This window comes from Ensifer sp. LBL, assembly GCF_050435225.1.
Lineage (GTDB): Bacteria > Pseudomonadota > Alphaproteobacteria > Rhizobiales > Rhizobiaceae > Ensifer.
Genome location: NZ_JBNDJY010000003.1, coordinates 276,832 through 333,544 on the forward strand (window position 1 = coordinate 276,832; position 56,713 = coordinate 333,544).

Annotated in this window: 52 protein-coding genes (1 of these 52 cut by a window edge); 28 read left to right on the plus strand and 24 right to left on the minus strand. The window is 63.1% G+C overall.

What is annotated here, in order from left to right:
• The first annotated feature begins 224 nt into the window (after nt 1-224).
• Nucleotides 225-638 (plus strand): diacylglycerol kinase, encoded by a 414-nt coding sequence (locus tag OKW20_RS13020; protein WP_043625459.1) that lies wholly within the window; start codon nt 225-227, stop codon nt 636-638.
• On the opposite strand, the gene OKW20_RS13025 is transcribed toward OKW20_RS13020, so the two are convergent.
• Both OKW20_RS13025 and OKW20_RS13030 read right to left on the minus strand, forming a co-directional pair.
• Nucleotides 628-1,185 (minus strand): GNAT family N-acetyltransferase, encoded by a 558-nt coding sequence (locus tag OKW20_RS13025; protein WP_429172756.1) that lies wholly within the window; start codon nt 1,183-1,185, stop codon nt 628-630. The two genes, OKW20_RS13020 and OKW20_RS13025, sit on opposite strands and share 11 nt — an antisense overlap.
• Nucleotides 1,186-1,188: 3 nt before the next feature.
• Nucleotides 1,189-2,724 (minus strand): sensor histidine kinase, encoded by a 1,536-nt coding sequence (locus OKW20_RS13030; protein ID WP_429172759.1) that lies wholly within the window; start codon nt 2,722-2,724, stop codon nt 1,189-1,191.
• Nucleotides 2,725-3,030: 306 nt separating this feature from the next.
• Between OKW20_RS13030 and OKW20_RS13035 the strand changes: the two genes are divergently transcribed.
• The 3 genes from OKW20_RS13035 (at nt 3,031) to OKW20_RS13045 (ending at nt 4,803) form a co-directional block, all read left to right on the plus strand.
• Nucleotides 3,031-3,618: a thermonuclease family protein gene (locus tag OKW20_RS13035; protein WP_429172762.1), complete on the plus strand. Its 588-nt coding sequence runs from the start codon at nt 3,031-3,033 to the stop codon at nt 3,616-3,618.
• Nucleotides 3,611-4,249, plus strand: a complete 639-nt coding sequence (locus OKW20_RS13040; protein WP_429172765.1) for a uracil-DNA glycosylase family protein — start codon at nt 3,611-3,613, stop codon at nt 4,247-4,249. Before OKW20_RS13035 ends, OKW20_RS13040 begins: the two co-directional genes overlap by 8 nt.
• 65 nt (nt 4,250-4,314) lie before the next feature.
• Nucleotides 4,315-4,803 carry an Lrp/AsnC family transcriptional regulator gene (locus OKW20_RS13045; protein ID WP_034795162.1) on the plus strand — a complete coding sequence of 163 codons (489 nt, stop codon included), beginning with the start codon at nt 4,315-4,317 and terminating at the stop codon, nt 4,801-4,803.
• A 15-nt stretch (nt 4,804-4,818) separates the two neighbouring features.
• Here OKW20_RS13045 and OKW20_RS13050 read toward each other — a convergent pair whose 3' ends face one another.
• From OKW20_RS13050 to OKW20_RS13060, 3 genes are all read right to left on the minus strand, one after another.
• Complete coding sequence (locus OKW20_RS13050; RefSeq protein WP_429172768.1) at nt 4,819-5,514, minus strand: DNA alkylation repair protein; 696 nt, start codon at nt 5,512-5,514, stop codon at nt 4,819-4,821.
• Nucleotides 5,511-6,380, minus strand: coding sequence for an NAD(P)-dependent oxidoreductase (locus OKW20_RS13055; protein ID WP_429172771.1), 870 nt, complete (start codon nt 6,378-6,380; stop codon nt 5,511-5,513). Before OKW20_RS13055 ends, OKW20_RS13050 begins: the two co-directional genes overlap by 4 nt.
• 112 nt (nt 6,381-6,492) lie before the next feature.
• Nucleotides 6,493-7,320, minus strand: coding sequence for a class I SAM-dependent DNA methyltransferase (locus tag OKW20_RS13060; RefSeq protein ID WP_043625471.1), 828 nt, complete (start codon nt 7,318-7,320; stop codon nt 6,493-6,495).
• A gap of 204 nt (nt 7,321-7,524) precedes the next feature.
• Here OKW20_RS13060 and OKW20_RS13065 point away from each other — a divergent pair, with 204 nt between their 5' ends.
• Nucleotides 7,525-8,250, plus strand: a complete 726-nt coding sequence (locus tag OKW20_RS13065; RefSeq protein ID WP_043625474.1) for a DUF2270 domain-containing protein — start codon at nt 7,525-7,527, stop codon at nt 8,248-8,250.
• Between the two features lie 60 nt (nt 8,251-8,310).
• On the opposite strand, the gene OKW20_RS13070 is transcribed toward OKW20_RS13065, so the two are convergent.
• The 4 genes from OKW20_RS13070 to OKW20_RS13085 form a co-directional block, all read right to left on the minus strand.
• Nucleotides 8,311-8,577: an usg protein gene (locus OKW20_RS13070; protein WP_043625476.1), complete on the minus strand. Its 267-nt coding sequence runs from the start codon at nt 8,575-8,577 to the stop codon at nt 8,311-8,313.
• A 165-nt stretch (nt 8,578-8,742) separates the two neighbouring features.
• A complete protein-coding gene (locus OKW20_RS13075) occupies nt 8,743-9,573 on the minus strand; it encodes an ABC transporter permease (protein WP_043624134.1) in 831 nt (276 codons plus the stop codon).
• Nucleotides 9,570-10,373, minus strand: coding sequence for an ABC transporter permease (locus OKW20_RS13080; RefSeq protein ID WP_043624130.1), 804 nt, complete (start codon nt 10,371-10,373; stop codon nt 9,570-9,572). Before OKW20_RS13080 ends, OKW20_RS13075 begins: the two co-directional genes overlap by 4 nt.
• 169 nt (nt 10,374-10,542) lie before the next feature.
• Nucleotides 10,543-11,325, minus strand: a complete 783-nt coding sequence (locus tag OKW20_RS13085) for an ABC transporter substrate-binding protein (RefSeq protein WP_043624128.1) — start codon at nt 11,323-11,325, stop codon at nt 10,543-10,545.
• A 418-nt stretch (nt 11,326-11,743) separates the two neighbouring features.
• Here OKW20_RS13085 and OKW20_RS13090 point away from each other — a divergent pair, with 418 nt between their 5' ends.
• The 4 genes from OKW20_RS13090 to OKW20_RS13105 all read left to right on the plus strand — a co-directional run bounded on the left by OKW20_RS13090 (nt 11,744) and on the right by OKW20_RS13105 (nt 17,956).
• The gene (locus tag OKW20_RS13090) at nt 11,744-14,053 is read left to right on the plus strand and encodes an OmpA family protein (RefSeq protein WP_429172774.1); all 2,310 of its coding nucleotides are present in this window, start codon (nt 11,744-11,746) and stop codon (nt 14,051-14,053) included.
• Between the two features lie 114 nt (nt 14,054-14,167).
• Nucleotides 14,168-14,911, plus strand: a complete 744-nt coding sequence (locus tag OKW20_RS13095; RefSeq protein ID WP_043616458.1) for a polysaccharide deacetylase family protein — start codon at nt 14,168-14,170, stop codon at nt 14,909-14,911.
• A gap of 161 nt (nt 14,912-15,072) precedes the next feature.
• Nucleotides 15,073-16,209, plus strand: coding sequence for an SEL1-like repeat protein (locus OKW20_RS13100; RefSeq protein ID WP_429172777.1), 1,137 nt, complete (start codon nt 15,073-15,075; stop codon nt 16,207-16,209).
• 145 nt (nt 16,210-16,354) lie between these two features.
• Nucleotides 16,355-17,956: a tetratricopeptide repeat protein gene (locus OKW20_RS13105; RefSeq protein WP_429172780.1), complete on the plus strand. Its 1,602-nt coding sequence runs from the start codon at nt 16,355-16,357 to the stop codon at nt 17,954-17,956.
• 28 nt (nt 17,957-17,984) lie between these two features.
• Here OKW20_RS13105 and mobB read toward each other — a convergent pair whose 3' ends face one another.
• Genes mobB through OKW20_RS13120 form a run of 3 tightly spaced genes read right to left on the minus strand, consistent with a single transcriptional unit; the run spans nt 17,985 to nt 20,092 of the window.
• Entirely contained in the window at nt 17,985-18,512 is a 528-nt protein-coding gene (mobB, locus tag OKW20_RS13110) for a molybdopterin-guanine dinucleotide biosynthesis protein B (protein ID WP_429172783.1), read from the minus strand.
• Nucleotides 18,509-19,174, minus strand: a complete 666-nt coding sequence (gene mobA / locus OKW20_RS13115; RefSeq protein ID WP_429172786.1) for a molybdenum cofactor guanylyltransferase MobA — start codon at nt 19,172-19,174, stop codon at nt 18,509-18,511. Before mobA ends, mobB begins: the two co-directional genes overlap by 4 nt.
• 9 nt (nt 19,175-19,183) lie before the next feature.
• The gene (locus tag OKW20_RS13120) at nt 19,184-20,092 is read right to left on the minus strand and encodes a DMT family transporter (RefSeq protein WP_043616450.1); all 909 of its coding nucleotides are present in this window, start codon (nt 20,090-20,092) and stop codon (nt 19,184-19,186) included.
• Nucleotides 20,093-20,545: 453 nt separating this feature from the next.
• Here OKW20_RS13120 and OKW20_RS13125 point away from each other — a divergent pair, with 453 nt between their 5' ends.
• Complete coding sequence (locus OKW20_RS13125; protein ID WP_429172789.1) at nt 20,546-23,089, plus strand: methyl-accepting chemotaxis protein; 2,544 nt, start codon at nt 20,546-20,548, stop codon at nt 23,087-23,089.
• Between the two features lie 259 nt (nt 23,090-23,348).
• Here OKW20_RS13125 and moaA read toward each other — a convergent pair whose 3' ends face one another.
• Nucleotides 23,349-24,398 (minus strand): GTP 3',8-cyclase MoaA, encoded by a 1,050-nt coding sequence (gene moaA / locus OKW20_RS13130; protein ID WP_082006009.1) that lies wholly within the window; start codon nt 24,396-24,398, stop codon nt 23,349-23,351.
• A 214-nt stretch (nt 24,399-24,612) separates the two neighbouring features.
• Between moaA and OKW20_RS13135 the strand changes: the two genes are divergently transcribed.
• A complete protein-coding gene (locus tag OKW20_RS13135) occupies nt 24,613-24,987 on the plus strand; it encodes a gamma-butyrobetaine hydroxylase-like domain-containing protein (RefSeq protein WP_429172793.1) in 375 nt (124 codons plus the stop codon).
• 47 nt (nt 24,988-25,034) lie between these two features.
• Here the strand turns inward: OKW20_RS13135 and OKW20_RS13140 are convergent, their stop codons facing one another.
• The gene (locus OKW20_RS13140) at nt 25,035-25,517 is read right to left on the minus strand and encodes a MarR family winged helix-turn-helix transcriptional regulator (RefSeq protein WP_429172796.1); all 483 of its coding nucleotides are present in this window, start codon (nt 25,515-25,517) and stop codon (nt 25,035-25,037) included.
• A 47-nt stretch (nt 25,518-25,564) separates the two neighbouring features.
• Here OKW20_RS13140 and OKW20_RS13145 point away from each other — a divergent pair, with 47 nt between their 5' ends.
• The 3 genes from OKW20_RS13145 (at nt 25,565) to OKW20_RS13155 (ending at nt 28,037) form a co-directional block, all read left to right on the plus strand.
• Nucleotides 25,565-26,473 (plus strand): alpha/beta fold hydrolase, encoded by a 909-nt coding sequence (locus OKW20_RS13145; protein ID WP_429172799.1) that lies wholly within the window; start codon nt 25,565-25,567, stop codon nt 26,471-26,473.
• Nucleotides 26,474-26,588: 115 nt separating this feature from the next.
• Nucleotides 26,589-27,197 (plus strand): pyridoxamine 5'-phosphate oxidase family protein, encoded by a 609-nt coding sequence (locus tag OKW20_RS13150; RefSeq protein ID WP_429114120.1) that lies wholly within the window; start codon nt 26,589-26,591, stop codon nt 27,195-27,197.
• A gap of 54 nt (nt 27,198-27,251) precedes the next feature.
• A complete protein-coding gene (locus OKW20_RS13155; protein ID WP_429114122.1) occupies nt 27,252-28,037 on the plus strand; it encodes a M15 family metallopeptidase in 786 nt (261 codons plus the stop codon).
• An 85-nt stretch (nt 28,038-28,122) separates the two neighbouring features.
• Here the strand turns inward: OKW20_RS13155 and OKW20_RS13160 are convergent, their stop codons facing one another.
• Together OKW20_RS13160 and fumC are read right to left on the minus strand one after the other, a co-directional pair.
• Nucleotides 28,123-29,193: a GGDEF domain-containing protein gene (locus OKW20_RS13160; RefSeq protein ID WP_043616428.1), complete on the minus strand. Its 1,071-nt coding sequence runs from the start codon at nt 29,191-29,193 to the stop codon at nt 28,123-28,125.
• Between the two features lie 192 nt (nt 29,194-29,385).
• Entirely contained in the window at nt 29,386-30,777 is a 1,392-nt protein-coding gene (fumC, locus tag OKW20_RS13165) for a class II fumarate hydratase (protein WP_043616470.1), read from the minus strand.
• Between the two features lie 510 nt (nt 30,778-31,287).
• Between fumC and OKW20_RS13170 the strand changes: the two genes are divergently transcribed.
• The gene (locus OKW20_RS13170; RefSeq protein WP_429172804.1) at nt 31,288-33,180 is read left to right on the plus strand and encodes a L,D-transpeptidase family protein; all 1,893 of its coding nucleotides are present in this window, start codon (nt 31,288-31,290) and stop codon (nt 33,178-33,180) included.
• 41 nt (nt 33,181-33,221) lie between these two features.
• On the opposite strand, the gene OKW20_RS13175 is transcribed toward OKW20_RS13170, so the two are convergent.
• On the minus strand, nt 33,222-33,896 hold the full coding sequence (locus OKW20_RS13175) for an HAD family hydrolase (RefSeq protein WP_429172806.1): 675 nt from the start codon (nt 33,894-33,896) through the stop codon (nt 33,222-33,224).
• 225 nt (nt 33,897-34,121) lie between these two features.
• Between OKW20_RS13175 and rpiA the strand changes: the two genes are divergently transcribed.
• From rpiA to gor, 3 genes are all read left to right on the plus strand, one after another.
• A complete protein-coding gene (gene rpiA / locus OKW20_RS13180; RefSeq protein ID WP_034795102.1) occupies nt 34,122-34,817 on the plus strand; it encodes a ribose-5-phosphate isomerase RpiA in 696 nt (231 codons plus the stop codon).
• A 119-nt stretch (nt 34,818-34,936) separates the two neighbouring features.
• Complete coding sequence (locus tag OKW20_RS13185; RefSeq protein ID WP_043616419.1) at nt 34,937-35,485, plus strand: DUF2059 domain-containing protein; 549 nt, start codon at nt 34,937-34,939, stop codon at nt 35,483-35,485.
• Between the two features lie 191 nt (nt 35,486-35,676).
• Nucleotides 35,677-37,065 carry a glutathione-disulfide reductase gene (gene gor / locus OKW20_RS13190; protein ID WP_429172810.1) on the plus strand — a complete coding sequence of 463 codons (1,389 nt, stop codon included), beginning with the start codon at nt 35,677-35,679 and terminating at the stop codon, nt 37,063-37,065.
• Nucleotides 37,066-37,068: 3 nt separating this feature from the next.
• On the opposite strand, the gene OKW20_RS13195 is transcribed toward gor, so the two are convergent.
• Nucleotides 37,069-37,932 carry a LysR family transcriptional regulator gene (locus tag OKW20_RS13195; RefSeq protein WP_429172813.1) on the minus strand — a complete coding sequence of 288 codons (864 nt, stop codon included), beginning with the start codon at nt 37,930-37,932 and terminating at the stop codon, nt 37,069-37,071.
• A gap of 153 nt (nt 37,933-38,085) precedes the next feature.
• Here OKW20_RS13195 and OKW20_RS13200 point away from each other — a divergent pair, with 153 nt between their 5' ends.
• The 3 genes from OKW20_RS13200 (at nt 38,086) to OKW20_RS13210 (ending at nt 40,672) form a co-directional block, all read left to right on the plus strand.
• Nucleotides 38,086-38,349 (plus strand): hypothetical protein, encoded by a 264-nt coding sequence (locus tag OKW20_RS13200; RefSeq protein ID WP_429172816.1) that lies wholly within the window; start codon nt 38,086-38,088, stop codon nt 38,347-38,349.
• A gap of 365 nt (nt 38,350-38,714) precedes the next feature.
• On the plus strand, nt 38,715-40,088 hold the full coding sequence (locus OKW20_RS13205) for a class II 3-deoxy-7-phosphoheptulonate synthase (RefSeq protein WP_043616467.1): 1,374 nt from the start codon (nt 38,715-38,717) through the stop codon (nt 40,086-40,088).
• 185 nt (nt 40,089-40,273) lie between these two features.
• The gene (locus OKW20_RS13210; protein WP_429172819.1) at nt 40,274-40,672 is read left to right on the plus strand and encodes a GFA family protein; all 399 of its coding nucleotides are present in this window, start codon (nt 40,274-40,276) and stop codon (nt 40,670-40,672) included.
• Nucleotides 40,673-40,675: 3 nt separating this feature from the next.
• Here the strand turns inward: OKW20_RS13210 and OKW20_RS13215 are convergent, their stop codons facing one another.
• From OKW20_RS13215 to OKW20_RS13235, 5 genes are all read right to left on the minus strand, one after another.
• Complete coding sequence (locus tag OKW20_RS13215; RefSeq protein WP_429173436.1) at nt 40,676-41,593, minus strand: hypothetical protein; 918 nt, start codon at nt 41,591-41,593, stop codon at nt 40,676-40,678.
• 181 nt (nt 41,594-41,774) lie between these two features.
• Complete coding sequence (locus OKW20_RS13220; protein ID WP_429172822.1) at nt 41,775-43,508, minus strand: TadG family pilus assembly protein; 1,734 nt, start codon at nt 43,506-43,508, stop codon at nt 41,775-41,777.
• Between the two features lies 1 nt (nt 43,509).
• Nucleotides 43,510-43,932: a TadE/TadG family type IV pilus assembly protein gene (locus OKW20_RS13225; protein WP_043616402.1), complete on the minus strand. Its 423-nt coding sequence runs from the start codon at nt 43,930-43,932 to the stop codon at nt 43,510-43,512.
• 285 nt (nt 43,933-44,217) lie between these two features.
• Nucleotides 44,218-44,766, minus strand: coding sequence for a DUF1003 domain-containing protein (locus OKW20_RS13230; protein ID WP_043616399.1), 549 nt, complete (start codon nt 44,764-44,766; stop codon nt 44,218-44,220).
• A 184-nt stretch (nt 44,767-44,950) separates the two neighbouring features.
• Entirely contained in the window at nt 44,951-46,882 is a 1,932-nt protein-coding gene (locus tag OKW20_RS13235; protein WP_429173438.1) for an LTA synthase family protein, read from the minus strand.
• A gap of 268 nt (nt 46,883-47,150) precedes the next feature.
• Between OKW20_RS13235 and OKW20_RS13240 the strand changes: the two genes are divergently transcribed.
• From OKW20_RS13240 to OKW20_RS13260, 5 genes are all read left to right on the plus strand, one after another.
• Nucleotides 47,151-48,833 carry an NAD+ synthase gene (locus OKW20_RS13240; protein WP_043616394.1) on the plus strand — a complete coding sequence of 561 codons (1,683 nt, stop codon included), beginning with the start codon at nt 47,151-47,153 and terminating at the stop codon, nt 48,831-48,833.
• A gap of 3 nt (nt 48,834-48,836) precedes the next feature.
• Nucleotides 48,837-49,172, plus strand: a complete 336-nt coding sequence (locus OKW20_RS13245; RefSeq protein WP_429172825.1) for a hypothetical protein — start codon at nt 48,837-48,839, stop codon at nt 49,170-49,172.
• Between the two features lie 23 nt (nt 49,173-49,195).
• Entirely contained in the window at nt 49,196-50,023 is an 828-nt protein-coding gene (locus OKW20_RS13250) for a TolB family protein (RefSeq protein ID WP_429172827.1), read from the plus strand.
• 165 nt (nt 50,024-50,188) lie between these two features.
• Nucleotides 50,189-51,925, plus strand: coding sequence for an ankyrin repeat domain-containing protein (locus tag OKW20_RS13255; protein ID WP_429172829.1), 1,737 nt, complete (start codon nt 50,189-50,191; stop codon nt 51,923-51,925).
• 236 nt (nt 51,926-52,161) lie between these two features.
• Entirely contained in the window at nt 52,162-53,664 is a 1,503-nt protein-coding gene (locus OKW20_RS13260; protein WP_429172831.1) for a diguanylate cyclase domain-containing protein, read from the plus strand.
• 26 nt (nt 53,665-53,690) lie between these two features.
• On the opposite strand, the gene OKW20_RS13265 is transcribed toward OKW20_RS13260, so the two are convergent.
• Nucleotides 53,691-54,710: a LacI family DNA-binding transcriptional regulator gene (locus tag OKW20_RS13265; RefSeq protein ID WP_429172835.1), complete on the minus strand. Its 1,020-nt coding sequence runs from the start codon at nt 54,708-54,710 to the stop codon at nt 53,691-53,693.
• Nucleotides 54,711-54,813: 103 nt separating this feature from the next.
• Here OKW20_RS13265 and OKW20_RS13270 point away from each other — a divergent pair, with 103 nt between their 5' ends.
• Complete coding sequence (locus tag OKW20_RS13270; protein ID WP_429172837.1) at nt 54,814-56,007, plus strand: phytanoyl-CoA dioxygenase family protein; 1,194 nt, start codon at nt 54,814-54,816, stop codon at nt 56,005-56,007.
• Between the two features lie 88 nt (nt 56,008-56,095).
• On the plus strand, nt 56,096-56,713 hold the 5' portion of the coding sequence (locus tag OKW20_RS13275) for an SDR family oxidoreductase (protein ID WP_429172839.1). The gene runs 195 nt beyond the window's last position; 618 of the gene's 813 nt are visible here — the first part of the coding sequence; the start codon lies at nt 56,096-56,098; its stop codon lies beyond the right edge, outside the window.

Below are 56,713 nucleotides of genomic sequence, written 5' to 3' on the forward strand. Positions count from 1 at the left end.
TTTCGGCCGGTCTTTGCAGGAAGACCGGCCGGTTTCTGTCCAAGGCCTGTCACGGGCGCGACGCCGTCGCGTGCCGGGCCTTGATGGATGCGTCCTTCTCGCCTATCCAAAGCGCAAATGCGCGCCCTAGCTATAGTCTTTGGGTGCCTGCAACCGAAACCGCCATGCATTCGCCTCAATCACGATGTCGAAGCAAGCACGGTTTCAAGCCCTGTCGAGACGAAATGGACGCCAAGAACACCACGCACCGCATTGGACAGACGGGTCCTGTCGAAAAGCAAACCGGCATTCGGCATCTCTTTGCCGCTGCGAGCTATTCGCTCGGCGGCGCCAAGCGGCTGATCGGCGAAGCGGCCTTTCGCCACGAACTGATCGCCTTTGCTGCCGCGATGGTCGCTTTCATCGTCGTCGGCGCAACCTTCTTCCAATATGTGGCGATGGCGATCCTCTTCCTGCTGATGATGGCCTTCGAGGCGATCAACACGGCCATCGAGGAAATCGTCGATCGCGTTTCTCCCGAAATCTCGGAAATGGGCAAGAACGCCAAGGATCTCGGATCCTTCGCCTGCCTCTGCCTGATCGTCGCCAACGGCGTCTATGCCGCCTATGTCGTGATCTTCGACGGCTTCATGAACTGATCGGCCAGCCGGCCGGCGCCTTCACCCGATAGAGCACGTGCGGACGCAGCGGGTTGCCCACGGGCACCGTGACGTCGTCGAAGTCCTCGGCCGGATCCGTGCGCATGCCCAATCGTTCCATCAGTGCCCGCGACGGCTGGTTGATGCGCGAGGTGTAACCGATGATCTCGGCAAGGCCGAGTGTGCGCCACGCATGGTCCAGGCAGGCGCTCGCCGCCTCCAGCGCATAACCCTGCCGCCAGTGGGCGCGGGCGAGGATCCAGCCGATTTCGACATGCGGGCCGCCGGGGATTTCGTCTCCAGCCTCCGAAAGGCCGAGACCGCCGATCAGCGCCCCATCGGACTTGCGTTCAACGGCGACGAAACCTAAGCCGCGGTCGGCGAGGTGACGGGTGCAGTCGTCAATCATCGCTGCCGTTTCGTCGCGCGTCAGAATGGCCGGATAGTAGTAGCGCCGGACTTCGGGATCTGCGTTGGCAAGCGCAAAGGGCGCGATGTCGCGTTCTTCCCAGGGCCGAAGCCTGAGGCGCTGCGTCTCGATGTGCATGGATCAGGCGAAGCTCTTGCGGCGGCGAACCGGGGCTGCGACATCCTCGATCGCCGGCAGGCTTTCGAGCACGCGGCGGGCCGGCAGGATGGCGATGGCTTCAGTGCCTTCCCGCAGCTTCGAGCGCAGGATGAATTCGCCATTGTGCTTGGCAAGGATCGCCTGGACGATCGGCAGGCCGAGACCGGTGCCCTGTTCAGCGCTCTTGATGGCGATCGAGCCCTGGCCGAAGGCTGAGAGCACGATCGGGATTTCTTCCTCGGGAATGCCGGGGCCGTTGTCCTTGATCGAGAGATACTGGCCGCCGCCGGCCGTCCAGCCGACCTTGAAGGTGACTTCGCCGCCGGTATTGGTAAACTTCACGGCATTCGACAGCAGATTGAGAATGACCTGGCGCATCGACTTTTCATCGACCCAGACGGAGGGCATGCCGTGTTCGAACTGCTGGTGGATGGTGATGTTCTTGGCGCGGGCCTTCAATTGCACCATGCCGATGCAATCCTCGGCGATATCGACGAGGCTGACTGAATCCTCGTTGAGATCGTAGCGCCCAGCCTCGATGCGCGACAGGTCGAGGATCTCGTTGATAAGGTTCAAGAGATGCTCGCCCGAGCGGTGGATGTCGTTGGTATATTCCTTGTAGGTCGGGTTGCTGAGCGGGCCCAGAACCTCGGTCGACATCACCTCGGAGAAGCCGAGAATGGCGTTGAGCGGCGTGCGCAGCTCGTGCGACATGGAGGCGAGGAAGCGCGACTTTGCGAGGTTGGCTTCTTCGGCGCGCCGGCGGGCTTCGTCGGACATCGACTTTGCCACTTCGAGTTCCGCGATCAGGTCGTCCTTTTCCGACTGAACGGAAAGGATGTGAACGCTTGCGCGGTTCATCCGGTCGGTCATCAGCACCAGGAAGAGCAGCGACAGCGAAATGATGCCGGTGAGGCCGACATAGATGGGGTCGCCGGTCGTGAGCGATGCGAAGGCGAGGGCGGCGACGACCGGTGCGAACGTGTAAAGGAGCGCGTTGCGCAGCAGGAACGTGCCCATGGCGGTCGCAGCAAGCGCGACCAGCAGCACCGTACCCTCGAAGAAGCCGAAGCGCACATTGCCGCAGCTGGCGCAATCCTGCGCCACGAAGGTCGCCCAGCAGAGACCCATCAGCACCTGGCCGAGCAGGAAGCGGCGACGCCAGACCGGAACCTTCTCGGCGCTCATGTCTTCCCGGCGTGCCTTGCGCGCAAAGAAGAGCGTGACGGCATGGGCCGAAAGCGTCATGACCGCCCAGAGGACGAAGCTGAGATTACCGGAGAGGTAGATGCCGACCGCTGTAATCAGCGCGACGAGCACCGGGATGGCGATCGCGCCATGCAGTGCACTGTCGATGTAGAGATTGAGCATCTCGCGCTCGAAGCCCGAAGGCACAGACGAGCCCGTCTGCAGCCGTTCGCGCGTCGCGCGGACCGTCCTCGAAACAGCCTTGTTTCGATGGCTACGCGATTTGTCGACGATAATCTTATCGGTCGATGTGCTGGCAGCGATACTCATGCTCATATGCGACGGTTGCGATTGCGTTGCAGTCTAGTGAGCAATCCTTAAGAAGTTGCTGCGGTGCGTGAAGGATTCGACAACCATTGTGGCGCAGCCGTGTCCAAGGTCGCAACAGATCGTGCTGCATGTGAGATTCCTTCTCTAATCTTTTGGAATCGACCATGTTTATGACGCGCTGGTCTGTCAGGCACCGTGCGGGCAAACGAGGTTAGGGCAGGCGTGAAATTCGGACGGACGACATATCGGTTTGCCAAGGGCCGCGGCAGGTCCCGCGGTCCTGCGCCGTCCGGCGGACGTGGCGGCATGGCCGGCGGCTGGATCATTCTTCTGCTGCTTGCGATCGGCGCCTTTTTCGCTGACCGGTTGCCCGTCGGAGAACGATCTTCGACCGGTTCAGCACGGGGCGCGGCGATTGCGAGCGACGGCGACAGCCTGCGGATCGACGGGAAGCGCGTGCGCATCGAGGGCATCGATGCGCCGGAACTCGGCCAGACCTGCAAACGCGACGGCGTTGCCTGGGATTGTGGCCGCGAGGCGCGCGACCGCTTGCGGGCGCTGATATCGGCGGGCGATGTGCGCTGTCGTTTTCACGGCCGCGACAAATACGGCCGCGAGCTTGGCGTCTGCGATGTGGCCAGCCGCGATGTCGGGCGCGAAATGGTGCTTTCGGGTTATGCGGTGAGCTACGGACGCTATGAGGCCGAGGAGGCAAGGGCAGAACGCGAGCAGCGCGGGCTCTGGGCCGGCGAGTTCGTGAAGCCGCAGGAGTGGCGTCGGACAAACGGTCATCCCGACGAGGGGCCGCACCTCATCGATGGCTGGCTTGCCGCGATCCGCGGCTGGCTGCTCGAGCGCCTGACCGCACTCTTTTCCGGTATCGCCGATGCCTGACGACCGCATTGCTCAACTCGAACGGTTGCGGGCAGACATTGCCGCCTGCCGCATCTGTCGCGACAATCCGCAGCGTGGCGAGGCCGACCGGCTGCCGCACGAGCCACGGCCGGTGGCGGTAATCTCCACTGCGGCGCGCATCCTGATCGCCGGGCAGGCGCCAGGGCTGCGTGTGCATGACAGCGGCCTGCCGTTCAACGATGCGTCCGGTGACCGGTTGCGGCAGTGGCTGGCCGTCGATCGCGAAGCTTTCTACGATCCGGACAAATTCGCGATCGTGCCGATGGGCTTCTGTTTTCCGGGCTATGACGCTCATGGCAGCGACCTGCCGCCGCGGCGCGAATGCGCGCCGCTCTGGCGCCACCGGGTGATGGAGCAGATGCCGCAGGTGGAACTGGTGCTGGCGATCGGCCATTATGCGCAGCGGTGGCACATCGGCCCGGACTGTCCGAAATCGATGACCGAGACGGTGAAGGATTGGCGGCGCTACGCCATGCGCAACGCCGTGCCGGCGATCCTGCCGCTGCCGCATCCAAGCTGGCGCAACACCGGCTGGCTGAAGCGCAATCCCTGGTTCGAGGCGGACGTGCTGCCTTTCCTGCGCGAACGTGTTTCCGTTCTCGCAAGCTGAAACAATTTTCTTTATCTTCACCAATTTCGCGCTATAGAGGGAAAAATAATTCGAGAGGGACTCTCATGGATCGCCTAGACCGCAAAATCCTGCGCCTGCTGCAGGAGGACTCCACGCTGGCCGTTGCCGACCTTGCCAAGAAGGTCGGGCTTTCGACCACGCCGTGCTGGCGGCGCATCCAGAAGATGGAAGAGGACGGCGTGATCCGCCGCCGCGTCGCGCTGCTCGATCCGGTGAAGATCAACACCAAGGTCACGGTCTTCGTCTCGATCCGCACGAATTCCCACTCGATGGAGTGGCTGCGCCGCTTCTCCGAGGTCGTGTCCGAATTTCCGGAAGTGGTCGAGTTTTACCGCATGAGCGGCGATGTCGACTATCTGCTGCGCGTCGTCGTGCCTGACATCGCGGCCTATGACGCCTTCTACAAGCGCATGATCGCCAAGATCGAAATCCGCGACGTCTCCTCCGTCTTCGCCATGGAGCAGATCAAGTATACGACCGAGCTGCCGCTCGACTACATGATGATCGACCAGGCGAAGTCCAGCGAGGACTGATCTCCGCTATCAGGCTCAGGCGAGGCCAAGCCTTGCCAGGATCTTGTCGTTCGACAGTTCGCGAACCGCGTCCTTGCCCGTCCAGCGGGCGGCGCGGTTTTCGCTTTCGGCCAGTTTCTTAGCCAGCGCAAACGCCGGGCCGTGGCAGGCGGCATTGCGCTTGCCGATCTGCCGGAGCGCCCAGTTGACCGCCTTCTTGACGAAGTTGCGCTCGTCGCCGGAATGCTGCTCGATCAACGGCAGCCAGGCGAGAAGCGTTGCGTCCGGTTCTTTCTTCAGGTGGACCGCAGCGGTCGCAATCATCGCAAAAGCGATGCGCCGTACGAATTCACGTTCGTCGCCAGCAAATTCCGCGATCAGTTCGCGCTCGAAGCGCGCGGCGACGAAGAGGTCGGCAACGGTGTCGACGATTTCCCAGGAATTGCAATCGTCCGCCCAGCGGCGCACCTCTTCCAGCGTCAGCGCTTTCGGATCGGCCGTGAAGGCAGCGAGGATGCGTGCCTCGCGGATGCCGGACTGCCAGAGTTCCAGCGCCCGGCGGTGATCGGTCTTCACCAGCCGGGTGATCTTGTGCAGCTCGACATTGGAAAGCCCGATGGCGGCGTCGGTAACGATGCCGAAACGCGCCATGCCGGCAAGATTGTCCTCGGAGCCAAGCGACCGCAGGTGAGCGATGATCTCGCCCGCGGTCGAGGAGGGGCCAAGGCTCACTTTTCGAGGCGGGCGAGCAGCGAGGACGTATCCCAGCGATTGCCGCCCATTTCCTGTACGTCTCCGTAGAACTGGTCGACTAGCGCGGTCACCGGCAGCTTGGCGCCGTTGCGGCGGGCTTCGGCGAGCACGATGTCGAGATCTTTGCGCATCCAGTCGACGGCAAAGCCGAAATCGTACTTGCCGGCATTCATCGTCTTGTGGCGGTTTTCCATCTGCCAGGAGCCGGCCGCTCCCTTGGAGATGACGTCGACGACCTTCTCGATGTCGAGGCCGGCCTTCTTGCCGAAGTGGATGCCTTCGGCGAGCCCCTGGACGAGGCCGGCGATGCAGATCTGGTTGATCATCTTGGTGATCTGGCCGGCGCCGGCCGGGCCCATCAGGCCGACCATGCGGGCAAAGGCTTCGATGACCGGCTTGGCGCGATCGAAGGCGGCTTCGTCGCCACCGCACATCACCGTCAGCACGCCGTTTTCGGCACCCGCCTGGCCGCCGGAAACCGGTGCGTCGATGAAGTGGGCGTTGCGGGCCTTGGCCGCCTCGTAAAGTTCGCGGGCGACCTCGGCGGAGGCCGTGGTGTTGTCGATGAAGACGGCGTCGGCCTTCAACGTCTCGAAGGCGCCGTCCTTGCCGGTCGTGACCGAACGCAGGTCGTCGTCATTGCCGACGCAGCAGAAGACGAAATCGGCGCCATCGGCAGCTTCCGCCGGCGTGCGCGCCGCGCGACCGCCGAACTCGGCAGCCCATTTCTCGGCCTTGGCGAAGGTGCGGTTATAGACCGTCAGCTCGTGCCCGCCGCGGACCTTGAGGTGGCCGGCCATGGGGTAGCCCATGACGCCGAGACCGATGAATGCAACCTTTGCCATTTTCCGAATACTCCCATTGCTTTCGCCTTGGTGTAGCCGATGGCGCGGGTGCGGAAAAGAGAGAAGGGAGCATCGTGCGATGCTCCCTAATCATGATGCCGTCATGGCCCAATCAGGGCTTGAAGCGTGCGACCACCAGATGTCCGGCAATCGGCTCGCCTTCTTCCAGGCGAACCGTGATGTCGCCGACTTCGACGATCTCGAAGCCGGTGGCGGCGAGACGGTCGCGCAGGTAGCTCTCGGCATGGGCGAAGCGCTGGTGCGGGCCGACCATGAAATCGCGGCCGGCGAAGGTTTCCGCAGGCAGCGTCTCGCTGGAGAAGATCAGTAGGCCACCCGGCACGAGGTTGTCGACGGCGCCGAAGAACAGCGCCTCGAGCGCGCCCATATAGGGAAGCACGTCGGTGGCGACGATCAGGTCGAAGGGCTCGTCGTCATTGTCGTCGAGAAAGTCGACTGCTTCGGCGACGTAGAGCGTCTCGTAGAGGTCTTTCTCATGGGCGATCTCGACCATGTTTTCGGAGAGATCGACGCCGGTGATGTCTTCGGCCATGTCGCGAAGCGCGCCGCCGGTCAGCCCCGTGCCGCAGCCGAGGTCGAGCACGCGGTCGAACGGCCCGAGCTCAAGCGCCTGCAGGCGCTGGCGAACGAGCAAGGGCACGCAGTAGCCAAGCTGATCGACGAGCACGTTGTCGAAGACTTCGGCATGCTGGTCGAAGAGCGTGGCGACATAGGCGTCGGGCGCCTTCACAGGCGTTTCGCCACGTCCCATCGAGGCCAGCCGCACGGCAGCGCCGCCGTGGTCTTCCGGATCGAGCGCCAGCACTTCGTGATAGGCGTCGGCGGCGGCATCGAACTTGCCGGACTTTTCCAGGGAGAGGGCGCGGTTGTAGGCTTCGGCCAGCGCTTCCTCGTCGATTTTCGTGCTTTTCTGGGTCATGGGCGCTTCTTACGTCCGCAGGCGGTCTTTGGCAATCGCCGTCGGCGAAAGCTTTGCGGCGGCAGATAGGGCGTGCCTTTGGCCAGTGGCAGGATTTCATTGATCTTTTGAACGAAAAACGTCGCCACGCGGCGTCATCGGGATTTATCGGCGACAGGAAAGGAGTCATCATCGCAAGCATAAGAAAAGACGGGAGGAATGCCGATGTCCGCCGAGCTTGGGCCGCTGATCTTGAGCGCCGAAACGAAGGAGCCGAAAGGCCCGCCTTTGCCGCAGACGTCGCAGGAGCAGATCAACGCAGTGGTGCATTATTATCGCGGCGAGATGGGGCGCATGGCCGGCTGGCGCGACCGCATCGACCGGACGTCCAACTGGGCAATCACTGTTGTTGCGGCGCTGCTTTCGGTGTCGCTGTCGACGCCGTCGTCGCATCATGGTGTGCTGCTCTTTGCCATGCTGCTGATCACGCTGCTTCTCCTGATCGAAGCCCGCCGCTATCGCTTCTTCGACGTCTACCGAGCCCGGGTGCGGCAACTGGAGCGCGGCTACTTCGCCCAGATCCTGGCGCCCGACGGCACGCCGAACCTCAATTGGGCGGCGTCGATCGCCAAGAGCCTGCGCAAGCCCGCCTTCCTGATGAGCTACCGCGAGGCGGTCTGCCGCCGGCTGCAGCGCAATTACTGCTGGATGTACCTGATCCTGCTGCTCGCCTGGGCGCTGAAGATTTCCTCGCCGAAGATCTCCACCAATGGTGAGCCCTTCGGCCATGTGCGCTCCTGGATGGACGTCGCCCAGAATGCAGCCCTTGGTCCTTTGCCCGGCTGGCCGGTGATCATCGGTGTCGTGCTGTTCTATGGGGTGGTGCTCTACGGCTCGCTGCACAAGGAGCCGCGCGAGGGCGAACTGGCGCACGGGGAAGTGCATGTTTGAGGACACCAGGCGTCACGCCTCGCCTGTCTCGACGGCTTAGAGCGAACGCCGGTGAAGCTCTCAGTGCAGAATGAACTCGCCCTTCAGTGCGCGCCATTCGGTGGCCGAGATTAGCTTGCGGTGCACGTAGCGCACCGAATGCAACGGCCCGTCCAGCTTCTCTTCCCAGAACTTCAGGAAGCTGCGCATCTCCGGGAATTCCGGTGCCAGGTCGTAGTGCTGCCAGATGTAGGTTTGGAGGAAGGCCGGATGATCGGGCAGGTGGTAGAGGATCTGCGCCGTCGTCAGTCCGTAGCCCTTGAGCTGAAGTTCCATCTCGTTCGTCATGTGGACCTCACTTCTCGCAAAGGTTGGTCTCTATGATGAAACGCCTGATTTGTTAATCAAGGGCTAATATTTGTCCCGAAGTGAAACTTTCTCGTGAAATAACAAAAGCTTGGCAGCCTCTCTTTGGGAGTGCTGCCAAGCCTGTTCAAAATCGACGTAGAAGGTCTAGCGCTTCAGATGGCGCGTCAGCCGCGCTTCCAGCAGGCTCCAGATGTTGCGCAGGATCTCGACCATGATGAGGTAGAGAATGGCTGCCCAGATATACATCTGGAAATCGAAGGTGCGGGAGAAGGCGTAGCGTGTTTCGCCCATGAGATCGAAGACGGTGACGATCGCGACGATCGCCGAGCCCTTGATCATCAGGATGATCTCGTTGCCGTAGGGGCGCAGCGCCACGATCATCGCCTGCGGCAGGATGATCTTCCAGAAGGCGACGCGCTGGGGAAGGCCGAGCGCGTCAGCGCCCTCGCGCTGGCCGCGCGGCACGCTCTCGATCGCGCCGCGCAGGATTTCCGCCTGGTAGGCTGCGGTGTTGAGCGTGAAGGCGAAGATCGCGCAGTTCCAGGCGTCACGGAAGAACCACCACAGGCCGACCGCTTCGAGCTGCGGGCGGAAACTGCCGAGGCCGTAATAGATGAGGAACAGCTGTGCCAGCAGCGGCGTGCCGCGGAAGAAGTAGACATAGCCGTAGGCGAGCCACGACAGGACCTTGTTCTTCGACATGCGGGCAAAGGCGATCGGCAGCGACAGGATGGCGCCCATGACGATCGAAAGGCCGACCAGCATCAGCGTGACGCCGAGGCCGTTGATGAAACGCGGGCCGTACTTGGCGAACTTGTCCGGATCCCATCCGCCGACGACCGTCAGGAAGATGCCGACGCCGAGCGCCAGCCAGATGCCGAGCGCAACGCTGCCGACGAAGCGGGTGAGCGTATAGGGCTTCGGCGGAACCGGTGGCGGCGCCTGGGGCGGGATGATCGTTGCAATGACACTCATCGGCCCATCTCCGCACGCTTGGTTCGCCGTTCAATGTAGGAGAAGACGATCGAGGAAATCATCGCAAGGATGAGGAAGAGCACGCAGGCAACGCCATAGAATTCGAAGGCTTGCTTGGTCACGCGGGCGGCAATGCCGGTCTGGCGAAGGATGTCCGTCAGGCCGACGACGGAGACGAGAGCCGTGTCCTTTAGCAGCGCCATCCAGAGATTGCCGAGACCGGGCAGGGCGATGCGCACGAGCTGCGGCAGGATGATGAGGCGCATGGTGCGGCCGCGATGCAGGCCAAGGGCGTCACCGGCTTCGTATTGTCCATGTGGAATGGCCTTGAAGGCCGACAGCAGGACTTCCGAGCAATAGGCGGAGAAGACGACGCCGAGTGCGATCATGCCGGCGAAGAAGGCATTGATTTCGACCGGACCGTCGTAGCCGAGCGATGCCAGCAGCTGTTGAACGAGGATCTGCAGGCCGTAATAGACGATGAAGAGCGTCAGCAGTTCGGGCAGGCCGCGGAAGATGGTCGTATAGATGTTGGCGGCCAGCCGTACCGTGCGTTCTTCGGACTGTTTGCCGAGCGCGATGAAGAAGCCGATCAGCAGGCCGACGGGCAGCGTGGCGATGGCAAGGCTCGCGGTAATGACGAAGCCGTGGGCGATATCGTCGCCCCATCCGGTGTCGCCGCAGGCCAGAAGCGTGCCTGGTCCGAACCAGGTGAAGACCCCGACCGGGCCGCAGAATGGATCGACGATCGATCCGATCCAGGAGAGGATGGAATAGAAGCCGGCAAACAACCCGCTCATGTCAGAGATTTCCCCTTTTGCGCTGTTCTTATGCGTATCGATCGCGCTTTGTTTTAGGCTCTTGTCAAACAAAAACGGCGGAAGGGCAAGCCATCCGCCGTTGCAATTTTCGCATCAACCGACGTTTTTCCGGCATGATTCACTAGGAAATCGCACCGGAAACCGTCAATCAGCTGCCATAAACATCGAATGGGAAGTACTTTTCGTTGATTTCCTTGTACTTGCCGTTGGCGCGGATCGCCTCGATCGCCTTGTTGAACTTCTCGCGCAGCGCGTCGTCGCCCTTGCGGACCGCGATACCGGCGCCGTCGCCGTTGATAACCGGATCGATCGGCAGGGTGCCGAGCAGCTTGCAGCAGGCGCCATCGGCGGTCTTCAGCCATTCGGAGAGCACGACGACGTCGTCGATGACCGCGTCGATACGGCCGTTGGCGATGTCGAGCTTGTACTCGTCAGCGGTCGGGTAGAGCTTGATGTCCGCACCCTTCATATGCGCTTCGGCATAGTTGGAGTGGGTGGTCGAGCCTTGCGCGCCGAGTGCCTTGCCCTGCAGAGCGGCGGCGGTCGCCTCGGTGATCGGCGAATCCTTCGGTACGACGATAGCCGGCGGCGTGTTGTAGTACTTGTTGGTGAAGTCGACCTTTTCCTTGCGCTCGGCGGTGATCGACATGGACGCGATGATGGCGTCGAACTTCTTGGCGATCAGCGCCGGGATGATGCCGTCCCAGTCCTGCGTCACGAAGGTGCATTCAGCCTTCATTTCCACGCACAGCGCCTTGGCGATGTCGATGTCGAAGCCCGTCAGCGTGCCGTCCGCTTCGAGGTTGTTGAAGGGCGGGTAGGCGCCTTCCGTGCCGATCACGACCTTTTCGCCATCGGCCATGGCCGAGCCTGCCATGAGCACGAAAACGGCAGCCGATGCGGCGGCTGCCAGCCGCTTGGAAATACGCATGATAGTCCTCTCTGTTGGCCGACATCCGCTTTTCTTGTTTTTCGCGGATGCCAATTTCAGCCGGGGCGTCTGCCGCCGGTTGTGGCGATATTCGTACTCTTTTCCACTAAAAATCAACAGGAAAGCGAAGGCGCTCAACGGGAATCGGGATTCGACCGATGATTGTGCTTTTCAGCGCCGGAGGAACATGAACGAGGCGTTCAGCGGCGGTTAATCTTGCCTCCGCTAGCCCTTGTCAAGGAACCGGTTCGCGGTTTGGGCGTTGCATTGGACCGCGCGTCTCGCGGCCAACACAAAAAAGCCGAAACCTTGGGTCAAGGCCCCGTAAGTATTCGTGTTCGCATTCCCTTCGTCAGCGTGTCATGGGTTGACGAGAGGATGCGGGCCAGGACCTCCCAGGAAGAGGAAGGAAGACAAAATGTCGATTCGATCCAAGCTGTTTGCGACCGTCGCGCTGCCGGTGCTGTCGGTGTCCGTGGCGGTTCCGCCTGCCGTGGCCGACAGCCTGATGAAGCCATTCGAGGTTGCACAGGAGGGCGGTGGCCAATCCGACCAGGAGCTGCTGCTGCAGCAACAGCGCCAGGCGGAAGAAGAAGCCGCGCGCCAGGCTGCCGAACAGCAGCGCGCCGCTGAAGAAGAGGCCGCGCGCCAAGCCGCCGAGCAGCAGCAGCGTGCTGCCGAGGAAGAGGCTGCGCGCCAGGCGGCCGAACAGCAGCGTGCCGCTGAAGAAGAGGCTGCACGACAGGCCGCCGAACAGCAGAAGGCTGCCGAGGAAGAGGCTGCCCGTCAGGCCGCCGAACAGCAGAAGGCCGCTGAGGAAGAAGCCGCCCGTCAGGCTGCTGAGCAGCAGAAGGCTGCCGAGGAGGAGGCTGCGCGCCAGGCTGCCGAGCAGCAGAAGGCTGCTGAGGAACAGAAGGCTGCTGAAGAGCAGAAGGCTGCCGACGAGCAGAAGGCTGCTGAAGAGCAGAAGGCTGCTGAAGAGCAGAAGGCCGCCGAAGAGCAGAAGGCTGCCGAAGAGCAGAAGGCTGCTGAAGAGCAGAAGGCCGCTGAAGAGCAGAAGGCCGCTGAAGAGCAGAAGGCCGCTGACGAGCAAAAGGCTGCTGAAGAGCAGAAGGCTGCTGACGAGCAGAAGGCCGCCGAAGAGCAGAAGGCTGCCGAAGAGCAGAAGACTGCTGACGAGCAGAAGGCTGCTGAAGAACAGAAGGCTGCCGAAGAGCAGAAGGCTGCCGAAGAGCAGAAGGCCGGTGGCGAAACCGCTCCCGCCGTCGAGCCGCAGCCGCAGACGGGTGAAGGCCAGCCTGTGCCCGGCACGGAACAACCGCAGACGGGTGAAGGCCAGCCTGTGCCTGGTACCGAGCAGCCGCAGACCGGCGAAGGTCAGCCCGTGCCCGGCACCGACCAGCCGGTGACCGCCGAGCAGCCGCAGGTGCAGCAGCCGGCTCCGGAAGTGGTCGATACCCGTACGGAAGAAGAGAAGGTGAAGATCGCCGACGATCCGGCCGCGACCGACGAAACCGTCGTCCTGCCGGTCGAAAATGGTGCGGCCGTGCTCGACAGCGACAAGGACGCCGACAATGCCGGCGGCAACCAGGCGCGCGAAGAGCGTCAGAAGCTGCGCGAGGAACTGCGCGCCAAGGAAGAGGACGCACCGCCGCCAGCCGACGATGCCGCAGCGCAGGCTGCGATCGCTGCCGAGATCCAGGCCGACCTGCCGCAGAAGATCGAAGCGAACCTCAACGAAAAGGGTACGCGCGTCGACGAGGCTCCGGTCTTCGTGGTTCCGGAGACGACCAACATCGTCAACAACACCGTTATCAACAACACGGTGATCAACAACAACACGACGGTCAACAACATCACCAACAACATCACCGAGGTGAAGATCGTCGAACAGATCGACAACCGGGTGATCCTTGGGGTCGGCGACCAGATCTTCGTGCGTGGCGACGACCGTCCGCGCCTGCGTTACGATGCGGAAGAGACCTACTATGATCAGCTTCCGCGTGGCCGCACCCGCGAAACGATCGTTCGTCCGGGCGGCTACCGGATCGTCACCGTCTACAACCGTTACGGCGACATCCTGCAGCGCTCGCGTGTCGACCGCGACGGCAACGAATACCTGATGATCTATGCGCCCGAGCGTGACGAAGGCCCGCGTCCGGCGATCATCGACGTCGGCTACGAACTGCCGCCGATGCGCCTGCGCATTCCGGTCCGCGACTACATCGCCGACGTTTCCGACGATCCGGATCGCGACTACTACCAGTTCCTGGCCGAGCCGCCGGTCGAGCGTGTCGAACGCGTCTACACGATGGACGAAGTGCGCCACTCCGCCCGCCTGCGTGACAAGGTTCGCCGCGTCGACCTCGACACCATCACCTTCCCGACGGGCAGCGCCGAAGTGTCGATGTCGCAGGCCAAGACCATGCGCAAGGTCGCAGCCGCGATGGAGAAGATCCTTGCCAAGGATCCGGGTGAAACCTTCTTCATCGAAGGCCACACCGATGCCGTCGGCTCGGACCGCTCGAACCTGGTGCTCTCCGACAAGCGCGCCGAATCGGTCGCCTCGCTGCTCACCGAGGTCTACGGCATTCCGCCGGAAAACCTGGCGACCCAGGGCTATGGCGAGCGCTTCCTGAAGGTTCGCACCCAGGACGCCGAGCAACAGAACCGTCGCGTCACCATTCGCCGTGTGACGCCGCTGGTTCGCCCGGTCGCGCAGCGTTAAGCGCCGATCAAGCTTCGGGCAGGGCTGCCCACCTAAATCCCGGAAACCCGCCTCGCAAAAGGCGGGTTTCTGTCATTTGACATTCCTTCCCAGACTTTCTTCCTCCGGATTGCCATGAAAGCCCTTGTTCTCGCGCTTGTTGCCGCCACCACGTTCGCCCATTCGGCCACCGCTGCGCCTGGGCTCGTCGAGCCGGATCTGCGTCTGCCTTCCAATCCCGGCGGAAAGGGCGCAGCCCCGCGGGTTGCGCTGACGCTTGACGCCTGCAGCGGCGCCACCGACATGCGCATCCTCGGCACGCTGATCGAAAACCGTATCCCGGCGACGATCTTCGTCACCGCGCGCTGGCTGAAGCGCAACGGCCTCGTCGTCGAGGTGATGAAGGCACATCCTGATCTGTTCGAGATCGAGGACCACGGCGCGATGCACGTGCCGCCGATCGACGTGAAGATCTCCGTTTATGGCATCGCGGCAGCCGGCTCCGAGGCGGCGGTCGCGGCCGAAGTTGATGGCGGTGCTGTCGCAATCAAGGCGCATGGACTGCCGGCGCCGAAGTGGTTTCGCGGCGCGACGGCCAAATACACCCATTCGTCGATGAGCCAGATCCGCGCCATGGGTTACCGCATCGCCGGCTACTCGGTGAACGGCGACGGCGGCTCGCTGCTGGGGGCTGCAATGGCTGAAAAGCGCATTCGCGCCGCCAAGGACGGCGACGTCATCATCGCCCACATCAACCAGCCGACCCATTCGGCCGGCGCCGGCGTTGCCCGCGGCATCCTCGACCTCAAGGCGAAGGGCTACAGCTTCGTGCGCCTGAACGACATTCCGGACGAAACGGCCGTCGGCGCGACGAACTGACGGCCGATAGAGGCGCGTGCGGCAAACGCTCGCGTCTCCCCGGCGGTTCGCCAATGCGCAAAGCGGATCGACTGTTGCGTCTCTGTCGAAGGGAAACGCGATGGCGAATCAACTCTCCGTTGCTTAACGTTCCCCGAATGCGTTGCCATCGGGAGGAATGGATGAAACCCGCCGTTTTCGGCCTTGTTGCCGCACTTGCGCTCGGCACGTCATTTTTCCCGGCGCTCGCAGAAATGCCCCCTGTCCCGACAGAGCAGGACCGAGTGCTTGCGGAGAACGGGGACATCTACGCGCAGTTTCGCATCGCCTGGGCCTACTTCACCGGGAAAGGCGCCAAGCAGGATGATGCCGAAGCGTTTCGCTGGTTCCAGAAGTCTGCTGAAGGCGGCAACGTGCCGGCGCAATATAATCTGGCAGCAATGCTGATGGAGGGCCGCGGCGTGGCCCGAAACGAGGTCGATGCCGTCAGGTGGTTCAGGCGGGCCGCCGACAGCGGGCATGCCATTGCCCAGTACGAGCTGGCGCAGAAGTATTTCAAGGGCGAAGGCGTCGAGCCAAACATTGAAGAGGCGCTCCGCTGGTACCGCCTTTCGGCGGCGCAGAAGTTTCCACTGGCGCAATTCAAGCTAGGCTTAATCTACGCCACGGGGCAGGGCGTTTCGCGCGACGACGAAGTTGCGGCGCGCTGGTACCGGAGTGCTTCCGAGGGCGGGTATGCGGCTGCGCAATTCAATCTCGCGATCATGTACCTGCAGGGGCAGGGTGTGGTGCAGGACCGGGCCGCTGCTTTCGATCTGTTCAAACAGGCGGCGGAGAACGGGCACAAGACGGCGCAGCTAAACGTTGGCCTGATGTATGTGAGCGGGACAGGTGTCGCCGAGGATCAGGTGGCAGCAGCACGATGGTTCCGAACTGCTGCCGATACGGGTGACGCCGCCGGTCAATACAATCTGGCGATAATGTATAGCGATGGCCGCGGCGTAGAGCGTGATGCGAAGGAGGCGGTGCGGCTCTATACCCTCTCGGCAGAGCAAGGCTACGCGCTGGCGCAACACAATCTCGGCGTCGCCTATGCGACCGGCACCGACGTGGACCGTGACCCGGCAGCGGCCTTCGGCTGGTTCATGAAGGCAGCTGAGCAGGGCCACGCCAAGGCGCAGTTCAACGTCGCGCAGGCCTATGTCGAGGCGACCGGGATCGACAAGGATCTGAAAGCGGCGGCGCTCTGGTACGGCAAGGCAGCGGCCCAGGGGATGTCCGAGGCGCAACAGGCTCTCGATGCGCTGCCGAAAGACTGACAGCGACCATTTTCCCGCATGACCTTCAAATGACGTGGTTAACGGCCGCTGCTCGACGCGTTGAAGCCGTCTGTCGAAATCGATTTTCGGTTGAAGGAACCTCGCCATAGGATTTTTCCGCGTAGCGGTAGCCTGGGAGGTGTGGATGAAGCGCGTCGTCTTCGGACTCGTTGTTGCCCTGACGTCGTCGGTGTTCTCGTCCTCCGTCCACGCGGACGGTGCGGCCCCGGGCCTGCCGCCGTTCGACAAGGTGGTGGAGCGGGCCGAAGACGGCGATGTCCAGGCGCAGGTCGATCTCGGTATGCGCTACCACACCGGCGAGGGCGTCGAGCGCGACTTCCTGAAGGCGATCGGCTGGTACCGGAAGGCGGCCGAGAGTGGCGACGCGAAGGCGCAATTCCACCTCGGCACCATCTATTTCAACGGCGGCGAAGGCGTGAAGCAGAACTATGAGGAGGCTGGACGATGGTTTCGGTTCTCCGCCGAGCAGCGCATTCCGGAGGCCCAATACAGTCTCGGGGTGATCTACGAACAGGGGCTGGGCGTTGCCAAGGATGATGCGCAGGCCTTCGCCTATTACCGGCTGGCGGCTGAACAAGGCTATGCGGCGGCACAGTTCAACCTGGGCTTTCTCTACCAGCAGGGGCGCGGTACGGCGCGCGACCCGGCCGCGGCGTTTGAATGGTATCGGAAAGCATCGGAACAAGGCCTGGTGGCCGCCATGCACAACCTGGCCATCGCCTATTTCCAAGGCAGCGGCACGCTGAAGAATGACGCGGAGGCTTACCGATGGACGTCGCGAGCCGCGGTCGCCGGGGAGGCGCGTGCCCAGTACAACCTCGGTTTCATGTACGAGAAGGGTGTCGGCGTTGAGCGCAACATGGCCGAAGCGTTGCGCTGGTACCTGCGTTCCGCCGAGCAGGGATATGTCGATGGGCAAGCGAATGCCGGTCGGCTCTATTTCAACAGCGAGGCCGGGCGGATTGATGCCCAGGAGGGACTTCGCTGGCTTCGCCCGGTTGCGAACGCCGGCCATAAGGAAGCGCAAAATCTGCTCTGCGGCGTTTACGTGCGCGCCTTCGGCGTCGGGCGCGATGATCGGGAGGCGGTGAACTGGTGCCGCAAGGCGGCCGACCAGGGGATGGTTGCAGCACAGGTGGACCTCGCCACCTTCTACATGCTCGGCCGCGGCGTCGAGAAGGATCCGGCAGCGGCCTTTGACCTCTACCTGAAGGCGGCCAAGCAAGGGGATGCCAAGGCCCAGTTGAACGTCGGCCTCATGTACCTGAAGGGGACCGGCACCGGAGAAAGCTACGCGGAAGCGCACCGCTGGTTTCTGGCACTGGCTGATCGCGGGGATCCCCGCGGCCAGTTCCACCTGGCGGTGATGTACGCAGGCGGCCTCGGCCTCGAGAAGAACCTCAAGGAGGCGGCGCGGCTTTATGAACTCGCGGCCAATCAGGGCTACGCTCTGGCGCAGTTCAGTCTCGGCGTGGCCTATCTCAATGCCATCGGTGTGGAAAGCGACGCTGCGGCTGCTGCCAGATGGTTTCGCAAGGCCGCCGAGCAGGGAAATGCCGACGCGCAACTCAATCTCGGCATCGCCTATGCAAGGGGCGCCGGCGTGGAGCAAAATCTTGCGTCGGCAGCCGAATGGTATGCCAGGGCGGCGAAACAAGGGATGCAGAAAGCGCAGCAGTTGCTCGACGGGCTGCCGCAGAAGTATCGCGACGCCACGAAGCCTTGACTGTCGGCCTCAGGCCCGCGCGCCTTGATCAGGAAGCGGCGTTCTTGCGCTTGAGATCCGTGACTTTCTCGACGAAGTCGGCGATCGCGTTTGTGTCATCGAGGTCGAAGACCGGAAGATCGCTGTTGGCGACCGGATGGTCGGCGGCGATCGCGCAGATATGCGGATCCGTTGGGGCCAGCGGCTCGCGGTTCGCGGACTCCAGACGGCGGGCCTCGATCTTCGGGATCGGCTCGCGCTTGTAGCCTTCGATGAGCACGAGATCACAGGGCGCAAGCCGCGCCAGGATACCCTCGAAGCTTGGCTCTGGCGCGCCGCGCAATTCGTGCATGATCGCAAATCGCGTGCCGGAGACGATGGTCACCTCATGGGCGCCAGCCTCGCGGTGGCGGTAGCTGTCGGCGCCGACCTTGTCGATATCGAAGTCGTGGTGGGCGTGCTTGACGGTGGAGACGACGTAGCCGCGCTGCGTCAGTTCGGTGACGAGCCGCACCATCAGGCCGGTCTTGCCTGAATTCTTCCAGCCGGCGATGCCGAAGATCTTCATGGCGCTCATGTCTTGTCATCCTCGAAGAAACGCAACCATTGCTCCGCGTCGATCAGATCCTCGGGCGTGTTGACGTTGAAGAACGGGTCGAATGCGCCTTTTGTCGTCGCGACGAGCGAAAAATCGACCGTGACCGACGGGTGGCTTTCGATGAAGGCGCGGACGCGGCGCTTCGGATCGCTGGTCAGGAAGGCCTCAAGTTCGTCGGCAAGGGCGACCGGCCAGAGCCCGAACAGCGGATGCATCTGCCTGTCGGATGCCGCAACGGCGATCTGCTGCTGCTCTGTCAGGGCGGCCACCATTCGGGTGACGAGATCGTCCGGAAAGAACGGCGTATCGGTCGGAACGACGACGACGTGGCTTGCAGCCGGATTGGTGGCCGCGACATGGCGCATCGCTGTCAGCACGCCGGCAAGCGGACCGAGAAACCCGGGGACCGTATCGGCGATGACGAGCACGCTTTCATCTATGGCGCCGGCCGGATCGGCGTTGAGGTTGACGGCGACGCTCGTCACCTGAGGGCGGAGCCGGGCGATGATGCGCGACAGCATCGTCTGACCGCCGAGCGGAAGGCCGAACTTCGGCCTGCCCATTCGGCGCGACAATCCGCCGGCGAGTACGACGGCGGGCCGGGATGCGCTGATCAGGGGCGAGGGAGGGCTTCCGGGCATTGTCGGCTCCTATTCCAGCGGGCCGGTCAGCGAGCGCTGGGCAACGGCTTTACGGCCGCGCAGCGTCTCGCGATAAAAGGTGTAGAGGCCCGAACCGATGATGATCGCGACGCCGACCAGCATCCAGTGATCCGGCACCTCGGCAAAGAAGAATATGCCGATCGCAATCGACCAGATAAGGCTGGTGTAGCGGAAGGGCGCAATCACCGAGATGTCGCCAGCACGCATCGCCAGCACGATCGTCTGGTAGCCGAGCATCAAAAGAACGCTCGCCGCAGCGATATGGCTGAAGGTGGTCGTCGACATCGGCTGCCAGCCGCCCATCGGCTGGATGAGCAGGGCGCCGACGATGGTGGTGACGAGCGAAGTCGATACGGTGATGTAGAGCGCCGGCACGTCGTGGCCGATGCGGCGGGTGCAGAGATCGCGGGTCGCGGTGACGAAGACGCAGCCGACCACGGTCAGCGCCGCCGGCGTGAAGCCTTCGGGGCCTGGCCGCAGCACGATCAGCACGCCGATGAAGCCGGCGATGATCGCGGTCCAGCGGCGCCAGCCGACCGGCTCGCCGAGGAAGAGTGCGGCGCCGAGCGTGACCGCCAGGGGCAGCGCCTGCATGATCGCCGAGGCATTGGCGAGCGGGATCTGGCCAAGGGCCGAGATGTAGGTGACGGAGGCCAGCGCCTCCATGGCGATGCGCAGCAGAATCACCGGCCGCATTAGCGTTCCGATCGGCCGGAAGGCGCGAAAATGCCAGGCGGCGAGCACGACCATCAGCGTCGTCAGCAAGCCGCGCACGAAGATGATCTGCCCAACATTCATCGCACCGGTGACGGATTTGACGAGCGCGTCGTTGCAGGAAAACGTGACCATCGCCAGGCACATGAAAAGAATGCCGCGGAAATTGGTGGAGGCTTGCATGCTGGCTGTCCTGCGGCGCCGGACGAGCGGGCTGCGCTGCCGGCGAATGGGAGGCGAATCCGTGAATGGATCGCCTAATGTTTAAGCATTGGCTGCCGCCTTGTGCAAACGGGATCGCATGACGCGACGACTTTTCTTGTTCGACAAGTAGAAGGGGTGTTTTCGCGCCGCGCCCCTTACAGGAAAGACTGTCGTTCGCCGGTAAAACGGCTGCGTTCGAACATAAGCTTATTCGCGGAATCTTAAGTTTCGCTGCCTATCGTCGCCGCAATTCCGCATCCATTCGCATGACGCGATCGGCGGGGTGGCGCCGCAATAAACCTTGCAGGGTGGCCATTCCAGGGACGTTTGCTTGAGGCTTGGGAGAGCCTCCGGTCGATGTTCCATCGGTGTTTCCACCAAGAAAAGCCGCCGCGCGGGCCTGCTTCCCATAAGAATAATCAGGGGTGCGCAATGTCTTTCATCGATCGCTTGCTGCAACGGCTGCGTATCGTCACCAAGGTTCTGCTTTTCGTGGTTCCGCTCGTGGCGCTTATCGCCGGCATTGGTCTCATCGGCTTCTTCACTGCCCGTACGCTCAACGGCCATATGACCGTGACGCGGGAAACCATCAACAATCTCTCGGATTTCCAGGCGCTGCGTGGCGCGCTGCAGGCGTTTGCCGATGCGCCGAGTGAAGATACACGCACGGCCCTGTCGAGCCAGATCGACGAACAGGAAGGCGGCGTGAAGGCGCTCGACGGCCTGTTGAGCCGTGCCGAGGACAAGGCGGAGATTGCCTCTGTGCTGGCGCTCGGAAATGCAATGCGCAGCCAGACGGACAAGCTCTGGGCGACCAAGATCGAACGTGATCAGGTGACAGCGTCGCTTGACAAGGCGCTTGCCGACATGACCGAACAGGGCAACGGCGCCTATAAGCAGATCGACATCATCCGCAAGGAATCGGGCGAGAAGGAAGCCTTCGCCAAGGCGTTGCTGTTCGATGCCGCGGCCTATCAGGGCCTTGCCGAGCGCATCAAGAAATTCCGTCTTCCGGTGACGATGGCCGTCAATCCCGACGCCAAGGTCGACCAGGCGAACAAGCTTCTGCCGCATCTCATGAAGCAGATCGAAGAAGCCGAAAAGATCGCCTCGGAAAAGGTGCAGGCGCCGATTGCCGAAGTGAAGGACCAGGCGCTCAAAGTTCAGGCGATCCTTGCCGGCGGCGAGGACAACGAGGCGAAGAAGAACGCGCTGGTGCCGATCCTCAGCAAGTTCTCGAAATATGAGGCCGACTTTGCCAAGGAGGCCGCGAAGAATTCCGACACGGCCGCCAAGCGCTTCGTCGGAATGGATGCCGAGATCTCGCAGCTGAAGACCTTGATCGCGCTGATGGGCGACACCTTCAAGGGCCTCGACAGCACGCGGCTGCACATCAGCGAGCTGCATCGCAAGCTCGATGCCGCCGGCCGCGCGCCGGTCATGGCCGATATCCAGGCGGTTCGCGAGACGGCAGCCAAACTTGGCGAACTCGGCGGCAAGAATGCAGCCCTTCGCGATCTGCCAGGCAAGCTCGGCCCATCGCTCGACAACATCGACAAGGGCACGGCAGCATTGATCGATGTCGGCGGCCGCTGGCAGGCGGCAAAGAGCGAAGCGGCGACGATGGTCGCAACCGCCAGCACGACGCTCGAGAGCTTCGTCAGCAGCGCCCAGGAGGCCGGCAAGGTCGACAGCCAGCGCTCGGCAGATGTTTCGATCGTGGCGATGATCGCCGGCACGCTGCTTGCCATCATCGGCGGCCTGATGCTGGTCGAAACGTTGCGCGGCCCGCTGAAGCGCGTGACGGAAACGATGACGCGGCTTGCCAATGGCGATCTCGACGTTGCCATCGAGGGCCGCAACCGTGGCGACGAGATCGGCGACATGGTGCGCTCGGTTGCCGTCTTCCGCGACAATGCGGTCGAAAATGTCCGGCTTGGCCGCGAGGCCGAGGCTGCGCGTGCGCTTTCTGCAGAAGAGGAAACGCGTCGGGCGGCCGAGCGCGCCCGCATCGAGGCCGAGCAGATGCAGGCGCTGAACGCACTCTCCGACGTGCTGGCGGCACTTGCCGACGGCGATCTCGAAGAGGGCATGTCCGAAGACCTGCCGGCCGATTACGTGATCATGGCCCGCACCTACAACAATGCCGTCGAGGCGCTGCGGGCGACGCTAGCCGACGTGCGCGTCGTCACCGGTGAGATCACCGGCGGCACCGGCAATCTTGCCGCGTCGGCGGACGACCTGGCGCGCCGGACCGAGCAACAGGCGGCGGCGCTTGAAGAAAGCTCGCGGGCGCTGCGTCAATTGACCGATATCGTCCGCGCGACCGCCGAAAGCGCCCGCAAGACGACGGTTTCGGTCGGCGAGACCAACTCCTACGCCAAGCATTCCGGCCAGGTGGTCGCCAAGGCGATCGATGCCATGGCGGAGATCAACCGCTCCTCGGAAAAGATCAGCACGATCATCGGTGTCATCGACGAGATCGCCTTCCAGACCAACCTGCTTGCGCTCAATGCCGGCGTCGAGGCGGCGCGGGCAGGCGAGGCGGGCCGCGGCTTTGCCGTGGTGGCGCAGGAAGTGCGCGAACTCGCCCAGCGTTGCGCCGGGGCTGCCCGCGAGATCAAGGGGCTGATTTCCGAAAGCTCGGCACAGGTGAGAAGCGGCGTCGCTCTCGTCCAGGAAACCGGCGATGCGCTGACGGTAATCAACAGCCACATCGGCACGATCCACGACCTTGTCAGCAACATCGAGGCTTCGGCCGCCGACCAGTACACCGGTCTCAACGAGGTGAACTCGGCGGTCCATCAGGTCGAACTGATCACCCAGCAGAACGCAGCGATGGTCGAGGAAAATACCGCCGAGATCCACGGCCTGCGCCGGCAGGTGGAAGCGCTCAACGACAAGATCGAGCGCTTCCGCACAGGGACGGACGGCATCGGCGCGCGGGGCCAGGGGCATCGAAGCTACGCGGCTTGAGCCCCCCGAGGGCAGCTCGGCTCTCGTTACGGACTTGCCTTGAGGCAATCCACGAAACATCCTCTCCCCGCAGACGGGGCGAGGGAATGTGCCGAACGGGCAAGCCCATACAGGCGCTATCCACTGACACGCGGAGTACGTGGGGACATGAAGATGTGCCCCACATTCCCTTCTCCCCATTTGCGTGGAGAAGGTGCCGGCAGGCGGTTGAGGGGCCGCCTGCCGGTTGTTTTTCCAAGATTGGTACCCTGATAAAAGGTCAGCCGCCGGTGACGCTCATGTGGCGGGCAACGGCCGGGCGGTTGTGCTCGCGGTCGATGATGAAGTCGTGGCCCTTCGGCTTGCGGCCGATCGCCTCGTCGATCACCTGGCTGAGATAGGCGTCGTCTTCCGAGGCCCTGAGCGCGGTGCGCAGGTCGGCCGCGTCGTTCTGGCCGAGGCACATGTAGAGCGTGCCGGTGCAGGTGAGACGGACGCGGTTGCAGCTCTCGCAGAAATTATGGGTCATCGGCGTGATCAGGCCGAGCCTTCCGCCGGTTTCTGCCACTTCGAGATAGCGGGCAGGGCCACCGGTGCGATAGGGAATATCGGAGAAGGTGAACTGTTCTTCCAACTGCCGGCGCATTTCCGACAGCGGCATGTAGTGGTCGGTTCGGTCTTCCTCGATCTCTCCCATCGGCATGGTCTCGATCAAGGTCAGATCCATGCCGCGGCCATGGGCCCAACGCATCAGGTCCGGGATCTCCTGGTCGTTGAAGCCTTTGAGCGCCACCGCGTTGATCTTGATCTTGAGGCCGGCGGCCTGGGCGGCGTCGATGCCTTCCATGACCTTGGAGAGTTCGCCCCAGCGGGTGATCTGGTGGAACTTTGCCGGGTCGAGCGTATCGAGCGAGACGTTGATGCGCTTGACGCCGCAGTCGACGAGCTCGGCGGCATACTTGGAAAGCTGCGAGCCATTGGTCGTCAGCGTCAGTTCGTCAAGCCGGCCGGCCTCGATCTCACGACCGAGTTCGCGCACCAGAAACATGATGTTCTTGCGCACCAGCGGTTCGCCGCCGGTAAGCCTGAGCTTGCGCACACCCTTTCCGATGAAGGCGGAACAGAGACGCTGCAATTCTTCGAGCGTCAGCAGATCCTTCTTCGGCAGGAAGGTCATGTGCTCGGCCATGCAATAGGTGCAGCGGAAATCGCAGCGGTCGGTGACGGACACGCGCAGATAGGTGATCGCCCGCCCGAAGGGGTCGATCATCGGGGCCGTCTTCTGCTCCAGCGGCAGAGCGCCAAATCTGTCTATCGTTGCTGTGTTCAAACGTCTTTCTCCCAGCCCCTTCAATGTCGTCGTCGAAGATGGTCGCGTCAAGGCGCATACTGTCGCAAAGTGTTGATCGGAAGAGACGGGTAATTCTCGCGCGCCGATTTCTGCGCTAGTGCATTGTCGTCCTTAAGAGCAATGCCGCATCGGGGACGCAGATTACGGCGAATGGGCGGCATCCGGTTTGTCGTACGCGAAAGGAAGCAGCGAAATGAGCGAATTCTGGCCGACGGAATTGCGGGTGTCGAAGGATCGCCACCGGCTTGTGGTGACGTTCAACGACGGAGCGTCCTTCGATCTTTCGGCGGAGATGCTGCGGGTGCTTTCGCCGTCTGCCGAAGTGCAGGGCCATGGTCCCGGCCAGCGGGTGACCGTGCCCGGCAAGCGCAATGTGCAGATCATCTCGGTGCAGCCGACCGGCAATTATGCGGTGCGCATCGGTTTTGATGATACCCATGATACCGGCATCTTTACCTGGAACTATCTGCATGAACTGGGGGAAAAGGGCGCGGAGCTCTTTGCCGCCTACGAGCAGGAACTTGCCGACAAGGGCATGTCGCGAGACAAGGCGGAAAAGCCGCGCTGACCAAGACCGCGCCCCGCGTCTCATCAGACGCGCAAAATCAGCACTCGTCAGGCCAGCTCGTTCTCTTCCTTCAGCAGCATGCCAATCAGCCGCTCCATCGATCGGGTGACCACCAGGCAATCATCCAGCGATTCGTCGTCCAGCAATCGCTCGATCAGCGCCGTATGGATCTCCATCGCCGCCTCGGTGAGCGTCCGGCCTTCAGCTGTCAATGACAGGCGCAGTATGCGCTTATCCTTGTCGTCACCGCGGCGCAGGATGAGCCCGCGCTTTTCCAGGTGCGGCAGAAGCATGCTCATGTTCGAGCGCCCGACCAGCAGCTTGCGCGCCAGTTCTTGCTGCGAAATGCCTTCGAAGCGATAGAGATTGATGAGGATGTCAAGATGCGGCGGCTTGATGTCGAGATGGGCGATCTCGCGCGTCACCGTCTGCTGCATCAACTGGCAGGCGCGTGCCACGGCGATCCAGCTGCGGAAGCGGGGGTGGTCCCAGGGAAAATGATGTTCGCTCGTCACTTGATTTTCGTTCAACGTTGTACAATTATGTTCAGCATTGAACATAACAAGAGATTCCCACTATGGCATCCTTTGCGATCAAGGTCATCCGCAACGCGCTGAAGGGCGTCGACGCGTTTTCACCCGAGGCGGCCGGGCGGCTCGCTTTCAGGCTGTTCACTCTCACGCCCGGCAGAAAGCCGAAGAACGCCAAGGAAAAGGCGGCGCTCGCCGCTGCCGCCCCTGTTATCGCCAGGGGCCAACCGGTGACGCTCTCCTATTCCGGCGGCTGGGTGCTGGCGCGCCGGTTCGCGGCGCCGCGCGAGGCCGCCAACACCAAGCGCATTCTCCTGGTGCACGGTTGGGGATCGCGCAGCGACTATCTCGCTGCAATGATCGACGGCCTGGTGAAGGGCGGCGCCGAGGTGGTGACCCTCGACTGGCCCGGGCACGGCGCTTCGCCGGGGCGCACGCTGACGATGCCGGCAGCGGTTCGGGCGATTGACGCGGCCTGGCGGCACTTCGGCAATTTCGACGTCTGTGTCGGCCATTCCTTCGGCGGCGGCAGCCTGGCTTGCGCTGCCGGCGGCATCGTCTGCGACGTGCACAGCCATATGCCGAAGAAGCTGGTGCTGATCGGTGCACCAAGCGAGATGACTTGGCTTTTCAAAGGCTTCGGGAGAATTCTTCGCCTTTCTCCGAAGGCGCAGGTGGCCTTCGAAGGCGTTGTCGAACGTCTCTCCGGCCGCCGACTTCAGGATTTCGATGCTGCGCACGTGATCCAGGCGCGCGCCGTGCCGACGCTCGTCATCCATGCGGAAGACGACAAGGAAGTCTCCGCCGACCATGCGCGCCGTTATGCGGCGGCCGGGCCGAATGTCGAAATGCACTGGGCAAACGGTTTTGGCCACCGGCGCATCGTTTCGGCCGCACCGGTGATCGCGCGGATCAACGCCTTCATACACGCGGAAGATCAAAAAGCCGCCGCCTGACTATTTTCGTTGACCGCGTCATCAGTCTGTCATGCTATCGGCCGAAGGGTCGCTGGCCCGGGATTCTCTGTATCCAGATTGTTCCCGGGCTTTTTTGGCAGCATTGGAGGACGGCATGTCGATCATCACCTCGGTCGAGGAACTCAACGCGCTCTATGGCGGCGTCAGCGAAGCGTCGGTGGCCAAGGTCACCAAGACGCTGACGGCCGAATACCGGCTGATGATCGAGGCATCGCCTTTCTGCGCGCTTGCGACCGTCGGCCCGGAGGGTCTCGATTGCTCACCGCGCGGCGACGACGATTGCGTCGTGCGGATCGGCGACGACAAGACTGTGCTTCTGCCGGACTGGCGCGGCAACAATCGGGTCGATTCGCTTGCCAATATCGTGCGCGATCCGCGCGTGGCGCTGATGTTCCTGATTCCCGGTTCGAACACGACGATGCGCATCAACGGCACGGCGGTGCTCAGCGTCGATCCCACCCTGACGGAAAGCTTCGAGGTCGACGGCAAGCACCCGCGCAGCGTCATCGTCGTGACGATTGGCGAGGTTTATTTCCAGTGCGCCCGCGCCGTCATGCGTGCCCAACTCTGGAACCCCGATCGCTTCCTCGATCCGGCATCGCTGCCGACGCCCGGCACGCTGCTGAAGGCCGCCAAGGCGGATTTCGACCGGGAGACCTATGACCGCGAATGGCCGGAGCGCGCCGCCAAGACCATGTGGTAAGTTGCGCCCCGGCTGATCGGCGCGATCAGGCAAGCACGGAGGCTGGAGGCGAGGGTGCGGCAGCAAGCTCTGACAGGTGCGTTCCTGCTCGCCCTCCTGGCCGGCAAGGCGTCTGCTGGTGAGCCATCGCTGGCGGAAAAGCTCAATCTGCTGGCAGCAAGCTACCCGGATGCCATCGCGCGCATCGACGGCAATGCCTTGATCCTTAGGGATGGCGGATCGCCGATCGTCATCGACGACGGCCGAACGAAAAGTCATGCCGAGAAACTCGCTGCGGGGGACGTCGAGGACAGCCTGTCGCAGGTCTATCCGCTCGGTGCCTGTGCGACGCCGCCAGCGGTCGATGTCGACCCGGGGCGCATACGCAGCGAAGCGCTTCTGAAACGGCTCTATGGCGGCAGCGCTGCAGCCGTCCGGCGGGATCTCGTTGGCGTGGACTGGTTCGGCGAGCGGCTGCAGGTCACGAGGAAGCATGGGATGGCGGCGGCGCTGAAGGCTGTCGCCGCGGACCTGTCGCGACAAGCCGAATTCAGGCGCTATCTCAGCCCGAGTGCCGGCACCTTCAACTGGCGGCCGATTGCGGGCACCGCGACGCTGTCGGTCCACAGTTTCGGTGCGGCCATCGATATCAACACGCGCTTTGCCGACTATTGGCGCTGGGCCGGAAAGGCCCGCGACGGCTATCGCAACCGCTACCCGCTGGGCATCGTTCAAGCCTTCGAGAAACACGGCTTCATCTGGGGCGGCCGTTGGTATCACTTCGACACGATGCATTTCGAATACCGGCCGGAGATGATCGCAATTGCTCGCGCCGCAGGCGCCGACGCGTGTCGCCAGTAGTCCCAGCAGGTACTCGCCATGAAACGCAAAAGGCGCCCGCGAAGGGCGCCCGTTGTCGGTTTTGTATCAGGAAGACGCCGCCTTCTCAGCGGCGATAGATCAGCCAATTGCGGCCGGATTCCTTGCGCATGCCGTCCTCGAAGAGAACCGTCTTGTTGCGGCCCGCGTTCTTGGCCGAGTAGAGCGCGATGTCGGCCTTGTTGTAGAGGTCGACCGGGTCTTCGGCGGCCGTCGCCATGCAGACGCCGACGGACAGCGTGATCGGGCCGTAATTGACGCCGGTCTTGGAATTGCGGAAGGGCGTCGCAGCCAGCACGGTGCGGATGCGGTCGGCAATCTGGAGGCACTCTTCCTGGCTGCTGTCGCCGAGGATGATGGCGAATTCCTCGCCGCCGGTGCGCGCGACGAAAGCCTCCCGGCGCAGATTGGCGCGCAACACGCCGCCGACGGTCGCCAGGATCTTGTCGCCGACGGGATGGCCGAAGGTGTCGTTGACCTTCTTGAAGTGGTCGATGTCGGCGACGAGCAGGCCGGTGAAGTTTCTCAGGTGCTCGTTGTTGTAGACAGCCGCCAGATTGTCGTCGAAGGCGCGGCGGTTGGCGAGCCGCGTCAGCGAGTCGGTGTTGGCGATGCGCTTGTACTCGTCGAGTTCCTGCCGGATGACCTCCATCTCGAAGGACTTCTGCACGACAGTTTCGACGCGTTCCTTGCCCTGGCTCATCGTCTCCGCAGTCGCATCGGTCAGGATGCCGATCGCGTGGCGCAGGATGTCGGCGCTCGATGCGCTCTTGCTGACGATGTTGACGTAGGCCTCATCGAGAACCTTGTTGTAGTTCTCAAGCGCATATTGCTCGTCGCGCAACAGGGTCACCAGTTCGGCAAGCTTGGCCGCAAGCGTGGTGTGGGCGCGCTCGATCCCGTTGGAGCGATGGATGTGGCTGAAATACTGCGCGCCGATCGCGTCCAGTTCTTCCTGGGTCGCGCGGCTACCGAGTGCGGCCAGCTCCTTCGACAACTGCGGGTTGGAGCCGAGATAGGCTTCGTAATAGAGCTCGTAATTGCGGGGGATGGGCGCCACGCCCATCATGCGCATCGCATGGGTTACCTGCGCTGCGATATCGGGCGTCTGAGCCTTGCCCGAGCTTGCCGTTTGCATGTGCAAACCCCCTAATATGAAACGCTGCTTATCGGTCATTATTTTTAGGGGCAAATGATTTGCGAAGTCTTAATATTTGCCGCCGTCGCGCCACCGCATCGTGATCGATCGCGACAGGTATTGCCGATCGACTGTGCGTTCGCGACATCAAGGCCACGGCGCCGCGGAGGCGCCGTGGTGTATCAAAATGGATCAGGCCGGGCTGATCATCGTTTCCGGACGAACGACCGCGTCGAACTCTTCGTTCGTCACATAGCCGCCGCCGACCGCTTCTTCGCGCAGCGTCGTGCCGTTCTTGTGCGCGGTCTTGGCGATCTTGGCGGCGTTGTCGTAGCCGATCTTCGGAGCAAGCGCCGTGACCAGCATCAGCGAGCGGTCGAGTGCCGCCTTGATGTTGTCTTCGCGTGCCTCGATGCCGACGACGCAATTGTCGGTGAAGGATACGGCCGCATCGGCGAGCAACTGAACCGACTGCAGGAAGTTGTAGGCCATCAGCGGGTTGAAGACGTTGAGCTCGAAATGGCCCTGGCTGCCGGCGAAGGTAAGCGCGGCGTGGTTGCCGAACACCTGGACGCAGACCTGGGTCAGCGCTTCGCACTGGGTCGGGTTGACCTTGCCCGGCATGATCGACGAGCCAGGTTCGTTTTCTGGCAGCGACAATTCGCCAAGGCCCGAGCGCGGGCCGGAGCCGAGGAAGCGGATGTCGTTGGCGATCTTGAAGAGGGCAGCGGCCGTCGCATTGATCGCGCCGTGGCTGAAGACCATGGAATCATGGGCGGCGAGCGCTTCGAACTTGTTCGGCGCGGTGGTGAAGGCGATGCCGGTGATCTTGGCGATCTCTTCGGCGACCTTTTCGGCAAAGCCGACAGGTGCGTTGAGGCCGGTACCGACGGCCGTGCCGCCCTGCGCAAGTTCGCAAAGGCCCGGTAGGGTCATTTCGATGCGCTTGATCGAGGAGGCGACCTGCGCCGCGTAGCCGGAGAATTCCTGGCCGAGCGTCAGCGGGGTTGCATCCTGGGTGTGGGTGCGGCCGATCTTGATGATGTGGTCGAAGGCCTTGACCTTGGCTTCGAGCGCCTTGTGCAGGTGCTTCAGCGCCGGCAGCAGGTCATGGATGACGCGCTCGGCGCAGGCGATGTGCATCGCGGTCGGATAGGTGTCGTTCGACGACTGGCTCATGTTGACGTGGTCGTTCGGATGCACCGGCTTTTTCGAGCCCATGACGCCGCCCATGAGTTCGATGGCGCGGTTCGAGATGACCTCGTTGGCGTTCATGTTCGACTGGGTGCCGGAGCCGGTCTGCCAGACGACGAGTGGGAAATGGTCGTTGAGCTTGCCGTCGATGACTTCCTGCGACGCCTTGACGATCGCATCGGCGACGGTCGAGTCGAGGCGGCCGAGTGCCTGGTTGGTGCGGGCGGCCGCCTGCTTGACGATACCGAGCGCCCGGACGATCGAAGCCGGCTGTTTTTCCCAACCGATCTTGAAGTTGCCGAGCGAACGCTGGGCCTGAGCGCCCCAATAGCGGTCGTTCGCCACTTCGATGGGGCCGAACGTATCTGTTTCCGTGCGCGTCGATGTCATCGTGATACCTGCCTTGATCATGCGGTTCATGAAGCCTGGGCGAGGGGCCGTGTGGCGGATCTCTCCAGGGTGCCGGGCCTCTCTCTGCCCCGACGGCCGAAGCTTGTAAAGGGGCGGGCCCGGGCTGGCTATGCTACAATCGTTTGAAACCCCACGGGCGTGGTGGGTCCACGCCGCGCCACCGTGATTCGGTCTTTGCCGGGCCTCCGGCAGCGTTGTGATGTTTCGGTCACAGACGCCATCTTCTTTTCCGGCGACGATCGCCTGCCGCTGCCGGCGCAAGGGCGCATGCAGAAATAAAATCCATTGGGATCAAATTTTTATCGCTCCCCGCACGTCTTTAAAATGAGGCGTTCGGGAGATTTCGACAGGAGGTCCGATGGCGATCAGTGCCGGCGCGTTTCCTTTTCATTCACCATCCTTTTCTATAACTTTTAGCGCACGAGGGCGTGGCGAGAATCTGGCTTCAGCCGAATTCGGCGACAACGCGATACGGGGACGTAGTTTCATATGAGAGTTCTTAAGACGGCAGCGATCGTAGCGCTCATGAGCGGCTGTGCGATCGCGACCATGGACGCGCGGCCGGCTTCGGCCTTCACACTTGGCGATTTCATCCGGGCAGGCCGGAAGAAGCCTGAAACACAGCAGGCCCCGACCAACGAGGCGCTTCCCGGCGTCGGCGCGATGGTCGATCCGCAGCAGCAGGCAGCCAAGCCGCTGCCGAAAATCACCGGCCCGAAATACTATACCTACAAGGCCGAGCCGCTGCGCCGGATCGCAACCGACAAGCTGCTCGATCCCTTGGTTACCGGTTCCGTGCGCAACGACGCGCTGCCGCCGATGCTGCGTACGCCGCTGGCCGACGCGCGCCAGTTCCTTCCCGGCATCAACGTGCGTGCCTCGGGCGATGTCGCAAAGGCGGTCGAAGCCCATTACGGCGCCCGCATGGACTACATCTGGATCGGCGCTGAAGGCGTCAATGCCAAGGCGAAGGCAGCGGTTGCCGTTCTGGCTGACGCTGCCAAGGTCGGCCTCGATCCCCAGGATTATGCCGTCAGCGTGCCCTCCGACACTTTCGACCGCGGCGACATGATCGCCCGCGAAAAGGAGCTGGTGCAGTTCGAGATCGCGCTTTCGGCCGCGACGCTCAGCTACGTGCAGGACACCGTGCGCGGCCGTATCGATCCGAACAAGATCTCCGGCTATCACGACTTCAAGCGCAAGTCGGTGGAACTGCTGCCGCTTCTCGACAAGATGTCGGCAAGCAGCGACGTTGCCGCGCTTTTGAATGAGCAGAGCCCGAAGAGCACGCAATTTGCGGCACTCTCGGCGGAACTCGCAAAATTGCGCGCTGAACAGGGTGTCGAGCAACGCGTCGAGATCGCGCCGGGCACGCTGCTGAAGCCGGGCCAGAGCAATCCCGAACTCGCAAACATCATCGCGGGTATCCGGCTCAAGGGTTCGGAAAAGCTGAAGACCGACCATGCTACGGTTCTTGCCGCCTACCAGGGTACCCCGGAATACACGCCGGAGCTGGTCACTGTGGTCGAGGCGTTCCAGCAGGAGCACGGGCTCAAGGCCGACGGTGTTGTCGGCCAGGCGTCGCTTCGCATCCTGACCGGCGGCGACACGGTCGCGGCCAAGATCAACAAGCTCGAGATCGCCATGGAGCAGGCGCGCTGGCTGCCGGATGGTCTCGGCGACCGCTACGTCTTCATCAACCAGCCGGCCTTTACCGCCACCTACGCCGACAAGGGCGCCGAGCAGTTCTCGATGCGCGTCGTCGTCGGCTCCAAGGCGAACCAGACCTACTTCTTCCAGGACGAGATCCAGACGGTCGAGGTCAATCCCTACTGGGGCGTGCCGCAGTCGATCATCGTCAACGAGATGCTGCCGAAACTTAGGAGTGACCCGAACTATCTCGATCGCATGGGCTACCAGGTCGAAGTCGGTGGCCGCCCGGTCCCGTCCGCATCGGTCAACTGGAACGGCTCGACCGCATCGGTTGCCGTGCGTCAGCCGCCGAGCAGCGACAATGCGCTTGGCGAGTTGAAGATCCTGTTCCCCAACAGCCACGCGATCTACATGCACGACACGCCGTCGAAGAGCTTCTTCAAGCGTGACAACCGCGCGCTCAGCCACGGCTGCGTGCGCCTTGCCGATCCGCGCCTGATGGCGGCAGCCGTGCTCGGCACGAGCGTCGACGATGTCGGCAAGGAGATCGCCGGCGGCCGCAACAAGGCGCTGCAGGTTCCGGTGAAGGTTCCGGTCTATGTCGCCTACTTCACGGCTTGGCCGAACAAGGACGGCGTGGTCGAGTACTTCAACGACGTCTACGACCGCGACATGTACATGAACCGGGCCTTCGACGCGACGCGCGGCGCGCGCCGGGCGGAAGGATAAGCAAAGAAAAAGGCCGCTTCGAGCGGCCTTTTTCTTGTCTGCTATTTGGAAAACAGGCCCGAGACCAGATCCGGGGTCAGCTCGTCGAAATGGCTGATGACGACGGTGGGATCGAGGCTTTCGACCGGAACATCGGAGTAGCCGAAGGGAACGGCGATCGAGGGCACCTGAGCATTGCGGGCGACGAGGAAGTCGTTGAGGCTGTCGCCGACCATCACGGTGCGGGTCGCCAGGCCCCCGGCATTGGAAACCGTGCGCAGCAGGTGCGCGGCGTCCGGCTTGCGTACTTCGAAGGTGTCGCCACCCGATATCGCGGCGAAGCGCTCGATCAGGCCGAGCCGTTCGAGCAGGCGCGTGGCGAGCTTTTCCGGCTTGTTGGTGCAGACGGCGAGCTTGAAGCCGGCGCCGGACAGGCGGTCGAGCGCGTCGACGAGGCCCGGATAGGGCAGCGAATCGCCCGGCATCGAGCCGTGGTAGAAATCGACGAATTCCTTCAGCTGCCATTCCAGCACGTCTTCGGAGAGCGGCTTTTGCCGCATCGCGAAGGTGCGCTCGATCATGGCGCGGGCACCGTGGCCGACGAGATGGGTAAGGTCGCCGTAGGTGACCGGCTCGACGCCGGCCTGGGTAACCGCATGGTTTAGGCTGGCGACCAGGTCTGGCGCCGTATCGACGAGCGTTCCGTCGAGATCGAAGACGACAATGGGAGAAGACAAGGAGAAAACCTCTTGGCGCTGAAAACCGTTGCTGATCGGGTAGGCGAACTCATCGGCGATTGCAATGGCAAGCGAGCGCGGCAAAGCACGCGGAATCCTGAGTGCTGATTTCATTTTGACTTTTGTTTGCGCCGTCGGGCGTGTAAGTGTCACAGCGGAAAAACGGGCGGCCGTTCGCTGATTGCGGCCTGCTGCCCGTGCGAATCACAAGGGAGCGACCGGCGCATGGACGCCCGCGAAATGAAGATCAAAGCCGCGGCCGCGGCGCTGGAATATGTCGAAGACGGCATGCGTCTCGGCATCGGCACGGGTTCCACGGCCGAGGAGTTTGTGCGGCTCCTGGCCGAGAAGGTCGCAGCGGGCTTTCGCATCGAAGGCGTTCCCACCTCGGAGCGCACGGCGCGGCTCTGCCTCGAACTCGGTGTTTCGCTGAAGTCGCTCGACGAGCTGCCCGAACTGGACCTGACGATCGACGGCGCCGACGAGGTCGACGGCCAGCTGCGGCTGATCAAGGGCGGCGGCGGCGCGCTGCTGCGTGAAAAGATCGTTGCGGCCGCCTCCAAGCGCATGATCGTGATTGCCGACGAGACGAAGGTGGTCGACGTTCTCGGCGCCTTCAAGCTGCCGATCGAGGTCAATCCCTTCGGTCAGGTGGCAACGCGGATTGCGATCGAAAAGGTCGCTTCGCGCCTGGGGCTTTCCGGCGATATCACTGTCCGCCAGTCCCATGACGGCGCCTTCCTGACGGACGGCGGACACCTTATTCTCGATGCATCTTTTGGCCGTATTCCTGATGCAGATGCGCTCGCGGGGGAGCTGAATGCCATTCCCGGCGTCGTCGAGCACGGGCTTTTCATCGGCATCGCTTCGCTGGCAATCATTGCCGGGCCGCAAGGGGCACGCACGCTGACTGCGTCCTGAGCCGGCGTCGCTGCCCCATGAGGGGCAGGAGCGGTGAAGACAACAGGTTTCCATACATGCGGGCCTGGCGGCGGCAATCGCCCGGGCAGCATGCGACAAACACAGGAGCAAGGGTAAAAATGAACAAACTCGCAGGTCTTGTCCGCACTTTCGCTGCCACCGCGGTTCTGCTGTCCGCGTCCGTTCCGGCGGTCAAGGCCCAGGACGTCTCCGAAGACCAGATCAAGGCGGCGCGCGCGACGATCGCTGCTCTCGGCGTAACCAACAGCTTCGACAACATTCTGCCGAACCTGGCTGAGCGCCTGAAGAACACGCTGATCCAGGCGTCGCCGAACCATCAGGAACTGATCACCGCGACCGTCGACGATAAGGCGCTTAGCCTTGCCGCCCGCCGCGCCGATCTCGAAAACGAAGCTGCGACGATCTACGCCAAGACCTTTTCGCTCGAAGAGCTGAACGCGATCACCGAGTTCTACAACTCGGCCGCCGGCAAGAAGCTCCTGAACGACGGCCCGATCGCCTCGCGCGAACTCCTGAAGGCTGCCGACATCTGGGCATCGGGCGTATCGCGCGACCTGACCCAGGAAGCGACCAAGTCGCTCGACGAGAAGGTCGGCTCCGCCCAGCCGGCAGCAGCCGAAGGCGCCGTTCAGGCGCCGGCCCAATAAGCTGTAGCGCTTGGCGCCTTCATCACGTTTCGAGGAGCCCGGAGCGATCCGGGCTTTTCTTTTGCCCGGAGGCTCCACTATATGTGCCTGCGACGCAGCCATCGGCTGCGCCCGGTTGCGTGTCGGCCAAGCATCGTTCGGCCCGCTTTTCAGATCGCCATTTCGGCCCGCTTGCTTTCAGGAGACTGCTCATGCCCGCTTTCGACTATGACCTTTTTGTAATCGGCGGCGGTTCGGGCGGCGTGCGCAGCGGGCGCCTTGCAGCAAGCCTCGGCAAGAAGGTCGCGATCGCGGAAGAGTTTCGCTATGGCGGCACCTGCGTTATCCGCGGCTGCGTTCCGAAGAAGCTTTATGTCTACGCGTCGCAGTTTTCCGAGCACTTCGAAGATGCAGCGGGCTTCGGCTGGACGGTCGGCGAAAGCACGTTCGATTGGAAGAAGCTGGTCGCCGCCAAGGAGCAGGAAATCACCCGGCTCGAAGGGCTCTACCAGAAGGGCCTCAACAATGCCGGCGCCGAAATCCTGCATACGCGCGCCGAGCTCGTCGGCCCGAACACGGTTCGCCTGCTCGACAGCGGCAAGACGGTAACGGCGGAACGCATCGTCATCGCCGTCGGTGGTCATCCGACCCCGCATGACGCGCTGCCGGGCCACGAGCACTGCATTTCGTCCAACGAAGCCTTCGACCTTGCGGAGCTGCCGAAGTCGATCCTGATCGCCGGCGGCGGCTACATCGCCGTCGAGTTCGCCAATGTCTTCCACGGCCTCGGCGTCGAGACGACGCTGATCTATCGCGGCAAGGAAATCCTGTCGCGCTTCGACCATGACCTGCGCCGCGGGCTGCATGTGGCGATGGAAGAGAAGGGCATCCGCATCCTTTGCGAGGACATCATCCAGTCCGTCACGCTCGACGCCGACGGCAAGCGCGTCGCGCACACGATGAAGCACGGCGCCATTGCCGCCGACCAGGTGATGCTGGCGCTCGGCCGCGTGCCGAACACCAGGGGCCTCGGCCTGGAGGCCGCCGGCGTGAAGACGGACGAGCGCGGCGCGATCGTGGTCGACGCCTTCTCGCGCACCAGTGCGCCCGGCATCTATGCGCTTGGCGACGTGACCGACCGCGTGCAACTGACGCCGGTCGCGATCCATGAGGCGATGTGCTTCATCGAGACCGAGTACAAGAACAATCCGGTGTCGCCGGACCACGATCTGATCGCGACCGCGGTCTTCTCGCAGCCGGAAATCGGTACGGTCGGCCTGACCGAAGAGGAAGCGGCGCGCCGGTTCGATGAACTCGAAGTCTACCGTGCCGAGTTCCGGCCGATGAAGGCGACGCTTTCCGGCCGCAAGGAAAAGATGATCATGAAGCTGATCGTCAATGCCGCCGACCGCAAGGTGCTCGGCGCTCATATCCTTGGTCATGACGCCGGCGAAATGGCGCAGCTGCTCGGCATTTCGCTGAAGGCCGGCTGCACCAAAGACGACTTCGACCGAACGATGGCGGTGCACCCGACGGCAGCCGAGGAGCTGGTGACGATGTATTCGCCGTCCTATCGCATCCGCAAGGGCCAGCGGGTCTAACGCTCAGGCGGACGCTCCTGCAAACCGCGCCTCCTCGTGCTTGAAAAGATCGGCGAGGCGATCGATGACCGTCCGGACCTCCGGGCGGCGCCGGTCGTCGTCGTTTGCCGCGATCCACAACGGATGCGTCAGGCCCTCGATCAAGTCGCCTTCGCGCTTCAGGAATGGATCACCTTCGCCGACAAAGGCGGGCAGGACGCCGCGGCCGGCGCCGTTGCGGATCAGCCGCACGAGAAGGGCGGCACTGTCGGTCCACGTATGGATCTGCTGCTCGCGGTTTTCAAAGACCCATCTTTCGGCCGGCGAGCTGGCGACTTCGGTACCAACCGATATCCAGGGAAAGTCCTCGCGCTCCGACATATTGCCGGCGCGATAGACGGCGTAGCCGATGTTGACCGAGCGGCGCGCCGCCACGTTACCCGAGTGCGGCTTTTCGTGCAGGACGGCGACGTCGGCCTCTCTGAAGGTCAGGTCGAGGCCGCGATGTGCGTGCTTGCAGCAGAAGCGAAAACCGTCGCCCGAGGCGCGGATGTCGGTTGAATGATCGGCGACGAAGCCGGCGAGCCAGGCGTCGCTTGCGACCGACACGATCGGCAGGGCAAAGGCGTCGCGGTGCCAGTCGGAGATGTTCTCGGCGGCATTCTGCATGGCGCGGACATGTTCGAGAAGGATCTGGCCGTCGTGAGCGAGGCGATAGCCTTGCTGGCTGCGGATGAAGAGTACCCTTCCGGTCGCTCGCTCGAGTGCGAGCATGCGCCGGCCGATGGTCGGCGCGCTCAGGCCCGTCCGCGTGGCAGCCCCGCTCAAGCCGCCCTCGGTCGCAACGTGATAGAACAGTTTCAAATCGTCCCAGGCTGCCTCGGCCATAAGTCCTCCATGGAGGTTACTGTCTCGTCCTAACGCGGAGCATCCGCCTTGGCTTCCATTCGCGGATGAAAGACGTCTTTCAACGGTGCGCCTACAACGCTACCGGCAAAGACATTAGGTCTCCCCCTGTCTCAAGGCAAAGGAGGCCAGACCATGCTTGAACATTGGGCAGTCATGTGGACGGTTCTGCAACGCGAACGCCGCCGCGAGAAACGCAACGGCCTGGATGATCCGCTCGACGGACCGGAGTGGCGCAGTCTGCACTGGGTGCTGCCGGTCTTCTCTTTCCTGCTTAACCTGCGCAGATCGGACGCGCGCCTGACGCGTTCCGATGCGACACTCACAGGACGTACAGGCGCGCGCTGGGACGCGAGGGCCAGCCATTGCCGGCCGCAAGCCGCCGGGCACGATCGCTGAACAGACCGTCGCCCATCTTCGCGGCGGCTGTCGTATTCGAGATGCCACTATCCCATTGAAACTGCGCATCGTTCTTTCGATATAGGGAGCAGGACTTTCGGGATCGTGCGCTCCCAGGACATATCGTTGCGCGTCGGCCGCCCTGCAAAGCAATGAATTCTGGTAGGATGGCTTTCCAAGCGTTTCCTTAACGTCTATAAGCCCGCATTCCGCGGCGTTTCCGGCTGGGCGGGCACGAGGCGTGGCCAAGTGACCGGGGCAGGGCCTGCGGATGGTGAGTGAAATTTCAGAATACCGGGCGGCCGCATTGGCCGTCAGGGCGTGACCCGCGCGGTTGGATCCGCGGCAGACAACAGGTGATCGAAATGGCACAGACTTGGACTCCAAACAGCTGGCGGCAGAAACCCATCCAGCAGGTGCCGGAATATCCGGACCTGGCAGCGCTTGAGGCGACCGAAGCGCGCCTCGCGAAGTATCCGCCGCTGGTGTTTGCGGGCGAAGCCCGTCGTCTGAAGAGTGCCCTTGCCAACGTTGCCGAAGGCCGCGGCTTCCTGCTGCAGGGCGGCGATTGCGCCGAGAGCTTCGCCGAGCACGGCGCCGACACGATCCGCGACTTCTTCCGCGCTTTCCTGCAGATGGCCGTCGTCCTGACGTTCGGCGCGCAGCAGCCGGTGGTCAAGGTCGGCCGTATCGCCGGCCAGTTCGCCAAGCCCCGTTCCTCGGGTGTCGAGAAGCAGGGTGACGTGACGCTGCCGTCCTACCGCGGCGACATCATCAACGGCATCGAGTTCACCGAGGAAGAGCGCATTCCGAACCCGGAACGCCAGATCATGGCTTACCGCCAGTCGGCCGCGACGCTGAACCTCCTGCGCGCCTTTGCGATGGGCGGCTATGCCAACCTCGACAACGTGCACCAGTGGATGCTCGGTTTCGTCAAGGACAGCCCGCAGGCGGAGCGTTACCGCAAGCTCGCCGACCGGATCTCCGAAACCATGGACTTCATGAAGGCGATCGGCATCACCTCGGAAAACCATCCGAGCCTGCGCGAGACCGATTTCTTCACCAGCCATGAGGCGCTGCTGCTCGGCTATGAGCAGGCGCTGACGCGCGTCGACTCGACCTCGGGCGACTGGTACGCCACGTCGGGCCACATGATCTGGATCGGCGACCGCACCCGCCAGCCGGACCATGCCCATATCGAATATTGCCGCGGCATCAAGAACCCGCTTGGCCTCAAGTGCGGCCCGTCGCTGACGGCCGATGGCCTGCTGGAGCTGATCGACCTGCTCAACCCGGCCAACGAAGCCGGCCGCCTGACGCTCATTTGCCGCTTCGGCCATGACAAGGTCGCCGAGCACCTGCCGCGCCTCATCCGCGCGGTCGAGCGCGAAGGCAAGAAGGTGGTCTGGTCCTGCGACCCGATGCACGGCAACACGATCACACTCAACAACTACAAGACCCGTCCGTTCGAGCGGATCCTGTCGGAAGTCGAAAGCTTCTTCCAGATCCACCGCGCCGAGGGTTCGCACCCGGGCGGCATCCACATCGAGATGACCGGCAACGACGTGACGGAGTGCACCGGCGGCGCGCGTGCGCTTTCGGGCGACGATCTTGCCGACCGCTACCACACCCATTGCGACCCGCGCCTCAACGCGGACCAGGCGCTGGAACTTGCCTTCCTGCTCGCCGAACGCATGAAGGGCGGCCGCGACGAGAAGAAGATGGTCGTCAACGGCTGATCTAAATCTCTGGCATCGTTCAGGTTTTCTGAACGTCGCTTGGATGCTTTGAATTTGACAATGCCGGGCCGGCTCTGGAAGCTGGCCCGGCATTTTCGTGTCTGGAGCAGGGCGCGGCGCGGGCTGTCGCTTGGGCCGGCGCGCTCCATGGCATGATCGAGGGATCGTGATCTTCAGGAGGGGCCATGCAGGACATTCATCATGGGGGCTGCCTTTGTGGCGCCATTCGCTTCAAGGCGCGCGGCGAGCTGCGCGAACTGATCTTCTGCCACTGCAGCCAATGCCGGAAGCAGACCGGGCTCTATTACGCCGCAACCAATGTTTTAGATCAGGACTTCGAACTGGATGGGGCGGAGAACGTAACCTGGTACAGGGCCAGTGACAGCGCCAGCCGGGGCTTTTGCCGGCACTGCGGGTCGGCGATGTTCTGGAAGGCGGACGGTTCGGATTATACCTCGATCCTCGCGGGCACCTTCGACAAGCCGACGGTGCTGAAGCCCGGCTACCATATCTTCTGTGAAGACCAGGGCGATTTCTACGAGATCAAGGACGACCTGCCGAAATTCGCGGCCGGCCGCGTCTGAAGGTCAGGCCGGCGGGTTTGCCGCTCGCCGCTCGGCCTGTTCGAAGCCGTTGGCAAGGCCTGCAAGCTTGACCGCTTGCCACTGGCAATATTCCGCGATCAGCCGCTCGCTCAGCCAGAACATGCCGCGCTGACCCTCATCGGCTCTTCCAAGCAGGCCCAGGTCCTGGGCGCGGGTGAAGATGCGCCGGATATGGGTGTTCGAGATCATGTAATGCGTGGCGAGGTCCGAGAGGTTTGCCTCCAGCCAGACCTTGCCGTCCACCGGGTCGAGACTCTTCGGCCGCGCCATCAGATCGTCGAGCAGAAGGCCGCCGCACTCGGTCCACACGAACGCCGCGACCCCTTCCGGCGGTTCGGTCCACCGGCGGTCCGATAGCAGCAGGCGGGCGGCGATCGGCTGAGCCCGCTCGAAAACCGTGCGGTCGGCGTCGACGCGCGCGACACGGCATTTGCCGTCGAACCGATCGAGCGTTCCCATCTGGCTCATGAACCAGCGCAACATGGCGCCTTCGCTGATTTCCGTCGGCTCCAGCGGACGGATCTTCTTGCGCGCCCGCCCGCCATCCGCATCGCGCAGAAGCTTGTAGGTCAGGAGCTCGGCGATGAAGGCCGCGGCAGTGTTGCGGCTGGCGCCGCCGGTCTCATGGATGAACTTGAGGAGGCGCGCGGTCGTGATCCCGGATTCGGGATTGCCGGGATCGCGCTCGAGGTGAAGGGCATAGACAGCCTGGCTGAGGGTCCATTTCTGGTGAGAGGCAACAAGGCGGGCGATGCGGGGAAACGTGTCGTAGGCGGCCATCAGGTCGCGCGCGCTCGCCTGCAGCACGTTGCGTAATTCCGGATGACGAAGAAAACCTTCCGCTGTGAAGGTGAGCGAGCCATCCCGCGCAGCACCTTCCTGCTCTGCCACCACCCGCATCTGCTGCGCACACCCCCAATGCTCGCGCGGCCCGCCGAGGGCAGGGAACTCCAGGAACCCCGCCGGCCAGCTGCCACCCAGCTGTACCCTTCTAGCAGGGCTACCTTGTGCATAACGTGTCAGCAACTGAATTTGTTCAACGGGGCGTTGACGGTTGCCGCCGAGCGCCCCGTTGAAGGGACTACTGCACCAGCACCGGCGACTGGCACTTGACGCCGGTGACGCGCACATCGGCCTCGCCGACCCGCACGCCGACGAGCAGCAGAAGGTTGTAAAGCAGATCGTCGACCGGCTTGGTGACGGCTCCGAGCGTCTGGGCCAGTGCCTGCTGCACGATGGTCGGGCTGCCGAGCGTCAGGAACAGGACCTGGATGTTCAGGTCGAGATTGTTGAGGAGGGTTTGCGTCGTCGAGGTCAGGATGTCCTTGGTCGAGACGGTCTTGATCGACCGGGCCGCAACTTCGGACGGGCTGAAGCTCAGGCGCGTCGGCTTGAGGTTCTGCGCCTCGACATGGGCGAGTGCATCGATCTTGACCACCAGCGCGTCGACGAGCTTGGCTCTTTGCACCCGGGCGTCGGACGAGAAGTTGGACAGGACTGCCGGATCGACGTCGCCGATGGCGATCTCTGCGATGCCGGGCACTGCGTCCACGCTGACCGAAGCATTTTCGGGCGTGCCGCCATAGCACCGGATATCGGCGAGCTTGGCTTCCGCATAGGCGAGCTCGACATAGATCGGCAGGCGGATGCGAATGCCGGCAAGGGCAGCCAGACCGTCGACGTTGACTTCGACGGAAAGGCGGGTCTGGGCCGTGCGCACCGCCGCACCGGGCGTGCCGAGGCGATGGCTCGGCGTTTCGACCGGCGGCTCGCCGATCGCGAGCTTGACCTTGGCAGATGCGATCCCCGGCAGGCCAGCCACTGCATTCAGCGCGATCTGGTTTTCGCCGTTTGCAATCGCGGCTGCGGCGGAGACGATCTGCAGCGCGCTTACCCGCATCGCCCAATCGGAGCCGGCGTCGATCTGCAGGCTCTTCTTCGGGTCGAGGTTGAGGATTTGCGCCAGCGTGAAGGTGCGCTTGTCGCTGGAGGTCGAAAGCTCGATGCTCTTGAGTGCGGCCGTGACCGTTCCGGACAGGCCCTGGACGAGCCGCATGGAGGCAAGCAGCTGCGGCATCGTCAGGTTTGCCTTCAGCACGTCCTCGTAGGAGGCTGCCGTCAGGTTGAGCCTGGTCGCAATGATCTTCAGGAACGGCTGGATATCGATGTCCGCGTCGATGAGCGCCTGGTAATCCATCACCTTGAGCGAGATCGTCGTTCCGAGCATCTGCCCGAGGATGGAGTTGAGCAGCCCGTCATTGAGGCTTGCAAGGCGTGAGCCGACGGAGAAGGCGGCAATCTTCGAACTGGCTGCCGTGCCGTAGACGCTGAGGTCCGGCGCCTTGGTGAAGATCGAGGCGAGGAAGATGTCGCCCTTCCTTTCGAGCATGACCTGCACGGCGTCCGTGGGCGTTGCGTCCTTGATGAAGCGCTGGCCGGCATCGACCGACGGATCGGGAACGTAGCGCCCGCGCGTCACGGTTGCGACACCGTCAAGCTTGGCGGTGTTGATGTCACCGGGCGGCAAGGTCTTACCATCGATGGTCAACAAACCGTTCGGCGTCGACACGCCGTAGTTCAGGCCATTGTTGGCGAAGTGGTTGAGCACGGCCTTCTCGGCGGACGAGACGTTGGCCGCCGCCGCGATCGCGGCGAGATCGACCGTCGACTGCATTTCACGCTTCTGGACGGTGAGGTAGCCGTAGTCGATCGCCAGCGCCATGGACGTGATGACCAGGGGCATGGCCAGGGCGGCCGAGACGCCGATGTTGCCGCTACGGGCACGGGCGAGGGAGCGCATGGGATTCCACAGCATATCAGACCCCTCCGATGCGGATGGTTGCAAAGCGCTCGATCTGTTCGCTTGGCATGGCGAAGGTGAACAGGTTGAAGATCGGCAGGTCGCCGGCGTCGTATTTGATCCGGACGGTGAACTGGTTTGCGTTGTTGGCGTCGTCCTTGACGGTGACGGTCATGCGCGACGACTTGATGAAGGCCTGATCCATCGTCGTGCGACGGATATAGTCGGTCGCGAGCCGTTCACGCTCGGTTTCGGAGAGGCCGGCAATGGCCGTGCGGGCGGCATCGGCGGCGATCTGCTGAATGGAATGGGCGGCACTCAGGTAGACGCCGTATGCGATCAGGGTCAGCACGCACATGAAGAAGAGCGGTGCTATTATTGCAAATTCGATCGCAGCGGCCCCGTCTCGGCCACCTAACAGGCGCTTGAAATTGGACATTGCAGCATCTCCGCGTACCCACGTTGCTGTATTTTTCGAATGTCCCTGCACCCCTAACGTGATCCTCAAATATTAATTTTTTCATACTCCGATAAGTTGTTGAATCCCAACGCATTTCGCGATTGTTGCAAAATGTGTATTCACAGTTGAATTAGGGTTTATGAAAATGAGCTAGTTTTCGCCCTGCTGCGACGCCTGCGCGCGCCCCTTGTGCGGGCTCTGAGATGCGCGCAAAGGCTGCCGGTTATGTCGCCGGCAGTGAGTGCAGCTTGGGCCCATATCCGGTCACTGCTGTGCGGGCGGCGCGCGGTAATGTTCGAGCTGACGGTTGAGCGCCGCCAGGTCGGCGCGCAGCTCGGAGATCTCGCGCAGCAGCACGTCGTCGACCTTGTGATGCAGCGCGATCAACTCGACCTCCGATTTGAGATTGACTTCGTAATCCTTCGACGCGGCGAAGCGGTCGCGTTCGGCCTGGCGGTTCTGCGACATCATGATGACCGGCGCCTGCAGCGCGGCGAGCATCGAAAGCACCAGGTTGAGGAAGATGTAGGGGTAGGGATCGAACGCTCCGGTGATGAGCAGCACCGAATTGACCAGAACCCAGCAGACGAGAAAGCCGCAGAAGCCGATGATGAAGCTCCAGGAGCCGCCGACCCGGGCGATATTGTCCGCAAGCCTGTCGCCGAAAGAGAGCCCGGCCGTAAAGGCCGCGTGGGAATCCGTCGAAAGCGTGCGGCGATCGCGGGCGTGGGCGAGGATGCGGGCCTCGATCTCGCCAAGCTCGCTGATCGGTTTGCCGAAAAGCTGTTTCGAAATGTCGTTGAAATGCGGCATGGGGATCTCCGGTGTTGGCCGGATGAAATCTAGGGCATGTCGCGCAAAAGTCCGCAGCGGTTTTGCTTTGCCCGCGTGCGAACCATCAAAAGCTTAAGGCGTGGGGGGATTTCAGGCGTCAGCCAATATCGCCATGGCGGAAGGCGCGAAGCCGGACCGGGTGCGACCGGTCCGGCTACTTGTGTCAGTGGGTTTCGGCAGCGCTTGCGAACAGGTCCGCGTGCGACTTGAAGAACCGGTCGGTCGAGAAGCGGTCGCCGAACATCATGTCGTGCTGCAGGAAGCGGTAGTCACGCAGCAGTGCCGGCACCTTCGGCTGGCGCGACCATTCGGCGACTTCCTTGCCGTTCTTGCGGATCAGCATGTAGCGGTCGACAACGCGGTACTGGTCGTACACCTTGCCGAGGAAACCGGTGTAGTAGGGGTGCTCGTAACCGGACTGCTTGAGGATCTGGTAGGAGAGGAAGGCCGGGCTGATGGTGCCGACGTTCTTCTTCGGACCGGTCTTGTTCGACCAGACGACGAGCGGCGTTTCATGCTGCGCCTTCATCTGCTCCTTCGAACCTTTGCGTTCCGCGGTCACGCCCTTCATGAAACCGGTGCTGGTATAGACAGTGTTGAGCGGCGGCAGGTGGTCGCCGAAGAGTACGATGATCGTTTCGCGGTCACGGTTCTTCGCCCACTCCATCAGCTTCTTCAGGCTTTCGTCAGCTTCCTTGATGCCTTGAGCGTAGGTTTCCAGCACCTGCCGGTCGGCTTCCGGCAGGTCGCCTTCGACCTTGATCGTGTTCTTCGCATAGCGGTTCGCCTCATAGGGACCATGGCCCTGCAGCGTGACGGCGAAAAAGAAGAACGGATCGTCCATCGCATCCGCCTGGTGGATGATTTCGTTGGTCAACGACTCGTCCGAGGCGAAGATGCCGCGCTTCTGCATCGGCGGCATGTTCTCTTCCGACTTGAACATGTCGAAGCCGAAGGCCTTGTAGACGGCGGTGCGGTTCCAGAACCAGCTCTGGAACGGATGGATGGCGCGCGAGACGTAGCCTTCGCCGCGGAAGAAGGTGGCAAGCGACGGGATCGGATTGCGGATGTACTGCTGGTACGGGATGCTGCCATAGGGCAGGAACGCGTTGGAGAAACCGGTCAGCGCCTCGAACTCGACGTTGGCGGTCATGCCGCCGAACTCCGGCGAGAAGACGTTGCCCGACTGCATTTCGCGGATCGTCGGCATCGGGTCGGGCGAAAGCTTGACGTTCGGCAGGCGGGTCGGATCCCAGAAGGATTCGCTCATCAGCACGATGACGTCGGGCTTGCCGCGGTGCGAGGTGCCGGCGGGGAGCGGCTTCACCGGAATACGGTCGATCGCGTCGGCCATGTAGCCGGCGGGCGCGCTGACATTGGCCATCGGCAGGTTGATGGCAAAGGCGAGTGCAAAGCCGTTGTGCCTGTAGTTCTCGGTCTGGTCCCACATGATCGGGATGACCTTGAGGCGATCGCGGATCCACGAGAACTGGTTGTAATCCATGATGTTCCAGAAGGCGACGAGCAGCGGCAGCGCGAAGGCGAGGCGGGCGATGCGCTCGCGCTTCGTCAGCTTCGGGAAGGTGCGCCAGGCAAAACGCAGCAGGAGAGCGATGCCAACGACGGCGACGACCAGGCCGACAGCGATGCCGACGGCCGTCCAGGGACGGTCCTTCACCAGAACCGGCATCAGTTCCATGATCTGGCGACCGAACAGGAAGTCGGTCGGATAGAGCGGGTCGGACAGGAAGACCTGCTTCTGCTGGCAGACGACGGCGGGGATGATGGCAAGCGGCGCAATCACCACGGCCGACTTGTGTTCGCGACCGAAGATGCCGTCGACAGCGAGCAGGATCAGGAAGAAGGCGCCAACGGTCGTCAGCGCCGGGCGCGTCGGATCGAGCATGTAGGCGATGCTATCGGCAAGCGACTGACGCACGATCAGTTCGACGAGAAACACCAGAACGGCTGCGACGAAGAGGGAGAAGAATGCGCTGCGGGTGGCCGCGAGCGTCTTGGCGTGCCGTGTGGCGAAGCCCGGTCTATCGACATAGACACGTGAGCCTCTCGCAACCGCGGAATCGATACTGGCCAACATATTCTCCAATTTCATAAATGCGTCGTGTAACTGTCATACGCCCGTCATTTTGAACAGGGGATGAATGGTTTCTTAACGGGAATGGAGGGTGGCTTTTCGTGGCGTGAAGCAGCGCGAACAGCCCAGTATAAGGACCGGGAAAAACAGAATTTTTCGGTTTTTTTCTCGTCGCTGCGATTGCCTGTGGGTATTTTCCCGCAGATTGCGCTAAAGAACATTGCGAAAGTCAGCTGCAATCGTTCAGGACAGACCGACAGGCCCGCTCATGACCGCCCATAAAAACGCCCCTTCGCTCCTTCGCATCGCCATTGCCCAGCTCAATCCTACCGTGGGCGACATCGCCGGAAACCTGGCCAAGGCGCGTGAGGCGCGCGCCGACGCGGCGCGCCAGGGCGCCGATCTCCTGCTTTTGACGGAGCTGTTCATTTCCGGCTATCCGCCGGAAGACCTCGTTCTGAAGCCGGCCTTTCTGAAGGCGTGTCTCCAGGCCGTCGAAAAGCTCGCTGCCGAGACGGCGGATGGCGGTCCGGGCGTCATTATCGGCTTTCCGCGGCTGGCAAAGACCGGCCGGCACAATTCGATAGCCGTGCTCGACGACGGCAAGGTGATCGCGGTCCGCGACAAGGTCGACCTACCGAACTACGGCGAGTTCGACGAGAAGCGCGTGTTCGATCCGGGCGAGATGCCGGGGCCGGTCAATTTCCGCGGCGTGCGCATCGGCATCCCGATCTGCGAGGACATCTGGGGCGATCTCGGCGTCTGCGAGACGCTGGCCGAAAGCGGTGCTGAAATCCTGCTGTCGCCCAATGGCTCGCCCTATTATCGCGGCAAGGTCGACGTGCGCCATCAGGTGGTGCTGAAGCAGGTGATCGAGACGGGCCTGCCGATGATCTACGCCAACCAGCTCGGCGGCCAGGACGAACTGGTCTTCGACGGCGCCAGCTTCGCCTTCAACACCGACAAGTCGCTCGCTTTCCAGATGAGCCAGTTCGAGGAGGCGATCTCGATCGTCGAATGGAAGAAGGGCGACAGCGGCTGGCATTGCGAGCACGGCCTGAAATCGCGCCTGCCGGAACGGGAGGAAGCGGACTACCGCGCCTGCATGCTCGGCTTCCGCGACTATGTGAACAAGAACGGCTTCAAGAATGTGGTGCTCGGCCTTTCCGGCGGCATCGACTCCGCCATCTGCGCGGCACTCGCCGTCGATGCGCTCGGCGAGGAGCGGGTGCGCACGGTCATGCTGCCCTACCGCTACACTTCGCAGGAATCGCTGAAAGACGCCAAGGAATGCGCCGAGGCGCTTGGCTGCCGTTACGACATCGTGCCGATTTCCGAGCCGGTCGAAGGGTTCCTCAGCGCACTCTCCGATACGTTCGAAGGCACGGAGTCCGGCATCACCGAGGAGAACCTGCAGAGCCGCACCCGCGGCACCATCCTGATGGCGATCTCCAACAAGTTCGGCTCGATGGTGGTGACCACGGGCAACAAGTCGGAGATGTCGGTCGGCTACGCCACGCTCTATGGCGACATGAATGGCGGCTTCAACCCGATCAAGGACCTCTACAAGATGCAGGTCTACGCGATCTCGAGCTGGCGCAACACCACGGTTCCTCCGGGCGCGCTCGGTCCTTCAGGCATCGTCATTCCGCAGAACATCATCGACAAGGCGCCTTCGGCCGAGCTTCGCCCCAACCAGACGGACCAGGATTCGCTGCCGCCCTATCCGGTGCTCGACGACATTCTCGAATGCCTGGTGGAAAAGGAAATGGGAACGGACGAAATCGTCGCTCGCGGCCACGACGAGGCGACCGTTCACCGGGTTGAGCATCTGCTCTACATCGCCGAATACAAGCGCCGGCAATCGGCGCCGGGCGTCAAGATCACCAAGAAGAATTTTGGCCGCGACCGCCGCTACCCGATCACCAACCGTTTCCGCGATCGGGGCTAGGGCGTGGACACCCGCTCCGAAGAGACGGACGGCCGACAGGGCCGTCCAGAATTTACGGAGGAGGAAATCCGGCTCCTGCGACTGTGGTCGGCGAGCGACGTTTCGCCCGGCCGGCAGCTTTCGGCGCAGGTCGGCTATTTCGCGACGCCTGCGATCTTCGGGATCTATGGCCTTGCGACAGGAAGCCTTACTCTCGTCGGCGTTGCCTTCATCTGCATCCTGCTCTTGCTGGCTTGGGGTCTGCTCACCACCTGGCGGGATCGGCGCGATTCCATGCTGATGCAATCGGTCTGTTCCAAGGTGTTGGCGACAGTGCCTGTGGGTGAAGACAAGAGATAGCGGCTTCGTCCAGGGAGAAGAGCATGCGCAGTTCCGTCGAAATCCATGACATCGTGACCGGCGAGACGCGGGTTGTCTGGCAGACGGACAGGCTGGTCGAGGCGCCGAACTGGTCGCGCGACGGTTCACACCTGATCATCAATGGCGACGGCAGGCTCTATCGGCTTGGTCTCGATGGCTCCGAACCGGTGGAGATCGACACCGGCTTTGCCACGCTCTGCAACAACGATCACGGCCTCTCGCCGGATGGTACGACGATCGCGATCAGCGACAAGACCGCGTTCGGGAAGTCGGCGATCTACCTGCTGCCGGCCGAAGGCGGCACGCCGCGGCTCGTAACCCGCAACCTGCCGTCCTATTGGCACGGCTGGTCGCCCGACGGGAAAACGGTGACCTATTGCGGCATCCGCGACCAGGTCTTCGACATCTACACGATCTCCGTCGATGGCGGCGAGGAGCGGCGGCTGACCCATGGCGAGGGCCGCAACGACGGGCCGGACTGGTCGGCAGACGGCGAATGGATCTATTTCAACTCCAGCCGTACCGGACAGATGCAGATCTGGCGGATCCGCCCGGACGGACGCGACGTCACGCGGATCACCGACAGCCCCTATGGCGACTGGTTCCCGCATCCGTCGCCTGATGGTAAGCACCTGCTGGTGCTTTCCTACGACGGCGATGTCTTCGATCACCCAAGAGACCTCGATGTTCGCTTGAGGCTGATGGGCATGGACGGCGGCAATGCCCGCATCCTGTTCGCGCTCTTCGGCGGGCAGGGAACGATCAATGTTCCGAACTGGGCGCCGTCGAGCGATCGTTTCGCCTTCGTCCGCTACGAACCGGAAAGCTGACCGCGCTGGACAAGTATATCGGGACCATGCTAGCGATGCGGTCGTTCGCAGGGCGCATCCGATCCGCGGGAAGGGCAAGGCCCACCTGTCTCACTGAACTTGGTTGCCACACCTCTTTTCAGTCTGTGGGCGCGGATACCGGACGTGAATGAAAGGAGGTCTTTCATGATCACGCGCGATCTTTCCGCGAACATTACCCTCGATACGATCCGCAAGCAGGCCAAGGCTTTTTTGAAGGCCGTCAAGATTGGCGATTCCAGTGCAAGGCAGCGGGCGCTTCCCTATTTCTCCGAACCGACCGCAATGGGCCTTCAGGATGCCCAACTCGTGCTTGCCCGCGAATTCGGCTTTGCCAGCTGGACGCGGCTGAAGCGGCATCTGGAGAAGGCCGAGAGCGGCACGCCGTCGACCGAACAGGTCGCAAACCGCTTTCTCGCTCTGGCGACGGTCTCCTATTTCGGCGACACCGCCGCCGATCCCGAGCGGTTCGCTCAGGCGCTCGACCTGCTCAAGGACCACCCTGAAATTGCCGGGGACAGCATTCACGTGGCCGCCGCACTCGGCGACGCCGCGGCGATCGACCGCTTTCTTGATGGCGACCCGAAACTTGCAGAGAAGCGCGGCGGTCCGTTCGACTGGCAGCCGCTGCTCTACGCCGCCTATGCCCGCGTTCCCGGCCGCTCGTCGCTGCCGGCGGGCGATCGCCTGATCGCGCGTGGGGCCGATCCGAACGCCTACTGGCTCGACGACGGCCAGTATCGTTTCACGGCCTTGACGGGCGTTTTCGGTGAGGGCGAGGCAGGGCCGGAGCGGCAGCCGCCGCACCCGGATTGCCTTGCCTTTGCGCGGCTGCTGCTGAATGCCGGTGCCCGGGCCAATGACAGCCAGGCGCTCTACAACCGGATGTTCGAGCCGGACAATTCGTGCCTGCAGTTGCTTCTCGATCATGGCCTCAATGCCGACGACCGCAACAACTGGCTGGTGCGCAACGATGGTGGTCTGGTCGAAAACGGCGAGCGCGTCTTCGACTATCAGCTTGCCTGGGCGCTGGAAAAGCGGATGTCCGATCGTGTCCGGCTGCTCGTCGCGCACGGTGCCGACGTCAATCGCCCGATCAAGGGGCGCACGCCCTATCAATGGGCCGAACTCGGCGGCGATCCGGCGCTGGCGCAATACCTCGTGTCGCGCGGCGCGACCGAAGCGCCGCTGGAGGATGTCGACCGGCTGGCTCGTGCCATCGGCCAAGTGAAGGCCGACGAGGCGAGGGAACTCGTCGACGCGGATCCGACGCTTGTGGCCCGAGCCCAGGCCGCGCACCCGGCTATCCTGCACGAGGCGGCGGGCGAGGACCGGCACGACGCTGTGGCGCTGATGCTGTCGCTCGGCTTCGACGTCAACCGCATGACCTCGCGCACGCCGTTGCACGAGGCGGCGCTGCATGGCCATGTCGCGATGGCGCGGCGCCTGCTCGATCACGGCGCCAATGCCTCGGCCCGCGACCCCTACCATCATGCACCGCCGATCGGCTGGGCCAAGTACAACGGCAAGGACGAGATGGTCGCCTTCCTGAAGGATCAGCCACTCGATGTCTTCGCAGCCGCGTCGTTCGGTGTGACCGCGCGCCTCGCCGATATCCTCGACCGGCAGCCGGATCTGATCGAAACGCCATTCGGCACGTTCCGCGGCCGCGGCCGGCCGGAACCGCAGCACGACTGGATGACGCCGCTGGCCTTCGCGGTGATCAACGGGCAGGCGGAATCGGTACAGCTACTTCTCGAAAGGGGCGCGAATGCGCGCCTTCGGGATGGCGCAGCAGGTCCATCGATACGCGATCTTGCCGTAGAGCAAGGCAATGCGGAGATCATCGCCTTGCTGCGCGTTTCGGCCGCCGCTCCGCAATAGGCTGTGCAGCAGGAGGCGCGGGCGATTGGCCCGCACCTCCAGATCTCCGCTGCGACCGCTGATTGTCGGCTGATTCAGCCGGTTGAAATCGTTAATTATTTTATCACCAGCTTATTTAAGCCAAACTTCGATATTGGCCGCTAGGGTGCCCTCAGTATCGGCTGCCATCGTTGCGCATCGCACCTCCACAAGTGCTAGAATGCCCGGCATGGCCGGTGCGGACGAGGGGGACTGGCGTGGTGGAAAAGGCGTTGCGGCAGGCAAAACGGGACAAGACGGTCTGGGCGATCCATGCCGCCTGTACCCTGGTCGCGGTCCTGATCATTGCAAGCCTCATCTATGTGCTCGATCGGTCGGTCACCGAGGCCGATCGTTTCGGACTTTCGGCCGAGCGCCGGCTCGTCGCAAACGAGTTGCGCCACCAGATGGATGCCGTCGTTCAGTTCCAGGCGCAGGTGTCCTTCTGGGACAAGACCTACGAGGAACTGGCGAGCGGGCACGCCAGCGACAGTTTTATCACGGACGAGCTTTCGGGCTGGCTTTGGGAAGACTACGGCTTCTCCTGGATCATCTTCACGGATCCGGCGCGCAACGTCTCGACGGCGCTCAAGGATGGCGTGTCGGTTCCGGCCGGGGTGGCGCGCGTGCCGCTCGACGAGGTCGACGATCTCGTGGAGGAGGCCAAGCGCCGCTACGACAATGCGCTCAGGAACAACGGCGGCACCTATAAACTCGATGTCACGACGCCGGATCCGCAATCCGTCATGCCGGCGGTGCCCGGCATCCACGCGGTGGACCTGCGCGAGATCGACGGGCGCATGAGCGTTGCGGTGGTGCAGGCGGTCATCCCGGAGACTTTGGTGGTTCCGGCGGAACGGCGCGATCCGGTGCTGATGGTCGCGGTTCGACCGGTCACGCCGAAGATGACGCGCGAGATCGCGGCGCGGCTGGGTATTCGCGGACTGGCCTTTGTTCCGCTCAACGAGCGGCCAGCAAGCAGCGCCTATGCGTCTGTCGGGCGCTGCACCGACTCGTCCTGTCTCGTGGCCGCCTGGGTGCCGAAATCGCCCGGCGGGTTCGTCCGCGCGGAACTGTTGCCGAGCGTCATCATCATGGCGATCGTCGCAGCCCTGCTGATGGCTTTCGTGGCGCTGCGCTTCTCGACGCTCTTTGCCGCCCTGCAGCAGAGCGAAGCGCTGAACCGGCACCTGGCCAAGCACGACCGCCTGACGGGGCTGATGAACCGCAGCGGCTTCGACGACATGCTGGCAGCGGCGCTTCTGCGGGCGAATATCCACCCTTTCACGCTGGTTTATGCCGATCTTGACGAGTTCAAGGAGGTCAACGACCGGCATGGCCACGCCGCCGGCGACGCCGTGCTGGTGGCCATGGCCGAGCGTTTTCGCAATCGTGCCGGGCCCAAGGGCACGGTTGCCCGGCTCGGAGGTGACGAATTTGCGGTCATTCTCGGCGATTGCAGCGAGGCCGAAGCCCGCAGCCTGACGGCCGGCCTGATTGCCGACGCGCAGACACCGGTCGCCTACAACGGCCAGATGCTCGTCGTCGGCGGCAGCGCCGGCATTGCCTTTGCACCGCGGCACGGACAGACGGCGCGCCAGTTGCTGCTGGCTGCCGACGAAGCGCTCTATCTCGCCAAGCGGCGCGGCCGCAATCGCTTCGAAACGGCCGATGACATGGTGTTGCCGGCTGAGAAGAACGACGGCCAGACGGCCGCTTGAAGGTTCAGCGCCGGCTGGCGGCCGCGCTACTCCGGAACATTGTAGGGCGTGATCACCACCACGGCGGAGAGCTGCGGGCCGATCGCCGGCGCCTGGGCGCCCGGCCGCAGCATCATCGTGCGAAATGCCGTGCGTGCATCGGTCCGTAGGTCGTGATGCAGTACGAAGTGAATGCGCCGTTCGCGCAGCAGCGCCAGATTGTCCTCATCGAGATCATGGGCGATGTAGAGCATGCAGGAGCGTTCGAGGCCCTCGAAGGCTGCAAGCACGGAGCGGTTGCCGCCGCCTATCGAATAGGCCGCGTTGATATCCGGATTGGCCGAAAGTGCTGCATGGGCCAGGAGCCCGGTTTCACTGTCGCGGCCGTGGCCTTCGCTGATCTCGACGATCCGGATTGTCGGATAGCGCTCGCGCAGCACCCGGCGAAAGCCGATCTCTCGTTCTTCCTCACCTCGAAAACGGCCGCTCGAAAGGGTCACCAGCACGGTTGCCGGCGCGCTGGAGAAGCGCTCGCCGAGGAGGTAGGCGGCCGTTTCGCCCGCCGCCCGGTTGTCGGCGCCGGCATAGGCCGTCCGCTGCGAATGGGGCAGATCGGTTACCAGAGTCACGACGGGCGTGCCGCCCATCTCGAAGCGGGCGACGGCGGCGACGATCTCGGGTACATCTGGCGCCTTCAGCACCAATCCGTCGGTTCCGCGCAGCCGGATCCGGTCGAGCAGTTGCACGATGTCCTGCGGGCGCATCGTCTCGGCAAAGTGAAACCGGCAGCGAAAGACGGTGGGCGCGAAGGTCAGCGCCTCGCTCTCGAAGGCGCGCCGCACCGCATCGGTAAAGCGCTGCGGCGACTCCATGACGATATCGATCGCGAACTTGCGCCCCTGGATGTCGAGGCCGGCCTGCTGCTTTTCCAGTTCCTCGATGGCTGCGCGAACCCGGGCCTCCGTCTGGCGGCGCACGCCCGGCCGCTCGTTGAGCACACGATCGACGGTCGCGGTGCTGAGGCCGGCCTGAAAGGCGATGTCCTTGACCAGAAACGGATGGGCCATCGTTGCGCGCTCCTGATGGATTTTTGATGGATTCTTGCTCTATATCATGTTTTGCCGCCGCCTATAGTCGTGTTCATCAGGATGTTTCAGAGGAGGAAACGCGATGAAGACCGACAACAAAGCGCGCCAGCGGATCGACCGTGTCTGGCTCACCGAGGAGGCCTGCGATCTCGAGGCGTTCCGGGCGGAAGTCGAACGCCAGACCAATCTGTCCGACTATCCCCATGCCTCCGGCTGCGAAAAGAACGTCCTGATCTATGACAGCGCCGCGTTGATTGCGGCGTGCGGCGACGGCGAGGCGCGGCGTTCGGTTCTGGCGGAAATCTGCGAGGCGCTGGCAACGGGCCCCGGCGTGGCGGTCTTCAAGCGCGCCTATGCCGATACGGCGGCAATCGACGTCGCAAGCGGGGTCTTCGACGCCATCATCGAAGAGCAACATCGCAGCAACAGCGGTGGCGGCGATCACTTCGCCAAGCCCGGCGCCAACGACCGCATCTGGAACTCGCTGGAAAAGCACTGCCTGAACGCACCGGAGAATTTCGCCGCCTATTACGGCAATGCCGTCATCGCGCTCGTCAGCGAGGCCTGGCTCGGGCCGAACTACCAGATGACGGCGCAGGTCAACCGGGTCAACCCGGGCGGGGCGGCGCAATCGGCGCACCGAGACTATCACCTCGGCTTCCAGACGGCGGCCGTGATCGAGCAGTATCCGGCGCATGTCCACAAGCTTTCGCCGGTGCTGACGCTGCAGGGCGCGGTTGCCCATTGCGACATGCCGCTCGAAAGCGGACCGACGCTATTCCTGCCCTATAGCCAGACCTATGTGCCGGGCTATCTGGCGCTCAACCGGCCGGAATTCCGCGCCTATTTCGACGCACATCACGTGCAGCTCCCGCTTGAAAAGGGTGACGTCGTCTTCTTCAATCCGGCGCTCTTTCATGCTGCCGGCACCAACCGCTCCCAAGATATCCGCCGCGTCGCCAACCTGCTGCAGGTGTCCTCGGCCTTCGGGCGCGCCATGGAAACCGTCGATCGACTGACGATGAGCGCGGCGCTCTATCCGGCCTTGCGGGCCTTGCTGGCGAACGGCAAGCTGTCGCGGGCGGAAGCGGCCAATGCCATCGCCTCCTGTGCCGAAGGCTACTCGTTCCCGACCAATCTTGACCGAGACCCGCCAATCGGCGGGCTGGCGCCGGAGACGCAGGCGCAATTGATGCGCGAGGCGCTCACTGCGGGAACGGGCGAGGAGGAGTTTCTTGCGGTGCTTGAGGCGCAGGCGAAACGCAAGCTGAGCTGACGCGCGAGCTACCATTTGACAGGCTCCCGGCGTGTTTCACCCGGGAGCCGCAGCCGTTTCAAACGATCATTTCCGAGGGAGGAATTCGATGAGTGGACAATTGCAGGGCAAGATCGCCATCGTCACCGGTGGTACGCAGGGGCTGGGCGCGACGATTGCTGGCCTTTTCGCTGAGCGTGGCGCCAAGGGTATCGTCATTTGCGGGCGCAACGCCGCCAAGGGATGGGCGAAGGCCGAGCAGATCGGCAAGGCACATGGCGCGAAAGTCGTCTATGTCGAAGCCGATCTGGAGAAAGTGGACGACGCCCGCAAGGTGGTCGCCGCTTGCGACGCCGAATTCGGCCGGGTCGATGCGCTGGTCAACGCTGCGGCCATCACCGACCGCGGCACCATCCTCGATACCACGCCCGAACTCTTCGACCGCATGTTCGCGATCAACGTGCGCGCACCGTTCTTCCTGATGCAGGAAGCGGTGAAAGTCATGCGGCGCGAGAAGACCGAAGGCACGATCGTCAACATCGGCTCGATGTCGGCGATGGCCGGCCAGCCGTTCATCGCCGCCTATTGCTCGTCGAAAGGCGCGCTCGAAACGCTGACCAAGAACACGGCCTATGCGCTGCTGCGCAACCGCATCCGCGTCAACGGGCTGAATATCGGCTGGATGGCTTCCGAAGGCGAAGACCGCATACAGCGCGAGTTTCACGGC

Bases quoted from the DNA above. Each gene is read 5' to 3' on its own strand.
- OKW20_RS13020 (WP_043625459.1), top strand. From the start codon at position 225: ATGGACGCCAAGAACACCACGCACCGCATTGGACAGACGGGTCCTGTC.
- OKW20_RS13025 (WP_429172756.1), bottom strand. From the start codon at position 1,185: ATGCACATCGAGACGCAGCGCCTCAGGCTTCGGCCCTGGGAAGAACGC.
- OKW20_RS13030 (WP_429172759.1), bottom strand. From the start codon at position 2,724: ATGAGTATCGCTGCCAGCACATCGACCGATAAGATTATCGTCGACAAA.
- OKW20_RS13035 (WP_429172762.1), top strand. From the start codon at position 3,031: ATGGCCGGCGGCTGGATCATTCTTCTGCTGCTTGCGATCGGCGCCTTT.
- OKW20_RS13040 (WP_429172765.1), top strand. From the start codon at position 3,611: ATGCCTGACGACCGCATTGCTCAACTCGAACGGTTGCGGGCAGACATT.
- OKW20_RS13045 (WP_034795162.1), top strand. From the start codon at position 4,315: ATGGATCGCCTAGACCGCAAAATCCTGCGCCTGCTGCAGGAGGACTCC.
- OKW20_RS13055 (WP_429172771.1), bottom strand. From the start codon at position 6,380: ATGGCAAAGGTTGCATTCATCGGTCTCGGCGTCATGGGCTACCCCATG.
- OKW20_RS13060 (WP_043625471.1), bottom strand. From the start codon at position 7,320: ATGACCCAGAAAAGCACGAAAATCGACGAGGAAGCGCTGGCCGAAGCC.
- OKW20_RS13065 (WP_043625474.1), top strand. From the start codon at position 7,525: ATGTCCGCCGAGCTTGGGCCGCTGATCTTGAGCGCCGAAACGAAGGAG.
- OKW20_RS13070 (WP_043625476.1), bottom strand. From the start codon at position 8,577: ATGACGAACGAGATGGAACTTCAGCTCAAGGGCTACGGACTGACGACG.
- OKW20_RS13075 (WP_043624134.1), bottom strand. From the start codon at position 9,573: ATGAGTGTCATTGCAACGATCATCCCGCCCCAGGCGCCGCCACCGGTT.
- OKW20_RS13080 (WP_043624130.1), bottom strand. From the start codon at position 10,373: ATGAGCGGGTTGTTTGCCGGCTTCTATTCCATCCTCTCCTGGATCGGA.
- OKW20_RS13085 (WP_043624128.1), bottom strand. From the start codon at position 11,325: ATGCGTATTTCCAAGCGGCTGGCAGCCGCCGCATCGGCTGCCGTTTTC.
- OKW20_RS13090 (WP_429172774.1), top strand. From the start codon at position 11,744: ATGTCGATTCGATCCAAGCTGTTTGCGACCGTCGCGCTGCCGGTGCTG.
- OKW20_RS13095 (WP_043616458.1), top strand. From the start codon at position 14,168: ATGAAAGCCCTTGTTCTCGCGCTTGTTGCCGCCACCACGTTCGCCCAT.
- OKW20_RS13100 (WP_429172777.1), top strand. From the start codon at position 15,073: ATGAAACCCGCCGTTTTCGGCCTTGTTGCCGCACTTGCGCTCGGCACG.
- OKW20_RS13105 (WP_429172780.1), top strand. From the start codon at position 16,355: ATGAAGCGCGTCGTCTTCGGACTCGTTGTTGCCCTGACGTCGTCGGTG.
- mobB (WP_429172783.1), bottom strand. From the start codon at position 18,512: ATGAGCGCCATGAAGATCTTCGGCATCGCCGGCTGGAAGAATTCAGGC.
- mobA (WP_429172786.1), bottom strand. From the start codon at position 19,174: ATGCCCGGAAGCCCTCCCTCGCCCCTGATCAGCGCATCCCGGCCCGCC.
- OKW20_RS13120 (WP_043616450.1), bottom strand. From the start codon at position 20,092: ATGCAAGCCTCCACCAATTTCCGCGGCATTCTTTTCATGTGCCTGGCG.
- OKW20_RS13125 (WP_429172789.1), top strand. From the start codon at position 20,546: ATGTCTTTCATCGATCGCTTGCTGCAACGGCTGCGTATCGTCACCAAG.
- OKW20_RS13135 (WP_429172793.1), top strand. From the start codon at position 24,613: ATGAGCGAATTCTGGCCGACGGAATTGCGGGTGTCGAAGGATCGCCAC.
- OKW20_RS13145 (WP_429172799.1), top strand. From the start codon at position 25,565: ATGGCATCCTTTGCGATCAAGGTCATCCGCAACGCGCTGAAGGGCGTC.
- OKW20_RS13150 (WP_429114120.1), top strand. From the start codon at position 26,589: ATGTCGATCATCACCTCGGTCGAGGAACTCAACGCGCTCTATGGCGGC.
- OKW20_RS13160 (WP_043616428.1), bottom strand. From the start codon at position 29,193: ATGCAAACGGCAAGCTCGGGCAAGGCTCAGACGCCCGATATCGCAGCG.
- fumC (WP_043616470.1), bottom strand. From the start codon at position 30,777: ATGACATCGACGCGCACGGAAACAGATACGTTCGGCCCCATCGAAGTG.
- OKW20_RS13170 (WP_429172804.1), top strand. From the start codon at position 31,288: ATGAGAGTTCTTAAGACGGCAGCGATCGTAGCGCTCATGAGCGGCTGT.
- rpiA (WP_034795102.1), top strand. From the start codon at position 34,122: ATGGACGCCCGCGAAATGAAGATCAAAGCCGCGGCCGCGGCGCTGGAA.
- OKW20_RS13185 (WP_043616419.1), top strand. From the start codon at position 34,937: ATGAACAAACTCGCAGGTCTTGTCCGCACTTTCGCTGCCACCGCGGTT.
- gor (WP_429172810.1), top strand. From the start codon at position 35,677: ATGCCCGCTTTCGACTATGACCTTTTTGTAATCGGCGGCGGTTCGGGC.
- OKW20_RS13195 (WP_429172813.1), bottom strand. From the start codon at position 37,932: ATGGCCGAGGCAGCCTGGGACGATTTGAAACTGTTCTATCACGTTGCG.
- OKW20_RS13200 (WP_429172816.1), top strand. From the start codon at position 38,086: ATGCTTGAACATTGGGCAGTCATGTGGACGGTTCTGCAACGCGAACGC.
- OKW20_RS13205 (WP_043616467.1), top strand. From the start codon at position 38,715: ATGGCACAGACTTGGACTCCAAACAGCTGGCGGCAGAAACCCATCCAG.
- OKW20_RS13210 (WP_429172819.1), top strand. From the start codon at position 40,274: ATGCAGGACATTCATCATGGGGGCTGCCTTTGTGGCGCCATTCGCTTC.
- OKW20_RS13215 (WP_429173436.1), bottom strand. From the start codon at position 41,593: ATGCGGGTGGTGGCAGAGCAGGAAGGTGCTGCGCGGGATGGCTCGCTC.
- OKW20_RS13220 (WP_429172822.1), bottom strand. From the start codon at position 43,508: ATGCTGTGGAATCCCATGCGCTCCCTCGCCCGTGCCCGTAGCGGCAAC.
- OKW20_RS13225 (WP_043616402.1), bottom strand. From the start codon at position 43,932: ATGTCCAATTTCAAGCGCCTGTTAGGTGGCCGAGACGGGGCCGCTGCG.
- OKW20_RS13230 (WP_043616399.1), bottom strand. From the start codon at position 44,766: ATGCCGCATTTCAACGACATTTCGAAACAGCTTTTCGGCAAACCGATC.
- OKW20_RS13240 (WP_043616394.1), top strand. From the start codon at position 47,151: ATGACCGCCCATAAAAACGCCCCTTCGCTCCTTCGCATCGCCATTGCC.
- OKW20_RS13250 (WP_429172827.1), top strand. From the start codon at position 49,196: ATGCGCAGTTCCGTCGAAATCCATGACATCGTGACCGGCGAGACGCGG.
- OKW20_RS13255 (WP_429172829.1), top strand. From the start codon at position 50,189: ATGATCACGCGCGATCTTTCCGCGAACATTACCCTCGATACGATCCGC.
- OKW20_RS13265 (WP_429172835.1), bottom strand. From the start codon at position 54,710: ATGGCCCATCCGTTTCTGGTCAAGGACATCGCCTTTCAGGCCGGCCTC.
- OKW20_RS13270 (WP_429172837.1), top strand. From the start codon at position 54,814: ATGAAGACCGACAACAAAGCGCGCCAGCGGATCGACCGTGTCTGGCTC.